Origin of the sequence: Paenibacillus sp. TCA20 (genome assembly GCF_000732325.1) — a bacterium.
GTDB lineage: Bacteria > Bacillota > Bacilli > Paenibacillales > Paenibacillaceae > Paenibacillus > Paenibacillus urinalis.
Genome location: NZ_BBIW01000007.1, coordinates 173,015 through 230,685 on the forward strand (window position 1 = coordinate 173,015; position 57,671 = coordinate 230,685).

Sequence of the window (57,671 nt, forward strand, 5' to 3'; positions counted from 1 at the left end):
CATCCGTAGCGACAAGCAGTTGCAGCTTGGCATTTCGGAACGCCTTCATCACCGTCTCGCGCTTCGCTTGGGATAGATCGCCATGAAGCTCATCGCTCGCATATCCCTTGTCCTGAAGCGCTGAATTCAGCGCAGACGCACGGCGCTTGGTACGGCAGAAGATGATGCCCAGGTATGGACGATACTGCTCAATCGCACCAATGAGCGCCTCCTGCTTCGTACGATCCGTACATTCTACGACCAGCTGACGAATCTGCTTAATAGGAATCACAGAGTCGGATTTGACTTTAACATCAATCGGCTCCTTCATGTAGGTGCGGCCCAGTCTGCGGATGCCCGTCGGCATGGTTGCAGAGAAGAGCATCGTCTGACGCTTGTAGGGCAATGCCTTGATGAGCGTCTCCACCTCGTTCAAGAATCCCATGTGAAGCATTTGATCGGCCTCATCTAGAACGAGAATCTTCACTTTGTCCAGCGCAAGCGTTCCTCTGCCCAGATGATCAATGAGTCTTCCTGGCGTACCGATAATAATTTGGGCTCCGCCCTTCAGCTTATGCAGCTGCTTCTCCACGTCCTGACCGCCATAGACAGCAAGCACTCGGATTGCTTCATTCGCTTCCGTCAGCTTCTTCGCTTCGGTCGTAATCTGCAGCGCCAGCTCTCGGGTCGGTGCAATAATTAGAGCCTGTGGGGATCGATCCTCCGCATGGATACGCTGCAGAATAGGCAGCATAAATGCAAACGTCTTGCCTGTTCCTGTCTGTGCCTCTGCAATCACATCCGAACCCGCAAGGGCAAGCGGAATGGACTTCTCCTGCACCGGTGTTGGAGTGGCGATTCCCTGCTGACGCAGAACCTCGCTCCATTCCGGCTTAATACCTAATTGTTCAAAACTCAAAATAGTCACCTCATAATATCCATTCGCTAAAAAGACTTATTTCATCACTTTGCGTATGATTTTCAAATTGTTTTTTGACGGATACTTCATCTTGATATCAAATTTATTGGTCTGCTTAAGCACACTCTTCATGTGAGAAAAAGCAGCAAAGCTCGATTCTCCATGATAGCTGCCCATCCCGCTCTCTCCGACTCCGCCAAAAGGAAGATGCGGTGTGGCAACATGCATCAGTGTATCATTAATACAGCCTCCACCAAAAGAAATTTGTTCAATAATGCGCTCCTGCACCATTTTATTCTCTGTAAATAGATACAAGGCGAGCGGTTTAGGGCGCGCATTGACCATATGCACCACCTCATCGAGATGCTGATAGGTCATCATAGGAAGAATCGGTCCGAAGATCTCCTCCTGCATGACCGGGTCCTCCCAGCTGATCTCCTCCAGGATGGTAGGTGCAATCTTCAGGGATTCCTCGCGCACTTCGCCGCCCAGCACAATAGAGCCTGTCTGTAGAAAGGCTTGCAGCCGATCAAAATGCTTGGGAGATACGATTCTTCCGTAATCCGGGTGCTCCACTGGTTCTTTGCCGTAAAAAGACTTGATCGCCTTGGCATACTCCTCTACAAAGGCATCCCTGACACTCTCATGCACAAGCAAATAGTCGGGAGCAATACAGGTCTGACCCGCATTCGTGACCTTGCCGAAGGCAACCCGCTTGGCCGCGAGCTTCACATGGGCGTCCTGATGAATGATGCAGGGGCTCTTGCCGCCCAGCTCCAGCGTAAGTGGAGTCAGCTGCTCGGCTGCAGCCTTCATGACGACCTTGCCCACCGCGACACTGCCGGTGAAGAAGATCTTGTCAAAAGGCTGACGCAACAGCTCCTGACTGGTCTCCACCGCGCCTTCAACCACTGTAATATAAGCGGGGTCATACAGCTCTCCGATCAAGGAGTTAAGGACAGCAGAGACATGCGGCGTCAGCTCTGACGGCTTGATGACCGCTGTGTTACCGGCAGCAATAGCTCCTAGCAGCGGAGACAAGGCCAATTGGAAGGGATAATTCCACGGAGCGATAATGAGAGCTGTGCCGTATGGCTCGGCCACAATATATCCTTTGCTTCCAATGTGCGTCTTCAGGCTGGTCTTTACTCTCTTCCGTTTCATCCATCCCTTCAGCCTTTTCTTAATAAAATCGATCTCCTCCAGCAATATGCCATATTCGGTCATGATCGCTTCCTGTTCGCTCTTGTTTAGATCGATTCTAACGGCCTCCAGAATTTCGGGCTTGCGCCGTACGATACCTTCTCTCAGCAGTCTTAGCTGCTCCAGCCTGAATTCCAGTCTGCGCGTCGCACCGCTGCTGTAATAGTCTTTTTGTCTCTGCACAATTTCATGAATTCCGTTCATTTGTGACAACCACCCTTACTTTAAAATCTACCTGAGCGAATAATATGAATAATGAACCACACCACCATAAGACCCGCTACCACAAGCCCAATCTCAACAATGGGAATATTCCACTTCTGTTCACTTAAGGCAGCCCCGACGATAAGCCCAACCATCAATATACTGAACGCCAGCAGTACAATGCTGAAGGACAGCCGATTGCTGATCTGATCAAGCTTCTTCATCACCTGCTCAACCTCTGGGACGCTCACCTCGAGTTTTAATTTCCCTTTGCTAATAATCGAGGTCAGAAGCCGGGTCTGCCCCGGCAATTCAATGATGGATTCCACGAGGTCGCTCACACCGCTGAACACTTTGCCGCGAAGGCGTCTTGTATTGAACTTCTCACGTACCAGCTTGCGACCGAAGGGCTCGGCCATATCAATAATGCTGATGCTCGGGTCCAGGTGCTCAATAACCCCTTCCAAAGTGACCAGTGCCTTGCCCAACAGGATAATGTCCGGAGGAAGTGTGATTTGATGACGCTGCGCCACACCAAACAGATCGCTCAGTGCCTTCCCAATGCTGATTCTGGAGAATGGAATGTCATAGTATTCGTCCCGCAGCCGGTCCAGATCTCCGTGCAGCACGCTCATATTGATTCCTTCAGGAATCATGCCAAGCTTATCAATAGCTCGAACCATGCTGTCTGTGTTCTTACGCATCAATGCTATAATCAGCGATGCCAGGTGCTCCTTCATATCCCCATGCAGACGCCCCACCATGCCAAAATCGAGATAGGCCAGCGTTTCATCCTTCATAACCATGAGATTTCCGGGATGGGGATCGGCATGGAAGAAGCCCTCAATAAAGATCTGGTTCAGCATGGAGTCAACCAGCTTCTGGGCGATCCCTTTCAGGTCATACCCCCGGCTAAGCAGCAATTCTCGCTGATTCAGCATAATTCCATCCATGTATTCCATCGTCAGCACCTTGGCACTCGTGTAGTCCCAATATATTTTCGGGATATGTATTTGGGGATGATCGATAAATTGTTGCCCAACTTTCTCTGTATTTCTTCCTTCATGGCTGTAATCAAGCTCGGCGAGCAGAGAATCCGCGAATTCTTCGACCATCTCCCGAAGCTGATACCTGATCACCCACTCCCACCTGCGCTCAGCAAGTGCCACAAAGTCTCTGAGTATATCAAGGTCTCGTCTAATAATCGGAGCAATGCCTGGTCTCTGTATCTTGATGGCCACCTTCTCTCCCGTCACCAGCTTGCCAATATGGACTTGTCCTATGCTGGCCGCTGCCAGAGGCGTATCATCAAAATGGCTGAGCACCTGCTCGAGCGGTACTCCCAGTTCCTGCTCCAGAATGCCCTTTGCCGTTTCAGACGAGAAGGCAGGAACCTGATCCTGTAATTTGGTCAGCTCCTGTACGATACCTGCAGGAAGCAGATCCGAGCGGGTACTTGCAAGCTGACCCAGCTTCACAAAGGTAGGACCCAGATCCTCCAGCACATGCCGTATTCGTTCACCCAGCGATTTGGATTCGGGAATACCCTCCCGCATAATCCACCGTCTAGGCAGTGATAAAGCTTGAAAGAAGCCCATTTCCTCCACCATATAGCCGAAGCCATGACGCATCAGCGCCATGGCAATATCTCTGTACCGTCCTGCATTTTGTACACGAACAGCCATTATTCGATCTCTTTGGTAGGAGTAGGAGGCTGCATATCAGGCGTTGTATCGTCAAGCACTGGCGTTTCCGGCAGGGGCTTATTCGGCAATTCCGGATCTGCTGCAGGCTTCTGCTGCGCAGCCTGAGCTTCAAGCTCAGCGATACGCTTCTCCAATCTCGCCACATCTGCTCTTGTCGGCACACCAAGGTCTACAAGCACCTTTTCCACCTGATCCGTAATCGCCTTCTTGATCCCGGCCGATTCCTCGGCTCCACGTTCCATCAGCTTATCAATAACGGCCTTGGATTGAGAGGGGGCAAGCTCTCCGCGTTTAACAAGCTCATTTACAGCACCTTCAATCTTCTCCTTACTGTACAGAGTAAATCCTACGCCAAGGGATACTGCCTTCTTGAACAAGTCGCTCATGATTGCGATGACCTCCTTTATTTTCCTTCATAGAATCAATTTATTATGAAATTAATTCTATTATATCTGCTTTTGCCGTCTTATACTCTCATCTTTGTACGCGTCGCCCACATTGCAGACTGAACGATCAGCTTGCGGAAGGGCTCCGCGGAGAAGGAAGGAACATCATGTCCGGGCATAAGGTACACGACTCTCCCCATTCCGTAAGAGTGGGCCCAGGCACAAGGCCACGTGCCTTCACCATCTGTATATTCCAGCAAGACCGTCTTCTCCGAAAATGAATCGAATTCGAATCGGTACGGTTCTTCCTCCATTGTAAAATTATTTACCCCCTCAACGATGGCGTGACCCTCTGCGGCCACTTTAAATTCAAGCTTCCGTGGTGCCGGGTGTCCAGTAAATCTTCCCCCGAGCAGCTGAGCGACCTCATACCGATTGTGCATCGAGATCCCATTATGCAGCACCAGCAGCGCTCCTCCTCCGCTTACATAGCTGAGTAGACCCGCCGTCTGCTGGGGTGCAATGGCTCCCTTCCAATCATCCACATAGGAAATGAGCAGATCGTAGCCGGATAAATGCTCGGTAAGCAATAAGTTTCGATTCTCGCTGCACTGAACCGTCATCACATCCTGCAAAATATGACTGATCTCCTCATCCACGCCTTGCAATGGATGATACATCGGATGCGTGTAATCTCCTAACAGCAATGCTTTCTTTCGTTCCATTCTTCTTTCCTCCTTGCTCTTTCTTAGCCGTTTAGCTCATAGAGCCTAGTATAGCCTCAATTGATGAGCTAAATCCACACATTCTATCCGATAGAATCAGCCGGCTGTTACTGAATAATCACATAAAAATACGAACCAGGCCGGGCTTACTGCCTGAGCCGGTTCGTATCTAAGTTCGCGAAGCAAGCCTTTATTCCTTTAATCTCTATGAATTGAATTCACGACTCAAGCTTCTACAAGTTCATTCTCCACATCACCATCGGGAAGCTTCTTGACTAGAATTTTGCGGATACGCTGCTTGCCCACTTCCTCGACCTTATAACGGAATCCGCGATAATCAAATTCCGGATGCTCCTGCTTGGTTGGAATTCGTCCGAGCGTTCCAATCATGAAGCCGCTAAGGGTCTCATACTCATCCTCAGGCAGGCTGGCTCTAACGATATCAGCTACTTCATCCAGCCGGGCAGTTCCGTTAAATGAGTAGGTTACTTCATCGATAACCTCATATATCGATTCATCCTCATCATACTCATCGTATATTAAGCCTACAATTTCTTCGATGAGGTCCTCAATCGTGATAATACCGGCAGTTCCTCCGTATTCATCAACTACGATGGCCATGTGCACATGATTCTGCTGCAGCTCTTCAAGCAGATCATCACCCTTCTTGGTTTCTGATACAAAGTAAGCGGGCCGGATGATATCCTTAAGCTGCCTTGGATTCGTATTGTCCTTCTTGAACTGCATAATCAGGTCCTTCACATGCAGGATCCCGATGACATTATCAATTCGTTCCTCAAATACCGGGAAGCGTGTATATTGTTCAGACTGAACCATCTCCAGCACATCATCAAATGGCTTATCCACAGAGATAGAGACCATGTCTGTACGATGTGTCATCATATCGGACACCGTTTTGTTATCAAAATCAAAAATATTGTGAATAATCATTTTCTCACTTTGCTGAATTGTGCCTCGCTCAAGACCGGTATCCACCAGCATCCGGATTTCTTCCTCAGAGGCTTCCTCCTCCTCCGAATTCGGATCAATGCCGAACAAGCGCACGGTAACATTCGTAGATGCAGTGAGCAGCTTGACGAATGGGGCTACGATCTTTGACAGCGCGCTGAGTGGTCCGACGACGGCAAGCGCGATGGCTTCGGCCTTTTTCATCGCAATGCGTTTCGGTACAAGCTCACCGAATACGAGCGTGAAGTAAGACAGAATAAGGGTAATGACAATGACAGAGATCGAAGACAGAACAGAAGGAGCAACGTCCACTCCGATCGAGATCAAGTAATTAACCAGCAGGGACGCAAATTTATCGGCCGCAAAGGCACTGTTCAAGAACCCCGCCAGCGTAATCCCGATCTGGATCGTGGACAAGAAGCCTGTCGGCTCCTCAACTAATTTCTCCAGCTTCTGAGCTCGCTTATTCCCTTCCAGGGACAGAACCCGAATGCGATTATCATTAATGGAGATCAGTGCCATTTCAGATGCAGCAAAAAAAGCATTGACCACAAGCAGCACGAGGATGACGATGATGTCAAATAACAAGGGTTGCACCTCCCAAGAGATATCAATAAATCTGACAGTGACGATATCGAACAGATCAGGTCATCCGTCAAAATATGTAATTTTTTTCTAACTATATATGAAATTAATTCTTAGACTTACTCTTTTCTAAACACAAATACGGCATCTTTAAACGAAAAATCAAAGAGAAAACACCTCACCTCGTCATGCATCAGGTAAGGTGTCTTAAGGAATAGCATGTGACAAAGCGTGCTTCCTTATACTGACTTCTGCTCTGCAAAATACTTGCCAAGCGCGACCATCATGCTGCCCATACGCTCCTCGGCAGGAACGACCTTGGGTTCAACCCCTTCTTCGATCATCGCTTGCGCTGTCACCTTGCCCACAGCTGCTGCCACGATGTCTTGTTCAAGCCGCTGCTTCATCTGCTCAAGCTTCCCGTGCTGTTCAGCATACTCCACCAAAAAACGGATTTGTGGTGCACTGGTAAAGGTGATCGCATCAATCTGCTGATTCAGGATGTCAGACAACAATAGAGCAAGGTCACTCTCCTCAGGCGGCACATGCCGGTAAGGCAACACCTGCGTAATCTCCTGTACACCTTGATCTGAGAGCCATGCCATAAGGCGCGGCGCGGATTCGCCATGCAGCTGAACAAGGACCCTGCTGCCTTCAAGCGAATAGGCTTCAAGCTCACGGATAAGGCCTGAAGTGCTTCCATCATCATCCCTTACTACCGGCTTTAGCCCTCTTTTGCGCAGTGCATTCACGGTCTTGTATCCTCTTGCAGCGATTTGGGACTGTGACAGCGCCGAAGTCAGAGCTTCCTCTACACCCATCTGTTCTGCCTTACTGAAGATCGCATCCAGGCCCATCCCCGTCGTCAGCAGAGTCCAATCGGGCGGATGCTTCACCCAGGCCTCTATACTGCTCTCCAGATGTTCGTCATCGAGAAACACTGTGCCTTGCGCCGGCCGCAGCACCGGGGTTCCGCCCAGCTTCTCAATAATCATAGACATTTCCTCTGACTTTCGAGGACCTGCCAGCGCTACTTTTTTACCTAGCAAATTCTGAGCCATATGCCTAACTCCTCTCCACTATACGAGATATTGTATCTAGTATATAAGGAGCTTGGCCCAGAAGAAAGTAATCCCCCAATTTCTATATGGATTCGTTACTGCGTCAGGAACCTTCTGCCGAGCCTGCGTTCCCATTCTGAGAGTTTCCACTTTTTTTGGTGGAGCTCCGACGCTGAGAAGACTCATTCTGAGCAGACTGCGCTTTTTGAGTGGATTTCTCCGTTTCGGTAGATTCTCCCTCTTGAGAAGATGGCCCGTTCTGGGATTCCTCGTTCTGTGCAGACTGCTTGTTCTGAGTCGCCCCATCCTTCTTTTTTTTCTTGGACGGCCTGAAGATCAGGTAGATCAGCACCGGCATAACTAACGTGAATAAGAGCACGATTGCTGACCATTCCCGATCGAACTTGAATAGCTGAATAGAATCCTTGAAGAACCAGAAGGCACACACATATCCGAGCAATATGATCGGCCCCTGCATCATGCGTCCGGATATGTTTTTGTCTAAACAGCCCATACCGTAGCACACCACATAAGTGTTAAATGCAACCTTTGTCATATGTATAGGGAGAATCGCAGCGGCCAGAAACATATCGAACCGGTCCAGAAAGTCACTAATCTGCACTTGGCGGACAAGCTCATGGGACGGATAGGATATTCTTGGAATAATCGGCAGCCCAATAATCAGAATCATCATAATGATATCGATAACGAGAAGAAAAAAAGCGAAGGATAAGCCTTTGACAGCGGATTTCAGCTTGAAGGTCTCTTTTCCGAAAATGAACGGCAATATAATAATCTCTCCTGCGTAGGAGAAGAAGTACCATGTTCCATTCCCGACACCGATCAGATCCACAGGGAAAAACGGCGTTAAGTAGTGAAAGTCCAGCGCGCCGGATACAAACAGCGGGATCATAAAAATGGTGAGAATCAGAATCGGCATAAAAATCTCAGTCATGCTGACGACTGATTTCATGCCTCCCCGAATAATGAATCCCGACATGACAAAGATACACAGCAGAATGATCATGACGGGAGTAAGCGGGAGTAACGTGGTATCCACATACTCCGTCAGCAGCCTTGCATCTCTTGCCAGAATATAAAAATAGTACAGGACATACATCCCAACAATCACTCTTCCGACAAAAGGCCGGCGACCAATCATCGCCTGGAACAAATTCTGGCTGCCGAAGCGGCGCTGTGTTCGGGACAGCAGCCAGATGCAGATCAGGAGTACAAGATACACCAGAATAATGCACAAGTAGGCATGCTGCTGGCCAAATTGCACAATATCGGACGGAGAATGAACCAAGGTCATCGGCAGCGTAATCATGATAATCATGAGAACAAGCTGCCGCTCTGTCAATGGTCTAGCATCATGTTTCTTAACCTGTTTGGTTGTTCCACTCATATAATTATGCACCTGCCTTTCTTCTTACTCAGACGGAACAGGAATGTAGGGATACATCCACTGCGAGATTAGATATGTCGGATGGATTACAGGAATCGGCGATAGTGTGTAGATCCATATCCCGATGCCGAGTCCTATAATCACGTAAGATAAGATGCGATTAATCGGCTTGTAGTTTTTTAAATTTTTGTGATCCTTCAGCACGATAATCAGACTAAACACAAGTACTGCCGACAAGGCCATGAGATTCATTCCGCAATATCCTCCTCTTCCACTGCGAATGGACTTGTAGCCGCTCCATTATTCTCAAGCCGATAATCGGCTTCTACCTCGAAAGTGATATTCGGATATATTTCGTACCAGCGATCTCGTAATTGTGACCACAGCTGCGGCTTTTCTGTCTTAATAATTCTACCGAAGCCAAGTGCATCCGAATTATATTTCTGAAGCAGCTTGAGATCCTGAGTGATCTTTGCTTTCATGTATTCATTCATCTTCTGTTCAAGCTCTATAATATTGTTCTCATTATTGGTATCGAAGTTGGACTCGTTCGTCGTAATGGACATCCTGCCACCCGTGTACATATGAAACCGAACATCTTCTCCGTTCACAATCGGCTTGATCTTCGTATGATTTGATCTGATTAAGAAAAAAATCTTCCCTTCTCCACGGGGAACTGTAATCGGGAGCTCCAGTGTTCTTGCTTGATCCATTGCCACAAGAATGCCATGTGTATCCTGCTTCTTAATAATTCCGGTCAATTTATCGCCGCGGAATACAGCAAGTCCACCAACCCCGATATTTTTATTAGGCTTGTCGATCTTCTCGGGCACACTATCTACCGTTTCCACTAGCGGCATAATCGGATCGATCCCGTCTTCAAGCATCAGATTGACTACAGTCTTGAGCGTCCATGGCTTGCTGAGATACAAGAAGACAAGCTCACGAACCACTTCACCGGGATATTGCTCAATGGTTGGTTCTCCGTTAAGTACTTCATAGGCATGACCTTCGGTTACGACAGGCAGAGCAGACAGCCGGTTCTCCGGAAGCCGTCCGATGGAATCAAGCGCTTCCGCGATGCCCTCACGGGCCATCGCCTCTCCAATGAGCAGCGCCCTGCGGTGGGAGAAATACAGCTTACGGGATGTGCTCGTTTGTTCTTTTAAGGTGACTCCTCTTACGGTTTCACCGACACTTGACTTTAGAAACCAGGGGTTCTTATCTCCACCTCCACCCCCGCCATTTGATCCCGCGAGCATACCAGGAATGGTAATTTGAAGGGTAACTCTATACTTATCCTCCTCTTTATCAAGCGCAGTGCCGACCACAAAAGCAATATCGTTAATCTCTCTGCGATCCCAGCAGCCTGTCAGCAAGAGGCACAGCAGCAGGATTGTTACGGTTTTGGATACTCTGTTCATCAGATCCATTACCACCCTTCATCCGAGTTAGGAGACCCGTTCATTCCTTTGTCCATCCGCTTACGCTCATGATTGGGGGTTGATGATGGCTTGAATATCATCTTCCACCAAGGCACCCGCATGATGATGTCTTTCGATTCGCCTTTACGATACGGACTCACACCAAGCAGATAGGGCTGTCCAAATGAAGTGAGCTGTGTCAGATGTGCCGAGATCAGGACTGTACCAATGACAATCCCGAACAGACCCAAAGTTCCAGCGAGGATCATGATCGGAAACCGCAGCAGCCGAAGCGTAATGGCAAAGTTAAACCTTGGAATGGTGAAAGAAGCGATCCCTGTCATGGATACGATGATAACCATCGGAGCCGACACGATACCCGCGGTCACAGCCGCCTGTCCGATAACAAGCGCCCCGAGAATACTTACCGCCTGACCGACTGCCTTAGGCAAGCGAACCCCTGCCTCCCGCAAGGCTTCGAATGAAATTTCCATCAGCATTGCTTCGACCAGGGCCGGAAAAGGAATGGCTTCACGGGCAGCTGCTATACTGATGATGAGCGTGGTCGGCAGCATATCCTGATGAAAGGTAGTTATCGCAATATATAAGGCAGGAAGAAATAATGCCACCATCATAAAGAACAAACGGATCCACCGTAAGAAGTTACTGATAAAGAATCGTTCATAATAATCCTCACTCGCCTGAAGCATCTGCCACATCGTTACAGGACCAAGCAAGGCGAAGGGAGTTCCATCCACCAAAATGCAAAATCGTCCTTCCAGCAGGTTGGCAACCACGGTATCCGGTCTTTCCGTGTAATGGAGCTGAGGGAACGGAGAGTAGGGATGATCCTCAATCAATTCCTCGATATAGCCGGATTCGAGCACTCCATCGATATTGATCTTCTTAATGCGCTGCCGCACATCATCGATCAGCTCCTCACGGGCGATCCCTTTGATATAAGCAAGCACAACACTTGTCTTCGTTTCTGTCCCGAGCGTGAAATTCTCCATCTTGAGCATAGGCGTCTTCAGCTTGAAGCGGATCAGCCCTGTGTTCGCTCGAATCATTTCGGTAAATCCTTCGCGCGGTCCCCTGACAACCCCCTCTGTCTGAGGCTCTTGCACAGAACGTCGAAGCCCGCCCTTCAGATCGAAGAGCAGTGCTTCGTCATTGTCTTCAACCAGCACAAGTACACAGCCATCGGTTACACCATCTGCAGCTTCACGCCAGGTCTTGGCCTTCTTCACATGAGACAGCGAGATCGGAACCTTCTCAAGCTCAATATCCTCTGATGCTCCCTGAACATTTGCTAGATCAACGCCTCTTACGAGAGGTAATATGATATGATCCTGCACTTCAAGAGAGATGACGATGCCTTCCAAGTAGGATAGGCATACGTCCGGGTACCCTTCATGCTTAATCTCGCGGAACACGAAGTCAGAGCAATCCTTGAACACCTCTTGAAGGACCTCAAGGTTCGACTTCAGTTCCTTAGCGATAGGCAATTTCAACTGTGGAAGCTCAGGAACGGCATTATCCTCATTGGAGGTGTCCGCGGATTGCTTCGAGTCCTGTTCGTCTCTGTCGGAGCCTGAATCTCCTGAATCTCCTGATTCACCTGAATCTTGCTTCTCAGACGACGACTTCCCCTCTTGTTCTTCGGAAGACTTTTCCTTCTCCGTCTGTTGATCGTCAGACCCTTGCTTTTTCTCAAGCTCTTTGTTGTCTGATGCCTGATCCTTGGAGCCCTGTTCCTTGGAGCCCTGTTCCTCGGTTTCCTGTTCCCCAGAAGCTTGATCCTCGGAGCCTTGCTTCATCTCATCCTTCCCACTGCTCATGACTGCTCACCTCTCTTGTTCCGGCGAATATTAACTTCCATCCATTTTCTGAAAGATAGCATGCGACCATTGGCACCAAATTATGCAAAAAAGGATTTTGCATCAATCCCAAATCGAATGATTCAAAATAAAAAAAAGACTCTGCCTATGCAGAGTCTCCCATTACTTCATATTCATTTTGCTTATCTGCGGCTTCGTCTTCTAAACAGGCTGTCCACTGCCACATATCTGCTGCCCGCTACCGCGAGTGTCAACGCCATCCCGATTAGAGCGATATCCAGCTCATATCCGCCTACAAACGGAGCACCCGTCTTCGCGGTAAAGATTGCGGCAACCAGTATGATGACAAAAATGATGCTGATCCATCTCGTAAACAGACCAATGATCAGCAGCAGCCCGCCGAAAAATTCAGCTAGCGCGACCAAGGTTGCCATAAACCCAGGAAGGCCAAGACTCACAAAGAAGCTCTCCGTCCCTTCCATTCCTTGAAATTTGACAACTCCGTGTGCCATGAAGATTAATCCCAGCACGAGACGGGTGATCAACAAACCAATCTCCATGTTGCGGGTCTGACTGTAATTGTTGTTATTATACATTTGATTTCACTTCCTCCTTCTGCTTGCGATTTAATAATGCGCGTAATTGAATAATAAGAATAAAGCAGTCATTACAATAAAGGATACGGCAATATTCCATTTGGAATAAGGAAGCAGCAGCTCCTTGTCCGGCTCCAATATTCTGGAGATTCTGTCGTTAATGGATACATCTGCGGCGAATGGTGAAACAACAGCTCCAGTAAACAGGCGGTGATCCCGGCGTTCTGCACCTGATTTAATCAGCTTGATTAATGCGCCTCCGATTCCCACGGCAGAGCCTGACTGTTTAATCGCATAATTGTCGGCCAGAATCTCTCTGACCATCTTATAATTGGCTAGTATGTTTTTTAGTATAGGTACATATCCAAGGATGGATACACTGAGCGTTAGCAAAAAAGTCTTGAGCGGGTCATAATGACGCAGATGATAGTACTCATGATAGAGTACTGCAGTTAATTCCTGCTCATCCAGCATATCAATAAGCCCGGTAGATAACACAATTCTTCTGCGAAACATGCCAAAAGCAAGCGCAACTGGCTCGGCAGCCGATATGACGATCAGCTGCTGCTCCAGGTGAAGATGCTTATACCGTGAAGCCAGCTCCTTGGACATCGTATCATCCTTAAGCCACCGTATGTACTTATGCACATTCATTGTTCTGACCGCATGCTTGATGATATAGAGCAGCATGAGCAGGAACGTGCTTAATACCAATACATTCAACAAGTGTATCAGCGACCATAGCCCAAGCTCTTTCATCCAGTGTGTACACCAGGTCAACAAATTAAATGTCATCGGAACATCCCAGATCATATGCAGACCGTACAGTCCCATCTGTATGAAAATAGCCGCCGTGATCGCCATGCCGACAGAGAACAACGTGAGGGAACGATAGGACCACATCACTGTCTCTCCTTCTTCCATTGTTCAATCTTCTGCTCCAGCTGTGAGATGAGTTCCGGGTCGGCCTCCTCGACAGCATCCAGCATATGGGCTACAGCAATCGAACCAAATTGATCCATAAGTTCCTGTGTGAGCTCCTTGGACTGTGTGTTCATGAACTCTTCTCTGGTCTCGACAGGCGCATATATCGATGTTCTTCCCTGCATTTCCTTCAGAAGCACACCTTTATCGACAAGCCGATTCATGACCGTCATCACCGTATTGAAGTTCATCACCTTATTCTCACCCAGCTTCATTTGTACTTCCTTGATGCTGAGCGGTCCCTGACTCCACAAGACATCCATAATCTTCGCTTCCAGTGGTCCAAAAAAACGGTTCAGTCCCTGCTCTCCTACTTTGAAGTGACTTATCTTCATGGCACACCCCTTCCACACTACCAATTGTAATGTCATATGGTTTGTTGTCAACCATAGGTGAGAAGCAATAATAGCCATGCAGGAATCGGAATTCCGCATGGCTATGATTAGCATTGAGTCCATTTTCATAATTACACAAGGCTTTCACCAAGAGGTATAAGAAATAGATTCAAATTTATATTCAATTAAACTTCTTCCGTTACTTTCAATTCAACCGACAGGCCCAGACCTTCAGCGATACGTGTTCCGTATTCTGGATCGGCTTTGTAGAAGTGCTCGATTTGACGGCGTTTGATCTCCTCATATTGTACCGGCATCATTGAACCTACAATATTTGCGACCAAGCGAGTACGCTCATCTTCGCTTAACAGACGGTAGAGATCTCCGGCCTGGGAGTAATGATCCTCACTGTCATAGGATACTTGGGCGGCTTCTCCTGTTACTTCAAATGGAGTTTGCTTCGCGCTCGGATCCTCGAATGGCCCGCCGAAGCTGTTAGGCTCGTAGTACATGGAACGGCCGCCGTTATCTCCTGTCGCCATGAAGCCGTCACGCTGATGATGATGAACCGGGCATTTCGGGCTGTTCACCGGCAGCTGGTTATGGTTCGCACCTACACGGTAGCGGTGTGCATCACCGTAAGCAAACAGACGTCCTTGCAGCAATTTGTCAGGAGAAGCTTCGATACCAGGTACGAATGAACCTGGAGTGAAGGTAGCCTGCTCCACTTCAGCAAAATAGTTCTCTGGATTGCGGTTCAGCGTCATCGTTCCTACTTCAATCAATGGATAGTCTTTTTGAGACCAGACTTTGGTCACATCAAATGCATCATAGCGATACGTATTTGCATCTTCAATCGGCATGATTTGAACATACAGCGTCCAAGAAGGGAAGTCCCCATTCTCAATAGCGTTGAACAAATCTTCTGTATGATAATCAGGATTCACGCCTGCAATTTGCTCTGCAGTAGCGTTATCCAGATTTTTGATCCCTTGGTTAGTTTTGAAGTGATATTTAACCCATACGGCTTGACCTTCAGCATTCACCCATTTGAAGGTATGGCTTCCGAATCCGTGCATATGTCTCCAAGTTGCAGGGATACCGCGGTCAGACATCAGGATCGTTACTTGATGCAAAGCTTCTGGAGACAGAGACCAGAAATCCCAAACGGAATTTGGATTTTTCAAGTGGGTACGCGGATCTCTCTTCTGTGTATGAATGAAATCTGGGAACTTGATCGCATCACGGATGAAGAATACAGGCGTATTATTACCTACCAGATCGTAGTTGCCTTCTTCTGTATAGAATTTGACCGCAAATCCGCGCGGATCGCGCTGAGTATCGGCTGCACCAAGCTCACCGGCTACAGTGGAGAAACGAATGAACATATCTGTTTCTTTGCCTACACCGTTGAACAATTTCGCCTTTGTATATTTGGACATATCATTTGTTACTTTAAATGTACCGAAAGCGCCGCCGCCCTTGGCATGCACGACACGCTCCGGAATACGCTCACGGTTGAAATGAGCCAATTTTTCAAGCAGATGTACATCTTGAATCAAAGTTGGCCCGCGATGGCCTGCAGTCATTGAATTTTGGTTGTCTCCCACTGGAGCACCCCAGCTCGTCGTTAAACGTTGGTTCGTCATTTTGCTGCACCTCTCTAATTTTCAGTCTATTTATATGTGTATTTAGATCTGATCTAAATTTATGTATAGATTGTAGCACGGCTTCCGATTGGCTTGCATGAGGAACAAATGAACTTTTGAGAGCGGCACATGAACCTTATTTGCATCAGATGAAGAAGTGTGAAGATTATGGAAATTTCATGAACAGCTAAAGGTATTTAGAAACCGATTTGTTTACAAAATAAAAAGAAGTCTTTAAATGCAGTCAAATGAACTGTCATTTAAAGACTTCCTTCTAGTCCGCAAGCCGGTAGCCGACTCCTCTTACGGTAATGATATATTTAGGTGCCGCCGCTTGATCCCCAAGCTTCTTGCGCAGGCTCTTGATATGAACATCGACAACATTGCTGCCTCCGGTAAAGTCCGTCTCCCATACTCTGGAGAGCATCTCCTCGCGGGAAATGACAGAGCCCTTCGCGTTCATGAGAATAAGCAGCAGATCATATTCGGTCTTGGTCAGATGAATCTGGTTGTCCTGCTTATACACAAGCATGCGTTCCGTGTCCACTCTGAGGTCCTTGAAGGCCAGGCAATCACTGCTGTTCGTCTTGGATGTGAGGTGACTCCGAGGTGTCCCGCGGCTAATAATCCGCTGAACATGATACAGTGCCTCATGAGGACGTCCAGGCCATACAAGCAGCTCTTCCTGAAGCAGCTCCGGAGCTGCCCCTCGGATGAAGTTCTCACTCACCAGGAACAAGGTTTGCCCCGCGGTTGAGTTCTTCAGCTTCAACTGCAGATCCAGTGCATCCATCTCATCATATGACGTTACATCATAGATCAGAAGATCATGGGGAATGCTTCCGTATAATTCTGGCTCAAGCCGGTGGAACATCATCACGTCAAAACAGCGATCGGTCAGCAGCTTCACTAGATCATGAACCTGATTGAGCACTGGACTTACGAGCAGGATCCGCTTCGTTACTGCACAGAACGGCACCACAGGCTCCTCAGCTCGATTAAACATTTGAGCCGCCTTATCTTGGGATATACGGATCGAAGCGTAAGGATACTGATTAATGTTCGCTATTTCTGCTTGCTTTTGCATTCCGGACATACACCTCCAAATACAACATGTGCATGATCAATTTCATACCCTGTCTCTTGCGCTACCAATTCGGTCCAGCTCTCAGGAACATCTGTCATCACTTCGTCGACCTTACCGCATACTTCACAGATAATATGCTGATGGTCATCTGTTCTCGCATCGTATCTGCTGGCGGTTTCGCCCAGCTTGAGCTCTTGAATCAATTCCTTCTCTACCAGATACCGAAGGGAATTGTACACCGTACCATACGCCAGGTTATATCCTTCTTGGGACAGCATGGTCATTACTTCTGCTGCAGTAGGGTGATTATGTGATTTACGTACGACATCATAAACAGCTTGACGCTGCGTCGTTAAATTTAATGTTTTAGCCATAAGATCATCAGATCTCCTTCTATATGAAAAGAACTTATTTTTAGATTAAGTATAAATCTAAAGTCATAGGTAGTCAATCCCTGCATAAATTCCAATTCAGGGACTCAAAATAGGGTGACAATCACGAAACGAATAGGTTCAGTTCACAGATCGTTTTACCCAAAATGAGAAGAGGAGAGGTATACATGCTCAAAGCTGCAGGCGCTTTTATCGTCTTGTCCTTGCTTACCATCGCATTTGATATTGCAACCGACATCTTCTTTGGCCACGGCAAGATTGACTCTGCCTTTAATATTGATAATTATATTCTACGCCCGGCGGAGAAAAACACGCTGAAGCTCGTTGGGATCGTCGTATTTCTACATTTCTGCGGCAAACCGGTAGGTAAAGGCCTGTACAAACTGTTTAACCTCATCAACAAACCCTTACGCTCCGGCGCTCCTCCGCTGTCTTCGCTTATGAATCCAAGCGGCTACAAGCAGCAGACTGGGAAAAAAGAACAAAAATAAGGGGTGCACATAGTAGAAAGCAAGAACACCAAACTCAATTTGAAATATATAATTTCTCGCCATACTGTAAGACCATACCAGGAATATAAAGGCAACAGGAATAACTAGTTTTCGGTAAGGGATATTGAAAATATCGGATGCACCAATCAACACCGCTGTGAAATACAATGCGACTCTATAGAAATTAGTAATAATCATCGTCATTACGACCAAAATGTCTACCCGCTGGATAAAGTCAGAGATCTGAATGGTACTAATGGTGGATAGTACGGGAAAAGGTGATCCCTTCGCTATATTGAGCCCCAGAGAAGCAATATTTAGAAACATGGTCTGAGTAAGGAGCAGGCCTCCAATGATAATTGCAATGATGCCAATATAACCGCCTTTCTCAGGTCTGCGCATATATGGCAGCAGCATGAGGAAGAGGATCATTTCACCAAAAGGAACGATAAGGGTATCCGTCGTTATTGCCTCCCACAGGGGTCCGATCCCATCACCAAGTATGGGAAGAACATAATCAACATGGACTGAACCCGAGGCAAACAGCAAGACATTAATAATGAATACAATGGAGAAAATAAAAACCATGAGTAATACAGCAGTGCGTGCCAATACCTCAAAGCCTAAATAGGTCACATAAGCCACACAACAAATCATGAGTGTAGTAATGACGAGAAGGGGCGTACTATTCAGCAAAACGATGTTCACGAGATTGGAGCCTTCCCGCAAATTACGGGAGCCAATGTACATAAAATAGATAACATACATTAAGCCCACCGCAGTCCCTGCATATTTACCGAGTAATTTCCGGCTGATTGCCGTCAGAGGAAGTGTAGGGAAATGTCTGGAAATAGAGGCGTAGAACCAGAACAATACAGCCCCCAGAATCATACCGATCAGTGAGGCCATCCATGCATCCCTGCCTGCCGAGAAACCTAGATTGATGACCGCAGCAACACCTATTTCAAATAAAAGCATTAAGGAGATCATTTGTCCCGTACTGATCTGGTTTCTATTCATTCCCTAGTCCTCCCCTCCGCTGCTATATGGATTCGTACGTGTTAATGTGTTCATAATGACCGTTTTTACATCCACTTCAACTTTACTTTGCGAGAATTTCTCAGACCAGTCATCACTGTCTTCCCATTGCTTATATTCAGGAGAGCGGTTCTTCTCCAGCACATAGCCAAAACCAAGTACATCTGTACCTGCCTTCTGTGCTGCAGTTACAGCTGACATAACAATCTCCTTGGTCTTCTCACTCCAGGTTCTCTCATAGATTTCAACGACCTCCCCTTCATCCAGCTTCAGCGGACAAGTCACCTCATTAATCGTACCTTCCTGCTTCACATCAATATGAAAATGAGGTACCCCATCGACGACAGACGCTTTAATACTGGACTTATAGAAATAGGCTTCAATCCCGACAACTTCCGCGGGATCGATGTGACAGGACAGATTAACCATTGACTTCATCGATCTATTCTTGATAATCGCAAGACCCAGCGGCTCATCACCTTCCATCCACCCTACCAGCTTGTCTCCCTTGAACATGGCCATGCCATCTAATTTCGTGTAAGCAGACACATAAGAGCTTTCCGTATTTTCTCTCTCTTTACCTGCACTTTTGTCCCCTTTAATTACCACACCACTGATTGTGGGGCCACCCCCCGGAACAATCATACCCCGGATCGTTTCATCCACCTCTGACGAGAAGTTATGCGAATATTGCTTGGAGGCGAATCTGACCTTTTCCGCTATATTGTTGGCTGTAATTGGGCTTACCGGACTTGTAATGGCGAGCACATCTCTTGCCTTTGAGCCTCTAGCAATAAGAATCTGCATGGTAATTCTCGTCTCGGGATCTCGCTCAATGAGATCTATAAATCGGCCAATGCCTACATCCCTGGCCAGATCCTCGCTGATAATCACGACTTCTGCATGAGAGCACGACGATCGCCTCGGAATCTTCTGAGACATTTTGCTGACGACTTCCTGTAAGGTTCTTCCCTGATCCGAGAATACAAATGAAGGTGTGGAACCAATTTTCCGGCTACCCGATACCTCATTGGATACAACACCCTGAAATGAGAATTCATATACTCCCTTAGCATTGCCACGGTCCATTGCAAAGCCGGAAAGAATTAAGCGATCCTTCAGCTCTACAGCATCCCAGCAGCTCGTGAGGATCATCGACACCAAGGTAAGTACAGTGATAAGCAGCAGCTTCCGCTTCATATCAAGATCCTTTCTGTTTGTTTTTCCTTGCACTTTCATTCTTATCATCCGTTTTATCCGCGGTAACAGGCCCATCCTCCGTTACGACGTTATACTCACCGCTCCGGCTGCCGGGTCTCTGCTTCATCAAGGAAACGGGAAGCCTGAGAACGGCATCCTTCTGCTGCTTCAGTACGAAGGGACTAAACGGGGTCATGTACGGAACACCAAAGGATCTCAGACTATTCATGTGAGCGAGCAGCGCGATCAGCCCCAGCATGATGCCGTACAAGCCAAAGGTCGCAGCAAGTACGATAAATCCAAACCGAAATATACGTCCTGCGATCGCCATTGTATAGGTTGGAATCGCAAAGCTCGCGATACCTGTCATGGCGATAACAATCGTGAGCAGGGGACTCACAATGCCAGCTTCTACTGCCGCTTGCCCCAGTACAAGACCGCCGACGATATTCGCTGCCTGGCCTACCACGCGCGGCATTCGAACCCCCGCTTCTCGCAGAAGCTCGAATATCGTCTCCAGAATAATAGCCTCCACGAAGGAGGGGAAGGGTATCGCTTCCCGCTGTGATATAAGACTGTACAGAAGCGAGCTTGGAATCAGCTGATAATGGAAGGTCGTCATGGCAATATATAAGGACGGTCCCAGCAGCAAAATGATAAAGCTGATGATTCTGAGCAGACGAAGCAGTGTCGCAATATCGTTCCGATCCGAATAATCTGCCGCGCTATGAAAAAAATGGATGAACACCGTAGGGACGATCAGCACAAATGGACTTCCATCGACAACAAGGACGACCCTTCCTTCAAGCAAACGGACTGCGGTTGTGTCGGGCCGCTCTGTGCTGTACACGGTCGGGAACGGGGTTATTGCCTTATCCTGAATAAGCTCTTCTATATTAGTCGAGTCAAAGACCCCGTCAATCTGGATTTCATCCAGTCTCCGAAATACCTCGGCTACGACGTCTTCATCGGCAATTCCGTCCATATAAACGATGGCAACACGAGTGTTGGACTTATAGCCAATCGTTTGGTAGGTAACTCGCAAATCAGGACTATGAATTCTTCTCCGCAGAAGGGACACATTAATGGACAGCGTTTCAACGAATCCTTCCTTGGGTCCACGGACGACAGACTCCGTCTGCGATTCTGTAATCGCCCGGAATTCTCCGCCGGCTGTCACGATATGAAGCACGTCTGTGCTGTCCTCGGTCAATACGAGTGTATTTCCGAGCAGCAGCTTGTCCATCATATCTTCCCAGTCTTTGCAGTACTCCACGGTACCAAGACTGAATACTTTCTTCGTCAGCCCTTCCTTTAGAATATTCTTGCTGTCTTTACCGTCCGTGATTTCATCCAGCTTGAATTCGGAATTCAGCAAGGAACGAATAATAAAGTCATTAATCGTTTCTTCCTTTACCAAACTGCTGATATATACGATGGCAATAGATATACTGGGACTCGTTCCTATTTCCAGTTTTCGTATCGTGATATCACTACTATTCCCATTTTGGATTAGAATTCCATCGAGCATCTGCTGAAGATTCCCGCTGAGCTCATCAAGCTTGGCCTGAGGTGCTTGAGAAGATTGAGATGCTTGAGACGATTGAGAAGCTGGAGATTCAGAAGAAGTCTCGCTATTAGAGGCATCAGAGCTCTGATCTGATGGGTCACTGCCATTGGAGGCATACTCACTCCCTGCAGAAGCTTGTTCTGACTGCTGCTGATCCGATGACTCAGGAGCTTGATCATGACTGTTATTGCTATTCATGTACTGAACAGTATTTTGCTCCGTATTTTGGACTGAGTCCTCGCTCGTATCTTGTGCAGGTTGATCACTGGACGATTTTGGCTTGAGCTTTTTTAAGTATTCACTGCGACGATGACGTTTCAAGCTGCTCCCCTCACTTCCAAAAAACGTATATACTGATTCTTACCATCCAGTATTTACTTTATGTATGGATTTATAAAACGATAAAAAAAGCTTCCTGAATATTCAGGAAGCAGCTGTTTATATTTTATTAAAATAGGTTCCATTGAACAGGAGTGCGATTTCCCCTATCGCGCGATATATTCGCTTTACTATTTATTGATTCAGGATTGTGCGTAATTCGATCGATATCCTACTTATGCTCCGGATAGAATTCCTTCGATCCGGTCCAGAACTTCCGTCTCTAATTCAATTCCAGAAGCACCGATATTTTCTTTGACCTGCTCTGGACGGCTTGCACCCACAAGTGCACTGGATACATTCGGCTGGCGCAGAATCCAGGCAAGGGCCAGCTGACCCACCTTAATATCCAGCTCGCCGGCAATGTCGATTAACTGCCGTACCTTCTCAATCCGTTCAGGGCTCATTTTCTTGTCATCCCATCCGAGCCTTGCAGCACGGCTGTCTTCTGGAATGCTGTCTGTATCGTTATATTTACCAGTCAGCAGTCCTTGTGCCAGTGGAGAATACACGACTTGTCCGATCCCCTTCTCCTCACCAAGCGGAATAATCTCATCTTCAATGTAACGCTCAAACATATTATAAATCGGCTGGTTCACGACGATCCGATCAAGCAAATAACGATCCGCAAGACCCAGCGCGGCCTCCATCTGAGCTGCTGTCCACTGACTGACTCCGACATACAGCACTTTGCCTTGGCGAACCAGATCATCCAGTGCTCTCAGTGTCTCTAGCAGTGGCGTTTCTGGATGGAACCGGTGGCAATAATAAATATCTACATAATCCGTGCCGAGCCTTCTAAGGCTTGCTTCGCACTGCTCCATAATATGCTTCCTGGAGAGGCCTTGATCATTCGGGCCCTCGCCCATCTTGCCGAATACTTTGGTAGCCAGCACATAGGACTCCCTTGTGTAATTCTTCAGTGTCTTCCCCAGCAGCTCTTCTGCTGCTCCGCGTTCGTATACATTGGCTGTATCAAAGAAGTTGATCCCCGCATCGTATGCAGTTTCAATGGAACGAACCGCGTTCTCCTGCTCAACGTATCCTCCATACGTGAGCCAGCTTCCAAGACTGATCTCGCTGACCTTCACACCGCTGCCACCTAATCTCCGGTACTTCATGCGTGCCATTCCTCCCTTGAAAAATATGTATCTGTTTCCTTTTTAATATAAACCTTCGGCTTTGAAATGAAAAGGAGGCGACAATTCCTATAAGCCAAAATAAATAACAAAAAATCCGGTACAACAAGCGTACCGGATAGCGGATTATGCATCACCTACAACAAAAACGTTCCTATGACGAGAGAGACCCCGATAATAATGGAGCGAAGCAATTGAGCCACCGCCATATTCCCTTTCTCAATCTCTTCACACACTTTGAACTTCGGCGTTATAAAATCAAATATAAGATATACAAGAATAAGTACAACAATACCCACTACAGACCAGACAAGCATATCTACCCATGAATGCGAGCTGAAGGAGACCATCGCCACGATAATACACAGACCAAGCAGCTTGCTGCCCATGTATACCCCGGCCGCTTCATTCCCTCCTCTAATTTCCTTCCCGTCATCAAACCGGGTAACCTTACTGAACAGGGTGTATCCGACGAACAGGATTACCAGGATCAGGACGATCCCAATCGCCACATTCAGCAAATCGACTCCGAAATTCTCCATTTTCTAATGTTCCTCCTTCATATATATAGGAAATGCAGCCGGACAATAATAAGCCATATCCCCTGTAATTCTACCGCCTACGCGAGGGAGCAGCCCTGAATAGTGACCCCCAATAACATAAACTCCGGTTAATAAGTATCCGGAAAAAGGACCGTCTTCCGTATGTACCTGCACATTTTCCATCTGACAGCGCAGCTGATAAATGAGCGGCTGATTTCCGTAATAGTTCTGAATGTCCTCCCGGCTGTCTTCCTCGCTCTGTCCCCATTCCGCTTCCGTCAATTGGCCTGCCTCATCAAACAGGGAAGTGCCCTTGCCTTCTCTGCCCCAATATCCCTTAGCAACATATGCCTGGCCCTGTTGAATAAATAATGCGGGATTGTAATAGGTTGGCAGCAGATACTGCTGTATGGCCTCCAGCTGCTGATCCGTATACAGAGGTTCACCCAGCAGGTCACTTGCCTCTTCGTGCCGTTCATATAGTGACCAGATCAGAGCCATGAAGCCTTTGCTCTGCGTGAGTATGCTTTGGGCCGGATTAATAAGACCTAACTTCCCCTCTTCTACCAGCTCAAGCATCCATTCTCCAATTCTGTCCTCTGTATCCTCAGCTTCGTCATTGACCAGATACTCTAATGGATACAGCCGATATAACACCGATATGCGTTCACCATCGGAATACAGCCCCTCACCTCGGACGATTTCCAGCTCAGATAGTGGAACATAGCAGGCATCATAGCCCATTTCTTGAACGATCTCCATCAGATACTCGGTGTTGCGCCGATCCTCCACATGCCATTCATAGCAGGTAAATACAACGCGGCCGCCAAGTCCAATCGATTTATAATGCTCAAGCAGCTGGCGAAAAGCGTGCGCAATATGCAGTCTCATCTTCACCGAAGTGGCCTGCAGCCCGCAAGTATGACTCTCGATCAGCTCCCGTGCAAGGTACGAGGCTTCGGGAATTCCTGTCGGGGTATCCGTATTATTCTCAATACACTTGATCTTCCCGCTGGGCGCAAGAATAAAATCCTGCCTGGATACCCCGTGTCCAGGGACCTCCATTCGTGCTGCTGGAACAAGGCTTGCGGGAACACCCAGTTGCTGCGTAAGAAAGGCATCCGGCAAATATCGCTGGGCAAAACGCAGTGTGCTCAGATAGATGTTGTCGATCATCTCCGAGGCATACATCAGCTGCTCGATTTCTTTTTCTGAGTAACGTACTGCAGCAGGGAGACAATACTGTTTGCCGTACATCCGATGGTAGGGAATCTGTTCAGCTCTCTCCCCGGCAAAAATTTCATCATGCGGCTTATCAAATGGCAAAATTCGATTCATGCGGCCTATCCTCCAGAGCTGAAGAATCCGCCGCTGCCAAAGCCCTTGGAGCTGGAACTCGAGCTTGATTTATAAGTAGCTGAGGATTTGCCTGATGATGAGCTTGATCCGCTGCTGCCTCCATAGTAATAAGCTCCGCCGCCGCTCGACCCGCTGTTATCATCACAATATCCATCATTATTATAATCGTAGCAGTCATCCGAATTAGTGCCGCAGCCTGCTAGCGCTACAGGGAGGGTGAGGAGAAGAGAGAAGGTCACCATCTTCTGTGCGTTTATTTTCTTAGGAGGCTTATTCGTTCTAAGTCTACTGTCTTCCGTCATTTCAGGGTTCTGTCCGTTCATCTTAGAATTCACCTCGTTTCAAATACAGCACAACCTTGGACCGATCGGTATCAAACACGGTGTACACACTCTCATAGGTTTCATCACGGTGAACTAGATAATGATCCAGCAGGAGCCGTGCAATATCCATTGTCGAGGACAGAGGGATATTCAGCTCGAACGACTGGAAGGATCGCCCCTTCCACAATACATATTCACAAGCGATACTGCCTGACGATACTTGATAAGCATCGAATGCGGCTTCATACAGTGCTTTTCCATAGCTGTAGTCTTCCGGATTGAATTTCTTCGCGTAGATCAAATGTCGATGTCCATCTTCCGATTCGTTAGCCGTATGCTCATACAGCTCGCCGCGAATGATCGTTGCATTCACCAGCTTGCGGACAAACAGCTCTTCTTGAGACACATGAAGCTGAGTGAGCGGTTCAATCACTTTCTTATCCGACTCAGACCAGTGCTCATATATTACCGGTACATGCATGTTGTTATCTGTCTCCCATCTTGAGTCTTCTCTTGCCTTACAGATCAGGCCTCTTGTTTATGCTTAATTTTAAACGCACCAACAGGGGAAGAGGTTACAAAAATTTTCAAAATTTCCTTTAACACCTTTTATATGGATAAGGATTGTATGCAACATTTTGACGATTTTCTTTTTCTATTATGGGCTCTCATCTGTAGGACTCAATCTAGACGGCTTCGTATCCGGGACACTGGGTCTAACCATCTACACCTCTGCCTTTGTGGCCGAATCCATCCGGGCAGGGATTCAATCCGTACCCAAAGGGCAGCTGGAGGCAGCCCGCTCTTCGGGGCTCAGCTATATCCAGACGATGGTGCATGTCGTGATGCCCCAGGCAGTTCGCATCGTGCTTCCGGCCATGGGGAATCAGTCCATCAATCTGGTGAAGAATTCTTCCATACTGGCCGTCGTTGCCGGACTGGATCTGATGTATTTTGCAGACAGCGTCAATTCAGCTACCTTCCAGACGCTATCGGTCTATACCGTTGTTGCTATTCTCTATCTCGTGATTACACTTCCGTTAAACTTCCTTGTCCACTACTTGGAGAAACGCTTAAATCAGCGCGAAATCCGAAATACAACCAAAAAATCGCGTTCACCCAAGCTGCCAAGAGGACTGGACAGGCCGCTTAACTAGCTTCTTCAGACGTGAAAGGAGGAGGACAAAATGGATTTTGCAGGCGCTTATACCTGGCCCTATATACGATTTCTTCTTGAAGGCTTCATGCTGACATTGCAGGTCGCCGGTGTCGCCATCCTGCTCAGCTTCATCGTTGGCATTATCCTAGGCACCATTCGATATACGAAGTTTCCCGTTATTTCGCAGATCGTTGCCGTGGTCGTGGATACGATCCGCAACCTCCCGCTCTTTCTCATCATTCTGGTATCATACCTGATCCTTCCTCAGTTCGGAATCAACATGTCCGTATTCTGGGCTGCTGTATTCGGACTGACGATATTTGAAGGCTGTATGATCGCCGAGATACTCCGCGGCGGACTTAATTCCATAGATAAAGGGCAGATTGAAGCAGCACGTTCATCGGGCCTCAGCTACTTTCAGACACTGCGTCTGATTACACTCCCGCAGGCGCTGCGCCGCATGGTGCCTCCCCTGCTCAGCCAGACTATATCTTTGCTGAAGGATACTTCACTTGCTGTCGCCATCTCCTTGCCGGAGCTGATGAATCACGTGCGTATAGTCGGAGGACAAAATCCAGATTTCTACCTTCCGATGATTGTTTTTGCCGCGATGCTCTACTTTATCGTTAATTATTCGCTATCTCTCTTTGCCCGGAGACTGGAGACCCGCGTCGACGCTTAATCGTCTTATGGGTAGAGGCTGGATAAGTGAAACTGCACCCCGATTGTTAGACACTCACTAACAGTTGGAGGTGCAGTTTTTATATGATTAAGTAGACTTTGAACTGTATCCACTTGTTAATAGGAGGATCAATCATTTTGAAGAATAAGAAATGGATCTTATCGTTTATTTCCTTGTTTATTATCATTTACATTGCATTCGGCTTTTGGATAGCGAGTGATACCAAACTAATTTTAGAAAAATCTCTTGAATCTGTTGATGATTATACCGAATACATGAGCCAGTCATTTTTTGATAACACCAATATACCGGCAAGAGGCGATACTTCAAGCCATTTTACATATCATCCTGAAAATCATAAAATAGGCACTGTTTTTCCACTACATTTCTTCTTCATTTCAAAAGTATTTGTAACGCATGAATACGATCAGCCTGACTTCGGATTTCGTGAAACACTCACAATAAATCTAAAGCTTATGAACGGGCACTGGTATGCTTCAAACGTTAAATTTAATCCGTAGCGGCTCAGGCATCCTCATATCCTTCTTCAAGTCGAACAAAGCGTAGATCATCTTTTTTCTCATTTCCACACAGAACCTGAATATCCTATTCATAAGGATTGCCAGGTTCTTTTGTATGCATCGTCTTGAAGATGTCGATACTTGCAATAAAAGGAGGCTGCCTTGACGTGAACACCTTGCTTATTGCCCTGTTTATTATTCTCCCCTTCATTCTGAGTGCCATTTCTCTGCTCTTCAAGCCGATACAGAGAGTGCTGCACTTCATTGCCTTGTTCTGTTTCTATGCCGCAGGGGTATGCCTGTTAATCTCTGTCTATCACACGAATATGAGCGGCATGACCTTCACGACGCAGATTCATCACATCCTGCTCGACCCGCTGTTCGTCATTCCTGCTGCTTACCTTGGAATCTACATTCCATTCCTCATCATTACGTACCTTCTGCTCCCCAAGAAGAAATGATGATTGTCACGGCTTAATAAAAAATAATCCAACAAAATACAGATTAACAATTGCAATTTGATTAAAAAACATGCATAATAAAATCATTGATAATGATTATCATTATTGTAGGTTGTCTTCATGACACACTGCAAATTTTCTATATAAAGGGGACTCTAAGACAGAATGAAAGCATCCGTAACCAAAACTACTCTGCAGCTTGATGATTATCTGGACCTGCTTAATCTGGCGGTGTCCATTGGCGACGAGAAATGGCAGAAGGAAATTATTCGCAAATTGTCTTATACTTATCCTGCAAAAGCCGCTACCCATATGAAGTAACTCATACTTAACTCACATATAGAATTGAGAGCATGCTGTCGATTCTCATTCAATTCAAAGACACCCATTCCAGAGCGGCGGGTGTCTATTTTATTTGATCCATAGATCATTTATAATCTGCAAATCTTCGAAGAGCACGCATGATTCGAAGGGCAGCCGCAAATTTCATGCAGCTCCTTCAGCTCACGAATGAGTATTTTCCCTTGGGTCACTTCAATGATCCCTTGATCCTTCCATCCGCTCAGCGTCTTCGTCACATTCTCACGTGTCGCACCAATCATCTCAGCAAGATCGGCATGGTTCAGCTTTTTCATAATTAGAATTCCTTCCGGCGTCGCTTTACCATAACTGTTGCTCGCTCTCACCAGCATTGATGCCAGCGCTCCCGCCTTGCCGTTCATTAACAAATCGCGCAGCTTAAGCTGTGTAATCCGCTGCATCGTTCCCATCCACCGAATGAACTCCAGCGCTATATTTCCGTTCTCACTAAGGAGTTTCTCCAGATCATTCATCATGATGACTCCAACCACGCCGCTCTCAACCACTTCCGCCCCTTGCCCGTAGGCTTCACCGTCTACACCGCCGAACTCCCCTAGCAGATCGCCGGCATGCATGAAGGACAATATGATCTGCTTCCCGTCCTCGCTCATCTTGGTCATCTTAATCCGACCCGATTTGACATAATAAATCGCTTCTACATCGTCACCTTCGTAATACAATATTTCTCCGGCCGTGATCGTCTTGGGCTGCATGATGCTTAGAAGGGCATCTTTAAGCAACGCCTCTCCTTGAATGTCCGTTCCGCCAATACCACTCACCGTCGCCTCACGTCTCCTTTGGTTAAGTACAATTGTCATCTCCATCCGCCTCCACTCTCTCTTTGATTCTATTGTACCGTGTACGGGTCTGGGCTGTGATCAGGGAAAAACCTGATTTTTGAAGTGAATTCCCCCTAAATTCATCCATTATTTCTCCAAGTGAAGTTTTTCACTGCCGCCGTATACATTTACGGTAATGATTAATGCATGAATCCATAACATCCATGATTAAAATAGTGAAACGGATTCATACAAGTGGAAAAATATAAAAAGGATGTGATGACCCATGCACCGCTTAACCCTATTGGACGAAGAGGCTTTAAACCGTTTGCATCAAAATTTGACATCGGACTTTACTGCGATCGTGCTTCTCACAGAGCCTGAGGGCAAGCTTAGGGTCATTTCAAGCTTAGGCCGCCGCAGCGAACGCACGAGCAAACTAGCCTTCCGCCCAAGCCAAGGAATAGCCCAGCATGTATTTAAGTATGGGCGTAAATATATGATTGATGGATCCAGTCTGGACCTGTCCGGGCTCCGCCAGGCCTGCCCCCTCCTGCTCGCTGAGCGGCTGAAGAGCATCATCGCCGTACCGATCCTGCATAACAAACTACCTGTCGGCCTGATCATTACCGGCCATCGTTCTAACTACACTTTCACCGACACCGATATTAAACGAGCACAGAATGAAGCTAATGTTATTTCTCAATCTATAAACGCGTTTTATCCTGTATCTCCCTGATCATTCATGTATATAAGAGACATGTTGATATGGATTCGTCTGTGCAGCGTTTTCCTGTGTGTAGTAGAATGGTAGTTAGATGACACTGTCAGGGAAACGGAGGAGAGTCTATTGATTAGGATCGTGATTGTAGATGACCACGTCGTCGTTCGTTCCGGACTCAGCGCACTGCTGAACGGCAAACATGATATCGAAGTGATCGGCGATGCTGCAGACGGTGATGAAGCCATTACCAAGACGGAGGAGCTGAGGCCTGATGTCGTGCTCATGGACTTCAGCATGCCTCCAGGTAAGGATGGTCTCACCGCGACAACAGAGCTGAAGAAGAAAATGCCCGATGTCCACGTCCTTATTCTTACCATGCATGATGATGAAGAATATTTGTTTCGCGCCATTCAGGCAGGCGCATCCGGATATATTTTGAAGAGCGCACCGTATGAGGAGCTGATCACCGCTATTCGTTCTGTCGCGGAAGGCAGCGCCTATCTCTATCCGAGTGCAACGAAGAAGCTGATGCAGGAATACTCTGAAATGATACGCCGGGGAGATACAGACGGTCCGTTCGAATCTTTGTCTGAGCGGGAAAAAGAAATCATGGCCTGGATTGCCAAGGGCTACTCCAACAAGGAAATTGCCGAGCATCTCGTTATCAGCGTGAAGACGGTCGAATCTCACAAAAGCAACCTGATGGATAAGCTTGGCTTGAAGAGCCGGCCAGAGCTGGTCAAGCTCGCCATGAAGAAGGGACTGCTCTCTTATGACTGATCAGCAGCAGAGCTTTACCACCCCTTTTGGCAGCTATTCAGTTGATACACTACTGACCGAAGTGGATCGGCATATCGAGGAGATCCCTGTCAAAACAGAGCTGAAAAGTGCGCTCCGCGAGCTCAGCGACCTGAAGCTGGCGCTTGACGAGTCTTCAATCGTCGCCCTGACTGACCAAAGGGGAACGATTCTGTACGTCAATGATAAATTTTGCGAAGTGTCCAAGTATCCCAGAGAAGAGCTGATCGGTCAGGACCACCGGATTATCAACTCAAAATATCATAGCAAGGAATTTATGAAGGACATGTGGCGAACCATCGGTCAAGGCAAAGTATGGCATGGCGAGCTTCGAAACATCGCGAAGGACGGCAGCATTTACTGGGTAAACACAACGATTGTCCCGATCTTGAACGAACAAGGAAGACCCAAGCATTACCTCGCTGTGCGAAATGAGGTTACCAAGCTCAAGCAGGTTGAAGCCGAGCTGCAATCCATGATGAGCAAGGTGATCAGCATCCAGGAGGAAGAACGCAAACGCTTCTCACGAGAGCTTCATGATGGCCTCGGGCAGAGCCTATACTCCCTCGTCATCCAGATTGATCAGCTCGCTTCGAGTCAGAGCGAAGGGCCCAACGACCTCGGGCCTCTGCGGGATCAGGTTACTTCCATTATTGAAGAGGTTCGAGGACTTGCGTGGCAGCTTCGCCCCTCTGTGCTCGATGATCTCGGTGTTGTCCCTGCCATTCGTTCTTATATTGAGAATTATCGTAATTACTACGGGATTGAAGTCACCTTCGAATGCAGTCTGCATCGTCGTCTGCCCCACCATCAGGAGCTGGCCGTCTATCGGATCATTCAGGAGGCACTCACCAATACCGCAAAGCATGCGGATGCGTCTTATGCCAGTGTCATTATTGATGACAGCGAGCAAGAGCTGACGATCGTCATTGCCGATCAGGGGGAAGGCTTCAATCGAGAAATCCCCGGAGCCGGCGTCGGGATGTTCAGTATGGAGGAGCGCGCACGAAGCGCGGGCGGAGCTCTATCTATTGATACGAGTATTGGCGAAGGCACGAGGATTACAGTGTCCTTCCCCAAGAGATAGAACGAATGAAGGACATGCTGCGAGCAGCATGTCCTTCTGCATCCTCTACATCCTTGTATCCTTATATACGTTCTCTCTTCCCTTTGCTCCTCTACATCCTTGTATCCTTATACGTTCTCTCTTCCCTTTGCTCCTCTACATCCTTGTATCCTTATACGTTCTCTCTTCCCTTTGCTCCTCTACATCGTTGTATCCTTCTTATACGCCATCTTGCCCTTAGAGATGATAATACCTCTTTCTCCTCTTCACTCCACCCCTCTCTCTGTCTGCTTGTTATTTGAATTAACCCGTAAGAAGCCATGGACTCACTTATTTCGTTGCCGCGATTTGAGGACCGGTTACCCTGCTCTTCACTCCTGCATCCCCTTTGACGAATAAGAAGAGTACCCCTCCGATGAGCAGCAGAACGCCGGATAGATAAAAACCAACCTCAATGTTCCCTGTAACGTCTGACAAGTAGCCTGTAATATACGGTGCAAAGATCGAGGAGAGCATGCCCGCAAAGTTAAAGAAGCTGTAAGCCTTAGAATACATATGAGACTTCGTGTTATCTGCTACAAAAGAGATTAGAATCGGATCCAAAGCCAGCTTGCCGACAAAACCATAAATGATCAGTCCAACAATCATGAGCGAATAATTTTCAACATAAGGAATGACGAATTGGCATATTGCACCGAAGAATACGAGGATAAGGATAAGCGGCTTCTTGTTCTTGGCCCGATCGGACAAATAACCGAACAAGATCGCCCCCGGAATCGAGGCCCATGGAACCAGCGAGGCAATGATACCCGTCTCGGAGCCCTCAAGACCGCGTGACTCCTGCAGGTAGAACGGCAGCCAGGTCATCATGCCGAAGAAGCCGTAGAGTGAACAGAAGATGAGAATATACGTTAGAATGTGATTTCTGGTGAATAGATCGCGGATGTTGCCCTTCTCTGCCGGCGTTGCAGCCTCGGATTGAACGACTTCTTTGCTGCGGTCGTCTTTGACGAATACGGCTATCGCAATGGCCACGAAGATCGTCAGCACTCCAAATAGATAGAAGGTGAACTGCCAGCTCATGCCGAGCTCGAAGGTAAAATAACTGGAGGCGATAAAGCCAAGGGAGATGCCGAGTGCCATGCCGCTGTTGATTAGTGCTGAGGACACGCCCCGATACTTCTTGGGGATCGCATTAGCAGATATACCGTACTGAGGACCGTAATACGTTCCTTCTCCAAGTCCGGTAATTGCGCGTATCACGAGGAATACAATGAAGCCGGGAGCAAATCCGCTGAGAATGGTGCCGATCCCGAACAGGATGTAGCCGGCTACAAGCACCTTTACTCTTCCGAAGCGGTCTGCCAAATAGCCCGAAGGAATCTGCATTGCAGCATAGGTAATAAAAAACACAGTCGACATTAACCCAAGCTCCGTGTTGTTTAATCCCCAATCCTCCCCAATGACACCCATGACCGGAGACAAAATATTGCGATCTGCATACATAAAAGTCCAGCCTAATGCAAACAAAATGATAAGTACCACCGGATTGCTTGTCTTCAAGGATTTCATCACAAATCACTCCCTCATACTTTATGTAAATTTTAATGACACAAAAACATTCACACGGAAAAATTTGAGTAAAAACCTCCTTTTTGTTAAAAAAGTACAAACAGCAATAGTATTTTCGAGATTTTAGTGTCATTTAAACTAACATGTTGAAAGAATATCATGACCTTTTCATCGTAGTCAACAACGTTTTGAAAGCAGCAGGAATATATAATGAACATTTTGCATAAAAATGATTGACTTCTCTTTCGAAAAGTTTTTAAATAAGCAATGTGAGTTACATAAAGATGGTTTGGGAATGAAATAATATGCTTTCAGCTTACATCATGTAAGAAAGGTGGTTTTTTGAAATGAGCGAAGAATTTTATGTAAAAAAGAACTCAACAGAGATTCCGCATATGCACAGTCTCGATGAGATAGATCGCAAAATATTAATTGCACTGCATCAGAACAGCCGGATTTCCTATACGGATCTAGGGCAGCAGATCGGACTATCGCGCGTCGCCGTCCAGGCTCGAATTAATGCACTCGCTGAGAAGGAGATTATTGAACGCTTTACAGTTGTCATTAATCCAGTCAAGGTGGGGTTGTCCGTGTCCGCCTTTTTTAATGTAGACATTGAGCCGATGTATTTGGATGAAGTGGCTGAACGGCTGGATCAAGAGCCTGCTGTTACAAGCTTGTACCATATGACAGGTCCGAGCACGCTGCACATGCATGGTATTTTTGCGGATATGGAAGAGATGGAGCAATTTCTGCTTGAGAAATTATACAAAATGCCCGGGATCGTCAAAGTCGAGTCCCAGCTGCTGCTCAAACGCTACAAGAGCCGCATGGGCATGCGCTTATAGGAGGGAACACCTACGATGGACTTACAGCCTTACAAGGAAATTGCGATTGGGATGGCCAGAACAGGCGTGCTTGGCTATGGAGGCGGCCCGTCCGTTATTCCGCTCATTCGCTATGAAGCAGTGACCCGATACAAATGGATGGATGATGAAGAATTCGGGGAAACACTCGCGCTCGCAAATGCACTTCCCGGTCCGATCGCCACCAAGATGGCAGCTTATCTTGGATACAAGAAGAAGGGCGTGCTTGGCGCTATTATCTCAGTACTCGCTCATATTTTACCTTCAAGCATCGCGATCGTCGCCCTTCTCGGTGTCATGTATACCCTGAAAGACTCTAAATACATAGCAGGCATGATTGCCGCCGTACGTCCTGTGATCGTCGTCATGCTCGGAATTATGGCTTACGAATTTGCGACGAAGGCCTGGAAAGGGCTGGGCAGGGGGTTTGCAATATTGTTCGGCGTGCTCGCTTTTGTTCTGCTGCAGCTGCTTCAGGTTCACCCGGGTATTGTCGTCATCCTCTTCCTCGGCTACGGCATGTTCCATTTGAATCTTGTGCAGAAATACAAGCGGAATAAACAGAACGATAAAGGAGTGTCTTAAGCGATGGAACGTTTGCAAACATGGTGGGAACTATTCTGGGGCTTCTTTGTCGCGAATGTGCTCGGTTACGGCGGAGGGCCTGCCTCCATTCCACTCATGCAGGAGGAGATCGTTAATCACTACAACTGGATGACGAATGAACAATTCGGCGACGTCCTTGCGATTGGGAACGCCCTGCCGGGTCCAATTGCGACGAAAATAGCGGCATTTGTAGGCTATCAAGTTGCCAGCTGGCCGGGATTCATTATTGCGACCTTCGCCACCGTAGTCCCTTCAGCGGCAGCCCTGATTCTGCTGCTCAGTCTCCTAAATAAATACCGTACCTCAAATGTCGTAAAAGGCATGACACTGCTCGTACAGCCTGTAATCGCTGTGCTGATGATCCTGCTGACATGGGAGATGGGTGTCGTCTCTGTCGAGGTAATTAACTTGTGGCAGACACTTGCTATAGCTGCGATCGCGCTCTGGGTACTGACCAAGACCAAGATTCACCCTGCGCTTGTCATTCTGGCGTCCTTTGCATATGGGGCACTCGTCATCTCGCATACGATATAACATAAGGTATAAAAAAAGAGGCGTTCCGGCCACCTGCTCCCCATGGGGCAGATCTCCGGCAAACGCCTCTTTTCTATAAACTACTCTGTAACAATAACGCTGACCTTCGTCTTCTCTCCAGCAAAATCAACAGTAATGGTTGCTTTACCTTTACCTGTGGCCCTAATCACGCCATCCTTCACCGTAGCAACAGTGATGCGGGATGATTTCCACAGGGCAGGCTTGGACACATTGGCTTCCGTACCATCTGCATAAGTAGCCGTAGCGATGACGCTGGCAGATTTGCCTTTTTTCAGCTCCAGCACAACCTCATCGGTTTGCAAATACTTGAGTGTATCGACATCCAGCGGAATGCTGACCGATTTGGTTCCGTATTTGCCTGTGATTTTGGTCTTGCCATATCCTACAGCGGTTACTTCTCCCTTGCTGACCGACGCTACTTTGTAGCTGCTCGCCTTCCATTCAGCGATGTCCGTAACATCGCGGGAGGAACCATCACTCAGGAATACCGTGAGCGTAATCTCCGCTTTGTCTCCCGACTTCATAGATAGAGAGTCCACGGAAGCTTCAATCCGATCGATATCATCTACTTCTACCGATACCGTAATCTTCTGCTCGCCGTATTCTGCCGTAATGGTCGATTTGCCTTTGCTGTATGCCGTAACGAGTCCTTTCTTCACATCAGCAACACGAGTGCTGCTTGATTTCCATATTGCATCATTGCTTACATCCTGTTCATTTCCATACTGATCCGATGCGGTCAGCTTGATTTGATAAGTCTCTTTGGACAAGAGGGCAACGACAGGTACATCGGCGGACAAGCCGCTTGCCAGGCCCACTTCTACAGACATCGTGTACGACTTACCGTCATACTTTGCCGTAATGTTTGCCTTACCTGTTGCAACACCCGTAATCAGTCCTTCAGAAGAAACATCGGCTACCTTCTCATTGCTGGAGCTCCATTCCGCTTCGTCATTAATGACAACCTCGCGGTTATCTCCATCGAGCGCATAAGTAGCAATCAAATTCGCCTGCAGTGTACCCGCTTCAGGTAATACACCTTTTTTATTTTGAAGCTCTACCTTGTTCGGAATATCAACACTGATCGCAACTTGGACGGTTTTGCCGCCATATGAGGCCTTGATCGTTGCTTTTCCTGATTTATAAGCATGTACGTTACCTTTGGACACATAAACGATATCCGCGTCACTGGAAGTCCAGTCTGCCTTGCCTGTAACCTCTTCCGTTGTACCATCTAGGTAAGTCGCATTCAGCTTAAAAGCATGCGTTCCGCCTACCGTCATCCCAAGCTCTTCTTCCATGATATCTAGATATCTTGCAACTTCAACGTCAACCGGGATTTCAATGCTGCGATCCCCGTATTTGGCTGTGATCGTTGCTGAGCCAGAACCATTGGCATATACTTTGCCATTAATAACATCAACTACTTTTTCATTACTGGAAGTCCATGTTGCATTATTGGTAACAACCGTTTCCTTGTCGTCTGGATATACCGCCGTCAAGCTCAGATTGTCTGTATCTCCAATCTTCATAAACAGACTCGGCTTGTTCACGGTCAGCTTGCGTGTCTTGTCGACATCTACTTCCAGCGTTGTTGTCTTGGTTCCATACTCGGCTGTAATCGTCGCTGTTCCAGCCTTATAAGCAACCACTTTGCCCTGGTAAGCATCCGCTACGTTCTCGTTGCTCGAGGACCATACGGCCTCTGTGGTCACATCCTTAGTAGATCCGTCCGGGTAGGTAGCAATAAGCTCCACCGTCTGCTCTTCTGATAGAAGCAGGGATAGATTAGCGTAATCTTTAACTTCAATGCGTCTTACAACTTCTACATTGACATCAAGCGACACACTTTGCTTGCCCAGCTTGGCTGTAATCGTCGCCGTACCTGCAGATAAACCTCTTACACTTCCGTTAATGACCGTAGCGACTTTGCCATCCGAGGAAGACCACTCCGCCTTACTCGATACTGCTTCCGTAGTATTATCACTATAGATAGCCGTTAGCTCAATCTGCTCTTTGTCCCCGATCCGAAGATCCAGGCTCTGTTTATCCTTTGTCAATGCCTTTACTTTCTTCGTTACTTTGACTTCAACCGCCTGAGATTCTCCTTCATAAGCAGCCACAATCGTCGCTGTTCCTTCTCCCTTGGCTGTGATCGTTCCGTTATATACCGAAGCGACTGTACTATCTTCACTTGTCCAATCCGTATTCACCGTTACATTGCTCGACTTACCATCACTGTAAACAGCTGTCGCTGTGAGTGTAATGGAATCTTCCATTTCCAGATTCACTGTGTTCGTCGATAGCACAAGTTTGCTTAGTTCAGCATCTGCAGCAGAGACGCTCTTCATGGAAGTCAGTCCTGTCGTTGATAGAATCAGGAGCAGTGCCATAAATACCGTGAACACTTTTGCATAGCTATGCTTTAACATGATTTCCCCCCAAATATGAATAAAAGTATTGTCTTCTCTTATGTCGGTCAGGGGCGAGCAATTAATTAGTTTTACAATTGTTTTTTATGTAATGATGTCACTTCAATCCCCCTATGTGAAGAGCGTGCCGCAAGGGTACAGGCTGCTGGAGCATGGGAATACGAATACAAAGCATACCTGGGGCGGGATATCGCATACGTTACAGGAGAGGAGGGAACACCTATGTCATTTGACTATATTGGATATTGGGAAAATACCTATAAAAATGGGGGCAACTCCGGAGCTGGCTCGTACGGGATGCTGGCTGAATTCAAGGCAGAGGTCATTAATCGAGTCATTGCATTGCATAAGCTCACGCGCGTCATTGAATTCGGCTGTGGGGACGGCAACCAGCTAAGCTACATGGACTATAAAAAATATCTTGGACTGGACGTGTCGGCCTCTTCCATTCAGATGTGCACAAAGCGATTCGCTTCCGATCCTTCCAAGAGCTTCATGTTATACAATCCAGGATCGTTTCTCAATCAGGGGTTTATAGAAGCCGACCTTGCTGTATGTCTTGATGTGCTGTATCACATTACCAACGAAGAGGACTATATCAGCACGCTTCGAGATCTGCTCAGCGTATCGGCCGATTGGGTGATCATCTATACGCGAATAACGAATGCCCATTCTACCTCGGGAGTAGAAACGATCCAGGATCGAAACATATTTGATTACTTGGCGGCGTTCCCGGAATACAAGGTAGAGGAGATCATTCCCCAGCGTTATCCGGACTTATCCTCTGCTGATTTTTTGCTGCTGCGAAAAGCTTGAGCACTTTTGTTTTGAAAATATTATAATTTTGTCTCTTTTTACTAACATTTGATGTGTATAATAGCTAATGATGCCATTATTAATTAAGGATCTCATCCATCAGCACGCAAATGAATAGGTAAAAGGAGTTTATTATGCTACAAAAGTTAGTGTTCTGGACCGTGGGCGCGGCTGTCATCATCAGCATCGTAGTGCTGTCCATTTATTTCAACAGCGGAATTGTTCCACAGGATACGATTCAATAGTACACAAGATCATTGGCCGCTGAAAAAGGCTGCGAGAGCATAGGTTTCTCTGCAGCCTTTTTTTATGTCATTTCAGGATTTAACTATACAATCCTTCCTTTTCTATTGTAGGTCAGGCTCTACTGCCCGCATTTCAAATTTTAGCCTGCAATGTGTTTCTAGCTCTGCAGATGGAGCATTCCTATGTGTAAGGCAGGTCGTATAAAAAGTAAACGGATGTCCATCATGATCCACATGATCAGTAGAGTACATGGACACCTCCAGCTGCTCCGGATCATAGCTTAATTGGAGCACAGCCTGGGCCCCATACCAATACACCATTCCTTTATCCACGATTACTGGCTTGAAGCGGCTGATCAGCCGTTCCTCAAAATGCTTCTCCTCACCATCCCAGATGAACCGGTCGGTCAGCTTCAGTGTGGCCGTGTCCTCGGCAGGAGGACAAATCCACTGTGCATAACGAGTATAGCGAGCAAGCCCTGCATCAGGATAGGCCTCTGTCAAATCCAGCTCTACCTCAAGCCCGAGCTCATCCGTTCTCTGCATGTTGGTTCTGGCGCGATATTCACTGCCGCTTCCCTGCATCATTCCGTTAATAACAGGCACATTGTGCCCGCCGGACGATATGTTAATGATCTGCTCTCTTCCTGCTTGAAAATATGCCTGAGTATACATGCCTGCCCCAAGGTCACATAGGATATTATCTCCGCCTGCATGCAGTATAAATTGACCCAGATCATTATGATTATGCGGCTCTCCATTATGCCCCCCTTTGATGGCAAATCCGCAGGCTATAGATCTCTTCTCATGCTCATATTCATGTTCATATTCAGTCTCAGTCTCATTCTGATTCGCTCCAGATCGCTCAGTCCGGCAGATCCACCATCCAAGTTCGTTGAATGCATTGACATTCGAATTAGAGGGACTATGCTCCTTCACCTGCGTGGTGAGCTCCTCGGCCTGAGCCTCTTCTCCAGCTGTCCACAGCCCATTTCGCAGCACATGCGCCCACCGCCTCACGGGATCGCTTAACAATCCCGGTACGGCGTCATAAGGAAGGACTCGCGATCCGGTCCGCTCCATTAAACGATGAAGGAGACCTGTGGGAAGCACCTCCCTCTCACCACTATCGGAGAAATTGACATACACACCTTGAGAGAGATGAATTCGCTCTGGAAAACCGGCGATGGTGCGAGGGTGAGCTGATGCCAGCAAATCCAGCCCGCCATTCGTCCGCTCTCTCAGCATTTCTGCAAAATACGTGTAGTACCCGAAGCCGTACACCCAATATCCCAGTCCCTCAGCACATCCACCATCTGCTCCATAGCCGCTGAGAAAAGATTCAAGCGAAGCACAGACCTGCTCAATGGCGGCTGCAAGCTCGTCTGCATCATCCATGAGCAAGAGTGCGGCCATCCCGCTCCCTCCTGCACATACAGCCGACCAGTTGTGATCCGCCTGCCTCCAGAAGAAGGGCTTTTTCTGTATAAATACCGGCTCAAGAACCCGCTGCCGTACTTCTATTCTGATCCGCTCTGCTACCCGGCGATCCAATACATCTTCATACATATATAACAGCTCAGCCAGTGTCTCAGCCGTCTCGGCGGCAAACAGATCCACCTCTGACACCGGATCACCTTCTGCCGGAAGATGGGCAGTCAAGCACCAGGTGTACTCTCCGCAGATATCCCAGAGAGCATCCTCCAGAGCAGCTAGATATGCCCGCTCTTCATCGCTGTCCGCTGCTACAGCCGCCTGAATTCCCAGAGCCACAAGCCTTGCTCTGCGTTCAAAGTATACGTCCTCATAGCCTTTACGTGCCCCCGTCTCGGCAAACTGTCGGAAGATGGAATAGGTGAGCGGAGGCAGCGGCTCCTGCACGGCGACCCGTGCTGTTTCGGCAATCTGCTGCCAGTACAGGCTGAACTCAGGTCTCTCTGTCGTCTCCTGCAGCTGCACCTTCCAATCTGCCGTGCCTAGCAGGAAAGCAGGCTGTTTATTGCCTTGGATCAAAGCTTCTCTTATTTGGCTGCTGTCAACGTTCAAGTATGGAGTCCTTTCGCCTGTCAGCTCAACATTCTTCATATCAATCCTTACCACCTTTGCATAGGATAGTATGTATTCGTTTACATTTATCGAAGAAACTTTAGAGCATAAGTGACTTACAGAATTATTGTTTTAATTTAATATAAATTGAAGTCTAAGATTGGTTAATGTATGATAAGAATAGAAATAAGGACGGAGTGCCATCCGTCCCCAGTACAAACATCTTGATAGGGATTACCCTCCAGGATTACAGATGTAACCTAGAAAATAACCCACTTGGCCTTAACCTTACGTGGGTTATTTTCATTTATCCAGGTACGTCAGCAGCGCAATCAGGAAAATCCCGAAGGTCAGCACTTCACCAAACGAAATTTGCATCGCATCACCTCCTTTCGGAGGGAGCGCCCACTCAAGGTGTGTTGTACATGCTGTATTATATCATGTAATAAACTTCTATAATGGATTTTTTTACCTGCAATGTAGTTGAGATGTGAATAGAATCATCACACTCCCCCAAGTAAATTAAAGACAGCTGATCCTGGTATTATCCCCTCATGGTAGACAACGTAAAAAAGACATCTGGTAAGATGGACTTAAACGTTGGAGACCGGAGGGGATTTTTTGTGGGGAAAACAGGCCGTATTAATAACAGTTATCCTGAAGAGTTAAAAATGCAAGCCGTTAGACTGGTTACCGAGGGAAATATATCGTACAGAGAGGTGGCCAGACAACTTGGAATTCGAAATAAGTCACAGGTAGTAGTGTGGGTAAAGCGGTACCGTGAAGGCCAGCCATTTAAGCAAGAGGCACCTCGTAAAGGACGACCGAAAACGAAGTTTACAAGCGTAGAAGAAGAAATGGCATATTTGAGAGCTGAGATCGAGTACTTAAAAAAGCGGTATCCAAATCTACACGGGGAGTGACGAGTAAATCGAGTCGGTATGAAATCGTTGAGGAGATGCGGCTGAAATATCCATTAGGATGGCTCCTAAAATTAGCGGAAGTCTCACGCGCAGGCTACTACAAATGGCGTAAAAGGGGAAGCCATCTGAATTCCCTTATGCTGCAAGAGAAGTTGCTGGAAGAGCATATCATGGCCATACACCGACTGCACCCGTATTTTGGCTACTTGCGTATGACGGTGGCTATGAAACGAGAAGGGCTACACGTTAACCACAAACGCGTTTACCGACTTATGAAGAAGCTGGGGATTCGCTCTGTGATCCGGAAGAAACGACGCTTTTTCGGCAAGCAAGCCTCGGTGGTTCATCCCAATCGGCTGGAACGTCAATTCCACGCTGAGGCACCGCTGCGTAAACTAGTCACTGACATTACATATATTCGTGTGGGAGAGCGTTTTGTGTATCTCTCCGCAATCCAGGATTTATATAACAACGAGGTTGTGGCTTGGCGTCTGTCCGAGCGAAATGATCTCTTGCTTGTCACAAAAACAGTAGACATGCTCTGTGAGAAAACAGATCTAACAGGTGTCCTCCTGCATTCTGATCAGGGATTTCAATACACCTCAAAGCCGTTTAACAGTAAACTTACCAAGCTAGGAATCGTCGGCAGCCATTCTAGACGTGGAAACTGCTTTGACAATGCCTGTATTGAATCGTTCTTTTCACATCTGAAAACCGAAAAAATATATTTAACACATTTAGAATCGGTTTCTGACTTGGAACAGGCTATCCAAGAATACGTTTCATTTTATAACCACGAACGCTTTCAGAAGAAACTAAACGACCGTTCCCCGGTGGAATACCGAGAAACGGTCGCAGCATAACAGTGTCTCTTTTTTCTTGTCTACTTGACAGGGTTATGACCATCCACCTTATGGATCTGCTGTCTTTAATTTATGGAACTTTTTTTCAACTGACAGAGTCCAATTTCTAGTAACCGAATTCGCAATTCAATGAAATGGGGTCTTCAAATTGAGAAAAAAAGCATTACTGCTCTTTGTACTGCTGATGCTTACCCTATCTGGCTGTACTACGAATGCAGAGGATGAACCACCTCAGTCTGATATTCAGACACCGAAGGAATCACCTGCCGATCAGAAAGTCATCAACCTGCATGGACAAGTTTCGGGGGTATATTACCTTGATGAATTCCTAAATAAAGAACGATCTTCTCAAAAAGTCGTCTCCTACACAGATGAAGGCGATCCGATTTATCACACCTTAACACATATGGAAGACGGTACAATAGAGGTGCTCTATGATTCATCCAAGGATGCCTACGGTCCAATGGAAATCAGCACGTTCAGCTGTAACGCCCTCCAAAAATCAGATACAGACGAATCCTTAGTCTACTCCCTCTCACATTGCAATAACGGAGCTTTGGGTGAAACCTTAATTCAGATTAATTACCAGCTGGATCACTTGGAATCGCTGGACTTTCGTCTGGAATATGGCGTGGATCAAGGAAACGTAATAGATACAGAAACAAAGCAGATTACAGCCATTTTAGAGAATGGAGAGTCTGTTACAGTAAGTGATTTTCATCTGAATATAAAGACTCGAACGCAAATCTATAAGGAGATGGTCAAGCATGGGGCATTCTCCGCGAGCAGCGAGGGAAATACAACTTGCAGCAAGACACCCTATGAGAGCTACAGCCTCATTGTAAAATTCAGAAATGAAACTTATCGTCACGAATGGAGTGAATGTGATAAGTCACATCAGGATCTGACGCGATTAGCTGAACAAATAACTGACTTGGTCGACACCTACTATGAATCCAATGTAACGCTAGGAAAGGCATCCCCACATACTCCATCGGAGCCGCAAAGAACAGAACAGCTGCTTCTAAGCACGGACGAGAAAGAGTATCTGAGAGGAGAAACCGTTACCTATCACATGGCTAACCAATCTGATCAATATAACCTAACTTACGGGGAAGATGTCTTTATTGAGCAGAATACAAATTCAGTCTGGAGAGAAGCACATGTCTATGCCTCCTTCAAATTGCCGGCTTATGGCATGAACCTGGGTGAGACCGCAGAGATGGAGGCATATCAGGCTCGCAAGCTTCCTCCTGGAGAATATCGGCTTATCAAAAAGGTTACTCACTATAACCCAGAGAATCGTGATGATCGGAAGGATCTTGTACTCATCAGTAATTCTTTTCATGTAATGCCGCTCTAGGAAACAGTAGGTTCATACTTTATCACTAAAAAGATCCTCATCGAGTAGAAATTTTCGAACAGGATCTTTTTAAGTTGCGCAAAAATTATCAAAAACGCTCCTTTTTGTTCTGCTATCCTTAGAGACAAAGGAGGGCCTGACCTTGAGTACCCATCGCGCGATTCAACAAAGTATCGATTATATGGAAGCCCATCTGGAGGAACAGCTGTCACTAGAGAGCATCGCTGCTCACGTCGGCTTCTCACCCTATCATTTTCATCGCATGTTTCGAAGACAGGTTGGCATGAACGTAGCCGATTATTTACGAAGAAGACGATTGTGTTACGCAGCCCGGCTGCTGCTATACTCCGATGCTTCCATTATCGATATTTCATTACACTGTCATTTTGAGAGCCAGGAGTCTTTTACAAGGGCTTTTAAGAAGCTCTACGGCATGCCGCCTGGCCGTTATCGTAAATTATTTATGCTCCACACCTATAACCGCGAACAAGGAGAGATTCAAATGAATGAGCAGATTGCTTCACCCATCAAAGGCTGGTTTATCAGCGGGAGTCACCCCCAGGACTATGAAATGGGCATCGACCGGAATACGGTACACCAAGGAAGCACCTCTGGTTATCTAAGAGCCCGGACTCCCATGGATGACGGCGCCTTCGCAACGATGATGCAGCAATTCAAGGCAGACAAATACAAAGGGAAACGAATGCGCTTCTCCGGATTTGTCAAAACCGAAAATGTAAAAGAATACTGCGGGCTGTGGATGCGTGTGGACAGCCACTCAGAGGATGTACTTCAGTTCGACAATATGAATGACCGCCGCATTACGGGAGATACACACTGGAACCATTATGCGATCGTACTTGATGTCCCTGAGGAGAGCGGCACCATCTCATTTGGAGTCCTGCTTATGGGTGAAGGAAAAGTATGGGTCGACGGTTTTCAATTTGAGGAAGTCGATCTCAGTGTGCCGACCACGAGTCTGAAGCTTGACTACGAAATGAGTGACGAACCGGCCAATCTTTCTTTTGAGGAATAGAAGTCATTGCGGTCAAAAAGACAAAACGAGCCCTGTTAAAGCCAGGCTCGTTTTGTTATATACAATGGTCCTACTTATTCTATGCTTTACTTCGAATCGTAAATTCAAAGGACAGATCCTTCGCTGGATCGATCAGGTACTCATCCAGTACGGGCGCACCCCAGCTGTCATCCCCGCCGACACCCATCTGGCGTCCAGCAATAGTCACTACCGTATGATGCACATTCGGCAGCTCGTAATGATGCGTCGCATGCTCCAGCTCGAATGCTGTGTACGGCGAAATGTTCGCTTCCACCGGCTGCGTATTCGGAGCTGTGATCTCGATCCCTTGTCCGAGCTCATTCGTAATCGCAACACGTCTTACACCCGTGCGGTTACCAGACTCCTGCGGTACCAAATAAGCCGCTACGTTGTCCTCCGCTCTGTTCTGGAAGCGGCCAAGTCTCGCTCCATAAGCACGGTCAATGTAATTCTCCTCTGGTCCCTGAGCATAATAGTCCAGATTCGCATAATCAGCCGGCACCTTGAAGGACAATGCAAAGATCGGGAATTTAGGAAGGCCAGCTGCCCCTTTATAATCCGATTTCACTTTGATACTGCCATCTGCAAATACGGTGTAGGCAACCTTGACGCTGACTTCATCCGATACACTGAGTCTATACGTATACGCTACAGTCGCCTGATTCGCTTCCTCGCTCAGCTCCCACTTCACGCATCTGCGGGAGAGACTGGCTGCATACCAGGCAGAAGATTCGAAGTGGAGACCCGCTCCCTTGTCATTATCCGTCATCGCTCTCCAGAAGAGCGGCGCTGGCGGCGCGGAGATCATCTCGCGTCCTCCATAATTGACAGAGATCAGCGTACCTGCTTGCTTCGAGAACATGATCGAGAAGCTTCGGCCATGCACACCAATGTTCACGTCACCTTCAACTACACGGAATTCACTGCAAGCGGCAGAAGATGGGGCTGCTTCGGCTGCTTCGACTTGGAAGATATGCTGTCCAAAAGCCACTTCAAAGCCTGCTTCTGCCCACAGCTCTTCTTCTCTCAGTACAAGCGATACATCTACCGTATATTCCCCTGCTTCTGTATGCTCCGGCAGATCAAGACTTACATATTGCTCTTCACCAGAAGCAACCGATACGCTCTCTTCACTGCGGAACAGCTCTACGCCTTCCCGCTTCAAGCTGCATACGAGGTCAAACTGATCTGTGTTCACAAACAGATTCTCGTTCTTCACCGTGACACCCTTCGCGTCCGGCAGCAGCTTCACGTTCTGATACACGAATTTCACTTCCTGCATCTTCGGCGACCATCTGCGATCCGCATAGACAATCCCGTTACCCGAGAAGTTATAGTCGGTTGAACGGTCATCGAAGTCACCGCCGTATGCCATGAATTCCTTGCCGTAGCGGTCTTTCTTCACAATCACCTGATCCATGTAATCCCAGATAAATCCGCCTTGGTACATGGGGTACTTCTCTTCCAGCTCGGTGTATTTTACAATGCCGCCGACGGAGTTCCCCATCGCATGCATATATTCACAGCTGATATACGGCTTCTGCGGATCGGCATTCAAGTACTCCTCGATATCCGCCACTTTCGCATACATCCGGCTCTCCATATCACTCGCTGCATCATAATCCCGATTGTGGAATACACCCTCGTAATGAACGAGACGTGAAGGATCCCGGTCACGGAAGTAATTCGAGACATTAACGATGACTTCGCCTGCATAAGATTCGTTGCCGCACGACCAGATCAGGATGGACGGGTGATTCTTGTCCCGCTCTACCATCGAGATGGCCCGATCCATAACGATATCCTGCCACTCCGGAAGATTGCCCGGAACGTTCCAGGACGGCTCAACTGCTCCCATCTTCTGCCACGAGCCATGCGTCTCCAGATTCATTTCATCAATAACGTACACACCATATTCATCACACAGCTCGTACCACAGCGACGCATTCGGATAATGGGAAGTACGAACGGCATTCATATTCCCCTGCTTCAGTGTCTTAATATCCCAGAGCATATCTTCCTTCGTAATGCTGCGTCCTCTGTGCGGATTGAATTCGTGACGGTTTACACCCTTGAATACAATGCGTTTGCCGTTCAGATGCATCACTTTATCCTTCATCTCGAACTTGCGGAACCCGACACGCTGAGGTACGACTTCTACCAGCTCACCTGCTGCATCATAGATCGAGACGTACATCGTATACAGATTCGGTGCTTCTGCACTCCATAGCTCAACCACGCCTGCATTCAGCGTCAGGCTTAAGGATTGCCCCGGTGAGCTCACATCTCCGAGAGCCGTAACCTGACCTGCTTCATTCTTCAGCTCTACGGCCACCTTGGATGCGGGAGCTCCGCTCAGCTGCACATCAACGGTTAGCGTCCCCTGCTCATAACGCTCATCCAGATCCGTATGAACAAACAGATCCTGAACATGAACCTCAGGTACAGCGTACAAGTAAACATCCCGGAAAATACCCGAGAAGCGCCAGAAGTCCTGATCCTCCAGCCAGCTGCCCGTACTGCGCTGATACACTTCAACCGCCAGCTTGTTCTCTCCCTCCGTAAGATAAGGAGTCAGATCAAATTCACTTGGAGTGAAGCTGTCTTCACTGTAACCGACAAATTCACCGTTCAGCCATACATAGAAAGCGGATTCAACCCCTTGAAAAGAGATGAATACAGGGCGCTTCTCCCACTCCTTAGGAACTTCAAAGTATTTCACATAGCTTCCCACCGGATTATGTTCCTCCGAGATCATCGGCGGACGAAGATGCTCATGTCCATCCCACGGATACATCGTATTGACATATTGGGGTTTCCCGTATCCCTGCAGCTGGATGTGCCCGGGCACTTCAATATGATCCCAGCCTCTTACAGACACCTCGGTCTTATAAAAATCAGCCTGTCGCTGCGCTGGATTGACAGCATAGCTAAACTTCCAGCTGCCGTTCAGGCTATGGCGGAGCGGCATTTCCGAACGCTGCTTCGCTTCCTCCATCGTTTCATAATAATAGTGATCGAAGTGAGCCGGCACCCGATTTACCGAAAATACGTTTACGTCAGACAGCCAGGCAAGGCTCGGTTTCTGTTGATGCGTCATTCGTATGATTCCTCCTGTCATAAAATGAAGAGGACTGCTGATATTCCAAGATTGTACTCTTCGAGTATGCAGACAGTCCTTCTTCCGTTTCATCCTTACATAAAGGATATAGGATAATCCTTATTTAATAATTATTTAACGGACCCCGTCATTCCTGCAACAAAATGCTTCTGCATCAAGAAGAATACGATGGCCGTCGGCAATGTTGTAATGACAATTGCGGACATGATCAAGCCGTAGTCCGGAGCATACCCCGATCCGAGATTGGAGATCAGAAGCGGAACCGTCATATTTTCCGGTGATTGAAGCACGATGAGCGGCCACAGGTAGTTGTTCCAGCTGTTCAGGAACGTAATGATCGCTGCTGCTGCATACGTGGATTTCATCGTCGGCATATACACCCGGAAGAACAATCCAAGCTCTGTTAAACCGTCCATACGCCCTGCTTCGAGCAGATCCTTCGGAAACATCTTCGTGCTCTGACGGAAGAAGAAGATCAGGAACGCCGTTGTAAAGGTTGGCAGGATAACAGCTGCCGCTGAGTCGATACCGAAGAACGGTGCTACGTTAGATATTTTTGCAAACATTTGATACAAAGGCACCATAATTGCGGCAAACGGAATCATCATGGACGCAAGCAGGATGTTAAATACGACATCCTTGGCTTTGCTGCGGTAAACCTCAAATCCATAACCGGCTGCCGATGCAACGAGCAAGGACAGAATGGTAGTGATGATGGAGATTTTGGCTGAATTCCAGAGTGCCTGCCACATATCTACGCTGTTGAACAAGTTCGTAACGTTCTCTATAAGATGGGACCCCGGCAGCAAGGTTCCCTTCGTAACATCCACCGACTGATTCGTTGCGCTTACGATCATCCAGATGAACGGGAAGATAGAAACGATGGTGGCGATAATAAGGAAAAAATACGTAAAAAAGCGTTTCGGCTTGATCATTTTTTATCGCCTCCAATCTTGTTCTGAATGATGGTAAGCAGTACAACCATAACCACGATGGAGTAGGATACTGTTGCTGCGTAGCCGAAGTCCGGCGTGTATTCAAAGGATAAGTTATAAATATATTGCGAGATGGACATGGTCGAGTTACCCGGTCCGCCCTTCGTAATATTGACAACCTCATCAAACAATTGGAGTGTACCAATCGTGGAGGTAATCCCCGTGAACAGAATCATCGGTTTGAGCAGCGGAATCGTAATTTTGAAGAACTGGGTGAACGCATTCGCCCCATCAATTCGCGCAGCCTCATACACGGATTTGTCGATGTTTTGCAGGGAAGATAAGTAAAAGATCATGTTATAGCCTGTAAAGCGCCACGTAATGGCGATAATAATCGTAACTTTTGCCCAGAATGGGTCTGTAATCCATTGAATCGGCTCAGAGATCAGATGGAAGTTCATCAGCATCTTGTTGACGATCCCGTCTGCACCGAACATGTATTTAAATACAACCGAGTATGCAACGAGAGAAGTTACTGTCGGCAGGAAGATCGCCGTTCTGAAAAAACCTTTGAACTTCAAATTATCATCGTTCAGCAGGACCGCGATAAAGATCGCCAGGACGAGCATGACCGGAACCTGAATGATCAAGTAAATAAACGTATTTTTTACCGCTGTAATGAAGTTAGCATCACTGAACAACCGAATGTAGTTGTCGAATCCGACAAAATCCAGATTCATCCCCCGGCCGGATTTAAACGACAGGATCAACGCCTGAATCATCGGATAGAAATAGAAAATACTGATTGCCAGAACCGGTATCAATATAAAGAACCAGCCCGCTAAATTCGTGCGATTGTGACTGACTAAACTTTTGCGGCCTGAGGTCAACTTCGCAGGTTTCACGCCACTCCACTTCCTTCCATAACTAAGCTTCTATTTATCTAGGCTGTCTTATCTGTTCTTTAGAAAACCCCTGCCCCTTCTCCTCTAAAGAGCAATCCTCTTAAGAAGCAGCGTAAAGAGCAAGGGTTTGTTGTTATTCCAGCTTTGTAAAAATATTTAGATTAACGAATTTGTGTTTCTGCTTGAGTCTGAGCATCCGCTAGAACGGCATCCAGATCCTGTCCGCCAAGGTAGCTCTGCATCGCTACAACGAGAATATCTTCGATTGCATACGTGTTCAGACCGTAGTTCACGTTCGGGATTTGTTCTGTCCAAGCTGCAAAATCGGATACGACTTTTTGATTCTGGAAGAATTCATCTTCCGCTTTGTATGCTTCACCTTCTGCAGCGGTTTTAAATGTACCGATAACACCTACATCCGTATTCAAGGTTTGATACAGATCCACATCAGATCCAAAGGTTTGCTTCAAGAATTCAGCTGCCGCCTCTTTGCCGTCCACATTCATGACATACCAGGAGCTTCCTCCAAGGTTAGATGCATGAACAGATCCTTCAACACCAGGCAAGGTAGGAAACGGTGCTACTGCCCATTGACCAGACTGAGATGCCTCGGCTTTGATGGATGGTGTAATCCAGTTACCTGTAGGCACAGATGCAACTTCTCCACTATTCATTCCACCAACAAATTGGCTCCAGTCTGAAATGACTTTGACGATACCGGAATCCATCATTTCTTTATAAGTCTCAAATGCCGTCTTCATAGCTGCGTTATCAGCGATCGCTGGAGTTGAGCCGTCTTCAGCGGTATACCAGCTGCCTGCAGATTGGATCATCATACGAATGATGCCCAGATCGTTAGGATCCTGAGTCAGCATCGCTTTACCTGTCTTCTCTTTCACGTCTTTACCGATCTCAATGTACTGCTTCCAGTCGATATCCTGCAGATCCTCAAGCGTATAGCCTGCCTGCTCCAGATAGTCGGTTCTGACATACATGCCGGTTACACCCGAGTCAAACGGTACGCCATACTGCTTGCCGTCTACACTCGTTGGGCCGATCTTATAATCTGCAAAGTCCTCTGCATTGATCACATCGGTCAATTCATAGAAAGCATCCGGGTAGGATTGAAGGAAGCTCTGTGCTCTGTAGTCTTCAATCAATACGATGTTTGGAAGTCCTTTTGTCGATCCAGAGTTAAGCCCCGTGTTCAGCTTCTGTACAATGTCATTCTGTGCATTCTCAACGATGTTGACTGTCACGTCCGGATTAACCTCAGCATAAGCTTCTTTTGCTTTATTCATTGCCGCAATATTGAATGCCGGGTCCCAAGCCCAAACGGTAATTTCATTCGTTTCTGCGCTTTGGCCTGATTCGGATTCTCCTCCTCCACCGCCACAAGCGGTCAGCAGCACTGCACTTGCCAGCATAACAGACAATAATTTTTTCAAAATCATAACCCCCTCAAGGCTTGTAAATGAGATGTTCTGTACGTCCGGGGCTTACGCCTCGGCTTAATGCAAAAAACTGAAAATAAAAGATGGAAGCGTTTACTCTTGCTATGCTCCCATCTTATCACTCTTGTATGCGTTTTCTTTAGAACTATCTTTGCAAGCTTTTGTTCTTTTATTGGGTGTTCGCAAGAGTACAAGAGTGACTGTCAGGTAATATATTTAGCTTTTTGCATTATTTTTATGACAACCTGTACTCTATACTCTTGATTTGGGATTATTTTCATGATATTGACGGTATCTTTATTCTCACGAATCTTAATCATTGTTTTTCTCAGAGGAAATAATCGGCAGACTAATTCTCACCTTGGTTCCTTCTCCAAGCTTGCTTGTAATGTGAACACCATAGTCTTCTCCATACATGATTTTAATCCGCTCATCCACATTTTTGATCCCGATGCCTGAGAATAGCTTGCGATTCCGCTTGGTCTGTGGAAGCTTGGTCTCTGGAAGCCCGCTCTGATCAACACTTTCTGTACGCTCCAGAACCGGTTCCATTTCCATTCCGTCCCCATTATCCACGACCTCACAGATCAACTGCTCATGCTGACTGGATATCATAATGAGGATACTTCCTTCTCCTTTGTGGTTGAAAGCATGAAAGAAAGCATTCTCGATAAAAGGCTGAATAATGAGCTTAGGTACCTCGAAATCCATAACATCCGGCTCTATAAAATAGTTCACGCGAATTTTGTCTCCGTAGCGAACATGGTTAATATACACGTAATTTTTCAGTGTCTCGATTTCCTGCTTCACTGGAATGGTGGATTCCACGTCGCTTACCGTATTTTGCAGCAGCGTTATTAAAGAGTTAATCGTCTCTGCTGCCCGTTCACGGTCTCCTTGCTGCACCAGAAATTTAATGGACGCGAGCGTGTTGTATAGAAAATGAGGATTAATCTGCATCTGCAGCGCTGCAAGCTCGGCATTACGCTGCTGCTTCTCGGTCTGAACAAGTCTCTCTACGTAGTCATTCAGCTCGTCCAGCATAAAATTGAACGCATTTCCGAGCTCCTGTGCCTCCAGACTGCTTGTTGAGACATCGACATAATTGCTGAAGCCCTTCGTTGGGATACCCGACATTTGATGGATCAGCCCTCGCAGGGATCTTGTCATTTTCCTAGTCATAAAGTACACGATAATTAGTGATATTCCCACAATACCTAGGGTAGTCAGCGTCAGTGCTCTTAGGTTAACCATCTGTCCGATGGCAGCATCCTTATCGATCAGATTGACGAGATAGAAATCGAACTCAGGTAAGTACTCGGAGAACAAGATACGCTCATCCCCCTGTAGATCGGCGTTCTTACCTAGCTCTCCACTGCGCTGGTCGGCAACGACTTTGGTCAGCAGTGCCTTATCCGTCATTCCAATCAGCTCCTGCTGATTGCTGGAGATCACTAATCCTTCATCGTTCATCAGGAGCACATCATTTCCATCACTTGTGAAGTTGGCATAGAAAGGCTTGAATATGGTGTCTCTGATCATGACATACATCGTTCCGTAAATCTCATCCGAGCCATGATGATACAGCGCCTTGGAAGCAATCAGCACCGGCTCCTTCCATGTGCCTGACTGACTGTCATCATGGTAGAGCTGGTATATGATCCTATGAGGATTATTAATCGTTCTCTGCGTAATGGGATGATCGGCAAGCTCTGCTGCTGTCGCGGACCAATACCACGGATCTGTCGTATAGCTGCGTCCATTGGCGCCCAGTACCATAATGCTCACTTCATAAGCACTTAGATTAGAACTGATTGACTTCATTCGCTGCGTCATATTGTATGTCTGCATCGCCAAAGACACGGAGTCCGTATCTCCATTCGTCAAGTAATTGCGTATCGTTCCACTCTGACTGACTAAGTTCGTGGTGGTAGCCACGGCGCCGTTATAGGATTCTAGGTTCGACTTCATCTGATTAAGCAGCTTCGTATTCGTAATGCTGAAGGTTTGCAGGAAGAGCTGCTCCGACATCCGTATCGTTATTGCCAGTGTAATTACAGACACCGCAATAAGGCTGATTAAGGTTACCAGGAACAGCTTGACAAACAAGCTTTGATTATTGAACATTCTCATGTGTCTCAATCCTCTTTTGCAAATTGCTCTCTGCGGTAGGCGCTTGGTGATAAGCCCGTAAGCTTCTTGAACACTTTTGTAAAATAGCTCTGATCCGAGTACCCCACCTGAGCACTGATCTCAGAGATGGACTCCTCTGTTGAAGTCAGCAGCTCCTTCGCTTTTTGAACACGGATCTTATTCAGATACTCACTGAATCCCTCGTTATTATGAGCTGAGAAATAACTCGACAAGTAGGATGGGTTGAAATGAAATTGCTTTGCTACTTCGGTCAGTGTAATCGGTTCCCTGTAATGCTCTTGAATATAGCTCAGCAGCATCGCCATATTCGGATCAGTGTTGGTTTCCCCAATCACCTGCTCGGCTTCATGAATGAAATCAACAATGCGCTGAATCGCGTCCCGGGCATATTTTGCCTCATCAATTCTGCGGAAGAACTCATATTTGCTCTGCTCGAGCCGCTCTGTATCATATTTCATTTTTCCGAGTGTACTTGTCACATTGAAGATAAAGTTGCCCAGATAAGCTTTGAATTCAAAAATATCCGTTCGGTAATCCATGGATTTGAGATGAATGTGCTCCAGAAATCCGGCAAAGCCCTTCTGAAACTGCTTCCGCTTCAGCTGCTCTGTCAGCTCTCCCATGTCGAGGTCTGCTGTCACTTGAGGCAATTCCGGCAGATCCCCTTCAAAGATAAAATGCTTATCCGGCATATAGAACGAATACCGCGCAAGCGATAAGAACTGATTCCGATACACCGCTCCTAACTGCAGGAAATCCGTAAAACGCTCTGTCATGACCATATGAACGCCAGATTTTTGTTCCGGCGGCAGCTGCCCTATCCTTCCTCTAACGTCCATAATGAGACTGCTCCAAATCCCAGAGTCCATGTTAAGTATATATAGGGCCTGGTCCTTCATGTTCAAATGGATGCCTACCGTATCTGCAATCTGTGAGATCATGGTTTCTATCATCTGACTCAAGCTGGTTCTTACTTCCTGCACTGCGATGTGCTTCATATCCATCCCTATAAGGACGTAGCTGTCCCCTGGCAGAACGGACTCCAGCACGCCGGGTGGAAGCTCTGCTTCATAGCCTGCGATCAGCTTCTCCGCGGCCTGTTCAATGTACCTCTCCTCAGCAGGTTCTTCTGCTGCGGTTTCCTGTAATTCGGCGATTTGGGCTGCCGTTTTATTCAAGATGCTGAGTAAATACTCGGCTTCCAGCTTTGGCTTCAATATATAATCGGCTACACCGCTCTGGAAGGTGGATCTGACGTACTCAAATTCACTAAAGCTGCTGAGAACGATAACCTCCGTCTTGGGGTGCCGTTCCTTCACAATTTTCACGAACTTCTCGCCATCCATGATGGGCATGACAATATCGGTCAGAATGATATGAGGTCTAACCTCCTCCACAAGATCAAGTGCCTCGAGTCCGTTCGCAGCCTCGCCGACAATTCGAAATCCGGCCTGTTCCCAGTTCATTAGATGCTTAATGCCCTGTCTTACCAGCATTTCGTCATCAACGATCATCACTTTGCATAGGGATTTCAAAATTTCATACCTCCTCTTGAATACAAAAAAAAGCCCAGCTAATCCGCCAGGCGCCCATTCGTTGGGACATGGGTATCTTAGATCTGCAGAAAAATGATGAATGAAACGCTTCCGTTCATTTGTTTTATCTATTGTATAGATGATACCGTTCACAAACAACCTTGAGGCAGAGGCGAGCTGATTTTTATGTATGCAAATAAAATAAGCTAAGATGATATTTCTTGCAAATACCTTCTTAGCTCATGCCGTTCATTCGCACTCTTTTCTATCTTATCGCTATACACATGGTTTAATACTCGTATTATGATCGAAGATCTGAGGGCGGGGATTTTTCGATCGCCATACGGATCATCGTTAGAATCTTCCGCACCTAATGCGCTGTTCCCGTCATTCCTCCGCCCTGGTAATCTGTCTCATCCTCTTTAATCTGTACCCCTGTGCTTCTGGCTTCTTCCAGCAGGTCAGCAGCATCGTCCTGGGGCTTGTATCCGATCAGCGATTCCAAATATCCGATATCGTAGTAATTATCTGTATTGGCCGAGGTTCCGTACAAGCATAGAAACTTATGCTCATCCGAGGCCTCGATGCATTTCTCAGCCAGCTGTACCATATCCCGCTCTGAGATCCAAATGTGGGCCGCTCTTTCTGAATGCGGACGGTCATCACCTGGAAAATTGCCAATCCGAATATTAATGGAGGATATCCCATATCGATCTGCATACAATCTCCCGAGCAGCTCAATATAGCACTTGCTTAATCCGTAGAAGCTGTCAGGACGATAAGGGTCTGTGACCTCTACTTCCTCGTCCACTTTATAGAAGCCGGTCGCATGGTTTGAGCTTGCAAAAATAATCCGTCTCACCCCTTGCTTGCGTGCCGCTTCGTACAAATGATAGGCCCCTGTTACATTGATCGGCAGTACTTTGCCCAAAAAGTCTTCTTCATCCTTCGCCCATGCAATATGAAGCACCGTGTCCACGCCTTCAGTAAGAGCAAGCAGCTGTTCCGCATTGGTGACATCCAGCTTCTTAATGCCCTGTTCCTCATTTGCATTCAGATCTGCGGCAATAATATGATAAGCCTCTGTCGCCTGTAAGCCTTGGGCAAGACAGCTTCCGATTCTTCCTGCCGCCCCTGTGATAAGTATTTTCCGTCTATCCGCCATTCCTTCCTTCCACCCTTCATAAGATTATTTCCCGGGATATAATGATGAGTTCTGCTATACCCAGTATTAACCTAAAAACAAAAAACACATGCACGATGATCTCGAATGTACATGTGTTCTTAATGGGGTAAGTGTATTTTTTTATTACAAGGTGTTGTATCCATTCGGTTCATAAGGACTCAACTTCTCAAGCCAGCTTGCCTCCAGCTTCTTCAGCGCATCCTTCGCATCGAAGAAGGGATTACCCTCCGGTACCTTCAGCTTCTCCAGCACTTCAATCTCGAATGCATGCTCACCAAGCTCTGCCCACTCCTGCTGCAGCGCGCGATTTCGGTGACTACCCATGTTCAGCATAAATTGCTGTCCGTTGATAGATTTCAAATTCGGTGTGCTGGCGACGTAGAGCTTGCCGTTCTGCTTATTGCGGATTTGGTAAACCCCTGCCTCGGTCTTCACTTCTTTGGCTTGCTGTTGTAATTCCTCTCTCCGGTTCATCTTCTTATCCTCCGTTCCTATAGAATCGGTTAACACATACCGGCTTCCATCTTCTTCTCTGCTTAGAATTCCGTAATCCACCATATATCTGCGAATCGTCACATAATCCTCATACACTTGTTCAAGCATACGGTTGACCTCAGGCTCCGAGTACACGACCCCGGGTATGAAGCGCTTCGCAAGCTCGTTCATCACAATGATGCGATGCTTCTCCTGCATGGAAAAGGTCTTAAGCGGACCATCCACTCCATGGGGGAAGTATTTCTTAAGCACCTTCTCTTGTTCGGATGTGGTAATACTGTATCTGTCATCATCGTGACCAGCGCGTTTGCTGATCGGTGCCGCAAGCTCTACAGGGCGATTCGGATCATGCTCACTCAGCAGCTCCATGACCGCAAGCAGAACCTTGGCCTGGCGCTCCTTCTCCTTCAACACAAAACGATGATTGCGTATAGTCGATGTTGATCCTGTACCAAGCTCCTTCTGAATGTCTGCATCCTTTTTGCCTTCGTAAAATTTC

53 protein-coding genes (2 of these 53 running past the window's edge) are annotated in these 57,671 nt (G+C 47.2%); 16 read left to right on the forward strand and 37 right to left on the reverse strand.

Annotated features, from left to right (window positions below; translation table 11 throughout):
* The 17 genes from TCA2_RS15120 to TCA2_RS15200 form a co-directional block, all read right to left on the reverse strand.
* Positions 1-901: the 5' portion of a DEAD/DEAH box helicase gene (locus TCA2_RS15120; RefSeq protein ID WP_047912528.1), read on the reverse strand. The gene continues 668 nt to the left of window position 1, outside the view; 901 of the gene's 1,569 nt are visible here — the first part of the coding sequence; it begins with the start codon at positions 899-901; the stop codon falls past the left edge of the window.
* Positions 902-934: 33 nt separating this feature from the next.
* Positions 935-2,305: an aldehyde dehydrogenase gene (locus TCA2_RS15125; protein WP_047912446.1), complete on the reverse strand. Its 1,371-nt coding sequence runs from the start codon at positions 2,303-2,305 to the stop codon at positions 935-937.
* 20 nt (positions 2,306-2,325) lie between these two features.
* On the reverse strand, positions 2,326-3,990 hold the full coding sequence (locus tag TCA2_RS15130) for an AarF/ABC1/UbiB kinase family protein (RefSeq protein ID WP_047912447.1): 1,665 nt from the start codon (positions 3,988-3,990) through the stop codon (positions 2,326-2,328).
* Positions 3,990-4,397, reverse strand: a complete 408-nt coding sequence (locus TCA2_RS15135; RefSeq protein WP_081872528.1) for a phasin family protein — start codon at positions 4,395-4,397, stop codon at positions 3,990-3,992. The genes TCA2_RS15130 and TCA2_RS15135 overlap by 1 nt, the downstream gene beginning before the upstream one ends.
* Positions 4,398-4,477: 80 nt before the next feature.
* Entirely contained in the window at positions 4,478-5,122 is a 645-nt protein-coding gene (locus tag TCA2_RS15140; protein ID WP_047912448.1) for a ThuA domain-containing protein, read from the reverse strand.
* A gap of 225 nt (positions 5,123-5,347) precedes the next feature.
* On the reverse strand, positions 5,348-6,679 hold the full coding sequence (locus TCA2_RS15145; protein WP_081872530.1) for a hemolysin family protein: 1,332 nt from the start codon (positions 6,677-6,679) through the stop codon (positions 5,348-5,350).
* Between the two features lie 236 nt (positions 6,680-6,915).
* Complete coding sequence (locus TCA2_RS15150; protein ID WP_047912450.1) at positions 6,916-7,737, reverse strand: uroporphyrinogen-III synthase; 822 nt, start codon at positions 7,735-7,737, stop codon at positions 6,916-6,918.
* A gap of 103 nt (positions 7,738-7,840) precedes the next feature.
* Positions 7,841-9,145: an endospore germination permease gene (locus TCA2_RS15155; protein ID WP_047912451.1), complete on the reverse strand. Its 1,305-nt coding sequence runs from the start codon at positions 9,143-9,145 to the stop codon at positions 7,841-7,843.
* A 24-nt stretch (positions 9,146-9,169) separates the two neighbouring features.
* Positions 9,170-9,397: a hypothetical protein gene (locus TCA2_RS15160; protein WP_047912452.1), complete on the reverse strand. Its 228-nt coding sequence runs from the start codon at positions 9,395-9,397 to the stop codon at positions 9,170-9,172.
* Positions 9,394-10,569 carry a Ger(x)C family spore germination protein gene (locus tag TCA2_RS15165; RefSeq protein ID WP_193746056.1) on the reverse strand — a complete coding sequence of 392 codons (1,176 nt, stop codon included), beginning with the start codon at positions 10,567-10,569 and terminating at the stop codon, positions 9,394-9,396. Before TCA2_RS15165 ends, TCA2_RS15160 begins: the two co-directional genes overlap by 4 nt.
* Before the next feature lie 8 nt (positions 10,570-10,577).
* The gene (locus TCA2_RS15170; RefSeq protein ID WP_238546409.1) at positions 10,578-12,410 is read right to left on the reverse strand and encodes a spore germination protein; all 1,833 of its coding nucleotides are present in this window, start codon (positions 12,408-12,410) and stop codon (positions 10,578-10,580) included.
* Between the two features lie 182 nt (positions 12,411-12,592).
* Positions 12,593-13,006 carry a DoxX family protein gene (locus tag TCA2_RS15175; protein WP_047912454.1) on the reverse strand — a complete coding sequence of 138 codons (414 nt, stop codon included), beginning with the start codon at positions 13,004-13,006 and terminating at the stop codon, positions 12,593-12,595.
* A gap of 30 nt (positions 13,007-13,036) precedes the next feature.
* The gene (locus TCA2_RS15180; RefSeq protein WP_081872532.1) at positions 13,037-13,930 is read right to left on the reverse strand and encodes a M56 family metallopeptidase; all 894 of its coding nucleotides are present in this window, start codon (positions 13,928-13,930) and stop codon (positions 13,037-13,039) included.
* Positions 13,909-14,325, reverse strand: coding sequence for a BlaI/MecI/CopY family transcriptional regulator (locus TCA2_RS15185; protein ID WP_047912456.1), 417 nt, complete (start codon positions 14,323-14,325; stop codon positions 13,909-13,911). The genes TCA2_RS15180 and TCA2_RS15185 overlap by 22 nt, the downstream gene beginning before the upstream one ends.
* A gap of 185 nt (positions 14,326-14,510) precedes the next feature.
* Entirely contained in the window at positions 14,511-15,974 is a 1,464-nt protein-coding gene (locus tag TCA2_RS15190; protein WP_047912457.1) for a catalase, read from the reverse strand.
* A gap of 274 nt (positions 15,975-16,248) precedes the next feature.
* Complete coding sequence (locus tag TCA2_RS15195; RefSeq protein WP_052512042.1) at positions 16,249-17,061, reverse strand: winged-helix domain-containing protein; 813 nt, start codon at positions 17,059-17,061, stop codon at positions 16,249-16,251.
* Positions 17,040-17,435: a Fur family transcriptional regulator gene (locus TCA2_RS15200; RefSeq protein WP_047912458.1), complete on the reverse strand. Its 396-nt coding sequence runs from the start codon at positions 17,433-17,435 to the stop codon at positions 17,040-17,042. The genes TCA2_RS15195 and TCA2_RS15200 overlap by 22 nt, the downstream gene beginning before the upstream one ends.
* A gap of 185 nt (positions 17,436-17,620) precedes the next feature.
* Here TCA2_RS15200 and TCA2_RS26675 point away from each other — a divergent pair, with 185 nt between their 5' ends.
* Positions 17,621-17,944 carry a hypothetical protein gene (locus TCA2_RS26675; RefSeq protein ID WP_047912459.1) on the forward strand — a complete coding sequence of 108 codons (324 nt, stop codon included), beginning with the start codon at positions 17,621-17,623 and terminating at the stop codon, positions 17,942-17,944.
* Here the strand turns inward: TCA2_RS26675 and TCA2_RS15210 are convergent.
* The 8 genes from TCA2_RS15210 to TCA2_RS15245 all read right to left on the reverse strand — a co-directional run bounded on the left by TCA2_RS15210 (position 17,861) and on the right by TCA2_RS15245 (position 25,974).
* Entirely contained in the window at positions 17,861-18,964 is a 1,104-nt protein-coding gene (locus TCA2_RS15210; RefSeq protein WP_047912460.1) for a GerAB/ArcD/ProY family transporter, read from the reverse strand. The two genes, TCA2_RS26675 and TCA2_RS15210, sit on opposite strands and share 84 nt — an antisense overlap.
* 3 nt (positions 18,965-18,967) lie before the next feature.
* Positions 18,968-20,221 (reverse strand): Ger(x)C family spore germination protein, encoded by a 1,254-nt coding sequence (locus tag TCA2_RS15215; protein WP_047912461.1) that lies wholly within the window; start codon positions 20,219-20,221, stop codon positions 18,968-18,970.
* Positions 20,184-22,073, reverse strand: a complete 1,890-nt coding sequence (locus TCA2_RS15220) for a spore germination protein (protein ID WP_052512044.1) — start codon at positions 22,071-22,073, stop codon at positions 20,184-20,186. The genes TCA2_RS15215 and TCA2_RS15220 overlap by 38 nt, the downstream gene beginning before the upstream one ends.
* A 233-nt stretch (positions 22,074-22,306) precedes the next feature.
* Positions 22,307-23,251 carry an aldo/keto reductase family protein gene (locus TCA2_RS15225; RefSeq protein ID WP_047912462.1) on the reverse strand — a complete coding sequence of 315 codons (945 nt, stop codon included), beginning with the start codon at positions 23,249-23,251 and terminating at the stop codon, positions 22,307-22,309.
* A 155-nt stretch (positions 23,252-23,406) separates the two neighbouring features.
* The gene (locus TCA2_RS15230; RefSeq protein ID WP_047912463.1) at positions 23,407-23,811 is read right to left on the reverse strand and encodes a DUF350 domain-containing protein; all 405 of its coding nucleotides are present in this window, start codon (positions 23,809-23,811) and stop codon (positions 23,407-23,409) included.
* A gap of 3 nt (positions 23,812-23,814) precedes the next feature.
* A complete protein-coding gene (locus TCA2_RS15235; RefSeq protein ID WP_047912464.1) occupies positions 23,815-25,149 on the reverse strand; it encodes a glutathionylspermidine synthase family protein in 1,335 nt (444 codons plus the stop codon).
* 5 nt (positions 25,150-25,154) lie between these two features.
* Positions 25,155-25,493, reverse strand: a complete 339-nt coding sequence (locus tag TCA2_RS15240; RefSeq protein WP_238546410.1) for a hypothetical protein — start codon at positions 25,491-25,493, stop codon at positions 25,155-25,157.
* 1 nt (position 25,494) lies between these two features.
* Positions 25,495-25,974, reverse strand: a complete 480-nt coding sequence (locus TCA2_RS15245; protein WP_047912465.1) for a hypothetical protein — start codon at positions 25,972-25,974, stop codon at positions 25,495-25,497.
* Positions 25,975-26,104: 130 nt separating this feature from the next.
* On the opposite strand from TCA2_RS15245, the gene TCA2_RS15250 reads away from it, so the two are divergent.
* The 5 genes from TCA2_RS15250 (at position 26,105) to TCA2_RS27215 (ending at position 28,637) form a co-directional block, all read left to right on the forward strand.
* Positions 26,105-26,650 (forward strand): amino acid ABC transporter permease, encoded by a 546-nt coding sequence (locus TCA2_RS15250; RefSeq protein ID WP_081872538.1) that lies wholly within the window; start codon positions 26,105-26,107, stop codon positions 26,648-26,650.
* A gap of 30 nt (positions 26,651-26,680) precedes the next feature.
* Complete coding sequence (locus TCA2_RS15255) at positions 26,681-27,334, forward strand: amino acid ABC transporter permease (protein ID WP_047912466.1); 654 nt, start codon at positions 26,681-26,683, stop codon at positions 27,332-27,334.
* A gap of 137 nt (positions 27,335-27,471) precedes the next feature.
* Positions 27,472-27,855 (forward strand): hypothetical protein, encoded by a 384-nt coding sequence (locus tag TCA2_RS15260; RefSeq protein ID WP_047912467.1) that lies wholly within the window; start codon positions 27,472-27,474, stop codon positions 27,853-27,855.
* 167 nt (positions 27,856-28,022) lie between these two features.
* Positions 28,023-28,316: a hypothetical protein gene (locus TCA2_RS15265; protein ID WP_047912468.1), complete on the forward strand. Its 294-nt coding sequence runs from the start codon at positions 28,023-28,025 to the stop codon at positions 28,314-28,316.
* A 165-nt stretch (positions 28,317-28,481) separates the two neighbouring features.
* The gene (locus TCA2_RS27215) at positions 28,482-28,637 is read left to right on the forward strand and encodes a hypothetical protein (protein ID WP_177178771.1); all 156 of its coding nucleotides are present in this window, start codon (positions 28,482-28,484) and stop codon (positions 28,635-28,637) included.
* A 110-nt stretch (positions 28,638-28,747) separates the two neighbouring features.
* On the opposite strand, the gene TCA2_RS15270 is transcribed toward TCA2_RS27215, so the two are convergent.
* Positions 28,748-29,494 carry a Crp/Fnr family transcriptional regulator gene (locus TCA2_RS15270; RefSeq protein ID WP_052512048.1) on the reverse strand — a complete coding sequence of 249 codons (747 nt, stop codon included), beginning with the start codon at positions 29,492-29,494 and terminating at the stop codon, positions 28,748-28,750.
* A 247-nt stretch (positions 29,495-29,741) separates the two neighbouring features.
* On the opposite strand from TCA2_RS15270, the gene TCA2_RS15275 reads away from it, so the two are divergent.
* The 3 genes from TCA2_RS15275 (at position 29,742) to TCA2_RS15285 (ending at position 32,064) form a co-directional block, all read left to right on the forward strand.
* Positions 29,742-30,194, forward strand: a complete 453-nt coding sequence (locus tag TCA2_RS15275) for a GAF domain-containing protein (RefSeq protein WP_047912469.1) — start codon at positions 29,742-29,744, stop codon at positions 30,192-30,194.
* Between the two features lie 111 nt (positions 30,195-30,305).
* The gene (locus TCA2_RS15280; protein ID WP_047912470.1) at positions 30,306-30,959 is read left to right on the forward strand and encodes a response regulator transcription factor; all 654 of its coding nucleotides are present in this window, start codon (positions 30,306-30,308) and stop codon (positions 30,957-30,959) included.
* The gene (locus TCA2_RS15285; protein WP_047912471.1) at positions 30,952-32,064 is read left to right on the forward strand and encodes a PAS domain-containing sensor histidine kinase; all 1,113 of its coding nucleotides are present in this window, start codon (positions 30,952-30,954) and stop codon (positions 32,062-32,064) included. The genes TCA2_RS15280 and TCA2_RS15285 overlap by 8 nt, the downstream gene beginning before the upstream one ends.
* Positions 32,065-32,373: 309 nt before the next feature.
* Here TCA2_RS15285 and TCA2_RS15290 read toward each other — a convergent pair whose 3' ends face one another.
* A complete protein-coding gene (locus tag TCA2_RS15290; RefSeq protein ID WP_193746058.1) occupies positions 32,374-33,606 on the reverse strand; it encodes an MFS transporter in 1,233 nt (410 codons plus the stop codon).
* Positions 33,607-33,962: 356 nt separating this feature from the next.
* On the opposite strand from TCA2_RS15290, the gene TCA2_RS15295 reads away from it, so the two are divergent.
* The 3 genes from TCA2_RS15295 to TCA2_RS15305 are packed head-to-tail and all read left to right on the forward strand — an operon-like array spanning position 33,963 to position 35,621.
* Complete coding sequence (locus tag TCA2_RS15295; protein ID WP_047912473.1) at positions 33,963-34,463, forward strand: Lrp/AsnC family transcriptional regulator; 501 nt, start codon at positions 33,963-33,965, stop codon at positions 34,461-34,463.
* Between the two features lie 15 nt (positions 34,464-34,478).
* A complete protein-coding gene (locus tag TCA2_RS15300) occupies positions 34,479-35,066 on the forward strand; it encodes a chromate transporter (protein WP_047912474.1) in 588 nt (195 codons plus the stop codon).
* 3 nt (positions 35,067-35,069) lie between these two features.
* Positions 35,070-35,621 carry a chromate transporter gene (locus TCA2_RS15305; protein ID WP_047912475.1) on the forward strand — a complete coding sequence of 184 codons (552 nt, stop codon included), beginning with the start codon at positions 35,070-35,072 and terminating at the stop codon, positions 35,619-35,621.
* Between the two features lie 80 nt (positions 35,622-35,701).
* On the opposite strand, the gene TCA2_RS15310 is transcribed toward TCA2_RS15305, so the two are convergent.
* Positions 35,702-38,074 (reverse strand): Ig-like domain-containing protein, encoded by a 2,373-nt coding sequence (locus TCA2_RS15310; protein WP_047912476.1) that lies wholly within the window; start codon positions 38,072-38,074, stop codon positions 35,702-35,704.
* A 222-nt stretch (positions 38,075-38,296) separates the two neighbouring features.
* Here TCA2_RS15310 and TCA2_RS15315 point away from each other — a divergent pair, with 222 nt between their 5' ends.
* Entirely contained in the window at positions 38,297-38,890 is a 594-nt protein-coding gene (locus tag TCA2_RS15315; RefSeq protein ID WP_047912477.1) for a bifunctional 2-polyprenyl-6-hydroxyphenol methylase/3-demethylubiquinol 3-O-methyltransferase UbiG, read from the forward strand.
* Between the two features lie 347 nt (positions 38,891-39,237).
* On the opposite strand, the gene TCA2_RS15320 is transcribed toward TCA2_RS15315, so the two are convergent.
* The gene (locus TCA2_RS15320) at positions 39,238-41,220 is read right to left on the reverse strand and encodes a heparinase II/III family protein (protein WP_047912478.1); all 1,983 of its coding nucleotides are present in this window, start codon (positions 41,218-41,220) and stop codon (positions 39,238-39,240) included.
* A 584-nt stretch (positions 41,221-41,804) separates the two neighbouring features.
* On the opposite strand from TCA2_RS15320, the gene TCA2_RS15330 reads away from it, so the two are divergent.
* The 3 genes from TCA2_RS15330 (at position 41,805) to TCA2_RS15340 (ending at position 45,366) form a co-directional block, all read left to right on the forward strand.
* A protein-coding gene (locus TCA2_RS15330) for an IS3 family transposase (protein ID WP_370510360.1) occupies positions 41,805-42,967 on the forward strand; the annotation gives its coding sequence in 2 pieces (ribosomal slippage) (positions 41,805-42,081 and positions 42,081-42,967; 1,164 coding nt in all).
* 148 nt (positions 42,968-43,115) lie between these two features.
* Complete coding sequence (locus tag TCA2_RS15335; RefSeq protein ID WP_047912480.1) at positions 43,116-44,330, forward strand: immunoglobulin-like domain-containing protein; 1,215 nt, start codon at positions 43,116-43,118, stop codon at positions 44,328-44,330.
* 142 nt (positions 44,331-44,472) lie between these two features.
* Entirely contained in the window at positions 44,473-45,366 is an 894-nt protein-coding gene (locus tag TCA2_RS15340; RefSeq protein WP_047912481.1) for a helix-turn-helix domain-containing protein, read from the forward strand.
* Between the two features lie 79 nt (positions 45,367-45,445).
* On the opposite strand, the gene TCA2_RS15345 is transcribed toward TCA2_RS15340, so the two are convergent.
* From TCA2_RS15345 to TCA2_RS15380, 8 genes are all read right to left on the reverse strand, one after another.
* Positions 45,446-48,487: a glycoside hydrolase family 2 TIM barrel-domain containing protein gene (locus tag TCA2_RS15345; RefSeq protein WP_047912482.1), complete on the reverse strand. Its 3,042-nt coding sequence runs from the start codon at positions 48,485-48,487 to the stop codon at positions 45,446-45,448.
* A gap of 131 nt (positions 48,488-48,618) precedes the next feature.
* Positions 48,619-49,443 (reverse strand): carbohydrate ABC transporter permease, encoded by an 825-nt coding sequence (locus TCA2_RS15350; RefSeq protein ID WP_193746057.1) that lies wholly within the window; start codon positions 49,441-49,443, stop codon positions 48,619-48,621.
* Positions 49,440-50,333, reverse strand: a complete 894-nt coding sequence (locus tag TCA2_RS15355) for a carbohydrate ABC transporter permease (protein WP_047912538.1) — start codon at positions 50,331-50,333, stop codon at positions 49,440-49,442. The genes TCA2_RS15350 and TCA2_RS15355 overlap by 4 nt, the downstream gene beginning before the upstream one ends.
* Positions 50,334-50,509: 176 nt before the next feature.
* Positions 50,510-51,796: an ABC transporter substrate-binding protein gene (locus TCA2_RS15360; protein WP_047912483.1), complete on the reverse strand. Its 1,287-nt coding sequence runs from the start codon at positions 51,794-51,796 to the stop codon at positions 50,510-50,512.
* Between the two features lie 318 nt (positions 51,797-52,114).
* Positions 52,115-53,935: a sensor histidine kinase gene (locus TCA2_RS15365; RefSeq protein ID WP_047912484.1), complete on the reverse strand. Its 1,821-nt coding sequence runs from the start codon at positions 53,933-53,935 to the stop codon at positions 52,115-52,117.
* Positions 53,936-53,940: 5 nt separating this feature from the next.
* Positions 53,941-55,491 (reverse strand): response regulator transcription factor, encoded by a 1,551-nt coding sequence (locus TCA2_RS15370; RefSeq protein WP_047912485.1) that lies wholly within the window; start codon positions 55,489-55,491, stop codon positions 53,941-53,943.
* Between the two features lie 370 nt (positions 55,492-55,861).
* Positions 55,862-56,656 (reverse strand): NAD(P)-dependent oxidoreductase, encoded by a 795-nt coding sequence (locus TCA2_RS15375; RefSeq protein ID WP_047912486.1) that lies wholly within the window; start codon positions 56,654-56,656, stop codon positions 55,862-55,864.
* Positions 56,657-56,800: 144 nt separating this feature from the next.
* Positions 56,801-57,671, reverse strand: partial view of a DUF2087 domain-containing protein gene (locus tag TCA2_RS15380; protein ID WP_047912487.1) — the 3' portion only. The gene runs 266 nt beyond the window's last position; the window shows 871 of its 1,137 coding nt (coding positions 267-1,137); the start codon falls outside the window, past its right edge; the stop codon is at positions 56,801-56,803.

Coding starts and splice junctions, on each gene's coding strand:
- TCA2_RS15155 (WP_047912451.1), bottom strand. CDS start 9,145: ATGAGTGGAACAACCAAACAGGTTAAGAAACATGATGCTAGACCATTG.
- TCA2_RS15270 (WP_052512048.1), bottom strand. CDS start 29,494: ATGACAATTGTACTTAACCAAAGGAGACGTGAGGCGACGGTGAGTGGT.
- TCA2_RS15125 (WP_047912446.1), bottom strand. CDS start 2,305: ATGAACGGAATTCATGAAATTGTGCAGAGACAAAAAGACTATTACAGC.
- TCA2_RS15375 (WP_047912486.1), bottom strand. CDS start 56,656: ATGGCGGATAGACGGAAAATACTTATCACAGGGGCGGCAGGAAGAATC.
- TCA2_RS15255 (WP_047912466.1), top strand. CDS start 26,681: ATGGATTTTGCAGGCGCTTATACCTGGCCCTATATACGATTTCTTCTT.
- TCA2_RS15195 (WP_052512042.1), bottom strand. CDS start 17,061: ATGCAAAAGCAAGCAGAAATAGCGAACATTAATCAGTATCCTTACGCT.
- TCA2_RS15240 (WP_238546410.1), bottom strand. CDS start 25,493: ATGAACGGACAGAACCCTGAAATGACGGAAGACAGTAGACTTAGAACG.
- TCA2_RS15175 (WP_047912454.1), bottom strand. CDS start 13,006: ATGTATAATAACAACAATTACAGTCAGACCCGCAACATGGAGATTGGT.
- TCA2_RS15320 (WP_047912478.1), bottom strand. CDS start 41,220: ATGAAGAATGTTGAGCTGACAGGCGAAAGGACTCCATACTTGAACGTT.
- TCA2_RS15135 (WP_081872528.1), bottom strand. CDS start 4,397: ATGAGCGACTTGTTCAAGAAGGCAGTATCCCTTGGCGTAGGATTTACT.
- TCA2_RS15150 (WP_047912450.1), bottom strand. CDS start 7,737: ATGGCTCAGAATTTGCTAGGTAAAAAAGTAGCGCTGGCAGGTCCTCGA.
- TCA2_RS15345 (WP_047912482.1), bottom strand. CDS start 48,487: ATGACGCATCAACAGAAACCGAGCCTTGCCTGGCTGTCTGACGTAAAC.
- TCA2_RS15200 (WP_047912458.1), bottom strand. CDS start 17,435: ATGGCTAAAACATTAAATTTAACGACGCAGCGTCAAGCTGTTTATGAT.
- TCA2_RS15180 (WP_081872532.1), bottom strand. CDS start 13,930: ATGGAAGAAGGAGAGACAGTGATGTGGTCCTATCGTTCCCTCACGTTG.
- TCA2_RS15295 (WP_047912473.1), top strand. CDS start 33,963: ATGAGCGAAGAATTTTATGTAAAAAAGAACTCAACAGAGATTCCGCAT.
- TCA2_RS15190 (WP_047912457.1), bottom strand. CDS start 15,974: ATGACGAACCAACGTTTAACGACGAGCTGGGGTGCTCCAGTGGGAGAC.
- TCA2_RS15305 (WP_047912475.1), top strand. CDS start 35,070: ATGGAACGTTTGCAAACATGGTGGGAACTATTCTGGGGCTTCTTTGTC.
- TCA2_RS15310 (WP_047912476.1), bottom strand. CDS start 38,074: ATGTTAAAGCATAGCTATGCAAAAGTGTTCACGGTATTTATGGCACTG.
- TCA2_RS15140 (WP_047912448.1), bottom strand. CDS start 5,122: ATGGAACGAAAGAAAGCATTGCTGTTAGGAGATTACACGCATCCGATG.
- TCA2_RS15275 (WP_047912469.1), top strand. CDS start 29,742: ATGCACCGCTTAACCCTATTGGACGAAGAGGCTTTAAACCGTTTGCAT.
- TCA2_RS15230 (WP_047912463.1), bottom strand. CDS start 23,811: ATGGAGAATTTCGGAGTCGATTTGCTGAATGTGGCGATTGGGATCGTC.
- TCA2_RS15245 (WP_047912465.1), bottom strand. CDS start 25,974: ATGCATGTACCGGTAATATATGAGCACTGGTCTGAGTCGGATAAGAAA.
- TCA2_RS15185 (WP_047912456.1), bottom strand. CDS start 14,325: ATGAAGATAAGTCACTTCAAAGTAGGAGAGCAGGGACTGAACCGTTTT.
- TCA2_RS15300 (WP_047912474.1), top strand. CDS start 34,479: ATGGACTTACAGCCTTACAAGGAAATTGCGATTGGGATGGCCAGAACA.
- TCA2_RS15165 (WP_193746056.1), bottom strand. CDS start 10,569: ATGAACAGAGTATCCAAAACCGTAACAATCCTGCTGCTGTGCCTCTTG.
- TCA2_RS15130 (WP_047912447.1), bottom strand. CDS start 3,990: ATGGCTGTTCGTGTACAAAATGCAGGACGGTACAGAGATATTGCCATG.
- TCA2_RS15225 (WP_047912462.1), bottom strand. CDS start 23,251: ATGAAGTACCGGAGATTAGGTGGCAGCGGTGTGAAGGTCAGCGAGATC.
- TCA2_RS15350 (WP_193746057.1), bottom strand. CDS start 49,443: ATGATCAAGCCGAAACGCTTTTTTACGTATTTTTTCCTTATTATCGCC.
- TCA2_RS27215 (WP_177178771.1), top strand. CDS start 28,482: ATGAAAGCATCCGTAACCAAAACTACTCTGCAGCTTGATGATTATCTG.
- TCA2_RS15235 (WP_047912464.1), bottom strand. CDS start 25,149: ATGAATCGAATTTTGCCATTTGATAAGCCGCATGATGAAATTTTTGCC.
- TCA2_RS15170 (WP_238546409.1), bottom strand. CDS start 12,410: ATGAGCAGTGGGAAGGATGAGATGAAGCAAGGCTCCGAGGATCAAGCT.
- TCA2_RS15210 (WP_047912460.1), bottom strand. CDS start 18,964: ATGAATAGAAACCAGATCAGTACGGGACAAATGATCTCCTTAATGCTT.
- TCA2_RS15365 (WP_047912484.1), bottom strand. CDS start 53,935: ATGAGAATGTTCAATAATCAAAGCTTGTTTGTCAAGCTGTTCCTGGTA.
- TCA2_RS15315 (WP_047912477.1), top strand. CDS start 38,297: ATGTCATTTGACTATATTGGATATTGGGAAAATACCTATAAAAATGGG.
- TCA2_RS15285 (WP_047912471.1), top strand. CDS start 30,952: ATGACTGATCAGCAGCAGAGCTTTACCACCCCTTTTGGCAGCTATTCA.
- TCA2_RS15160 (WP_047912452.1), bottom strand. CDS start 9,397: ATGAATCTCATGGCCTTGTCGGCAGTACTTGTGTTTAGTCTGATTATC.
- TCA2_RS15215 (WP_047912461.1), bottom strand. CDS start 20,221: ATGAAAGTGCAAGGAAAAACAAACAGAAAGGATCTTGATATGAAGCGG.
- TCA2_RS26675 (WP_047912459.1), top strand. CDS start 17,621: ATGCTCAAAGCTGCAGGCGCTTTTATCGTCTTGTCCTTGCTTACCATC.